This is a genomic window from Novosphingobium sp. BW1 (assembly GCF_008107685.1).
In the GTDB taxonomy this organism is placed as follows: Bacteria; Pseudomonadota; Alphaproteobacteria; order Sphingomonadales; family Sphingomonadaceae; genus Novosphingobium.
Window position 1 is genome coordinate 1 of the sequence record NZ_VIRF01000040.1, and the last position, 42,565, is coordinate 42,565.

Here is a 42,565-nt window from a genome sequence, read left to right on the forward strand (position 1 = left end):
GCCACCACCACCCCCGCCGCAGCCCGAAAGAAGACCGGCGAGGGTGGTGTACGCCAAAACACTTTTCAAGTTCATGTAACCGCCCCGTAATATGTCGGAATTGTCTTTCCTTCAATTCAAGGGGGCGTGCAATACTTGTCTCTAGAAGCGTGACTAAAAACCGTGACTTGTGCGAATTTCATGGGTGTCGTGCAGGGGCCCCGCACGGCCGGTCTCACCGGCATCGGGACGCCGGGCTTGCCTCGGGCGGGCGCATGGATCAGGAAGGCCGCCATGAGCGAAGCGTCAAAATCGTGGGATAGCGAACTGGTCTCCAAATGGCTGGAGGCGCGCATTCAGGCCGCCGGCCGCGATCAGGCCGCCGCCGACCGGCGCGGCTATGGATCGGAGGAGGACTACGACAAGGCGGCCGCCGAGGAATGGGCCTGTCGCCGCCTGAAGATGTCGGGTTCCCTGGAAGAACAGGCCACCTTTGCGAGCGCAATCAAGCGCCTGCTTGATCAGGACGACTATCGCATCACCGGCATTCACGACGATCGCCGGGTCGAGCGCCACATCCGCGCCACCTTGCGCAAGATTGCCAAGATGACCAAGGCCAACGAAGGGTTCGAGAACCGGCTGCGGTATCAGTGAAGGCAGCCAGCGAACCCGTGTAACGCGCGAGGAGGGCGCTTGCCTATGCCGCGTGGTTCCCTATGGCGAGGGAAACCCAGCAACAGGCGGATACCATGACTGCACCATCAGACCACGCAAAGCGCGAGCACTTCGCCCACTGCATCCAGATTTTCGGCGGCCCGGCGGCCTTCTCGCGCCGCATCGGGATTGATGAGCGCGCTATTCGCCGGTTCGCCAATGGCGAGCGCGAACTGAGTGCGGGCCTGCTGGAAGACACCGCAAAGGAACTGCGCCGCCTGATCCTCGAGGCGACCGCCGCCGAGGAAGAACTGCGCGCCTCCCTCGATTGAGGCCCGGGACCACCTGCCTGACAGGCGGGCGGGCTCCGAGCGTTCTCAGGGCTCCTTAGGGGCCGACGTCCTGCGAACCTGCCTTCAGCACGTGGCGCGCGCGTTCGCCAAAGCCCAGCTTGCGGGCCACGCGCGTGTCCCAGTCGTAGGGATCGGCGTGGATCGAGGGCTTGCCCTCTTCATCCAGGACAACCGTCTGGTAGAGCAGGCGTACCGGGATCTCGCGCGGGAGCGCCACGAAGGTTTCCTCACCGGTCTCACGCGCGGTGGTCCATTCCTCGCTCAACCCGGCGTGGCTGGCGATCAGCGCGGCGAAACCCAGCGCATCTTCCACCCGCACACAGCCATGGCTGCGCTGGCGCTGGACTTCGTCGAACAGCGCCTTGGCGGGCGTATCGTGGAGGTAGATCGCATGGTCGTTCTTCATGTCGAACTTGACGAGGCCGAGGGAGTTTTCCGGGCCGGACTGCTGGACGATCCAGCCATCCTTGCGGGCCATGTTGTTGGCGCGCAGGTATGCCGCGCCCTTGCCCGCCAGCTCCTTCTCCTCGATCGAGCGGGGCACGGTCCAGGTCGGGTTGGCAACGAGGCGGTAGATGGGTGAGCCCAGCTGGGGCGTCTCGTGGCCCGGCTCGCCCACCACGGCCTTGCGGCGGTCGGCCACCTTGCCCTCGCGCCAGTAGGTCAGGCGCCCGGTCGCGGTGTTGACGTCGATACGGGTTTTTGGCGCCTCGCGTTCGAGCCAGCGCAGCCGCTCCATCGCGACGGCCAGCGCGCGGGCCCGGTCGGCATCGGAAAAATTCAGGATTTCCAAGGCATCCTTGCCGATGATGCCATCGGGGTCGATGCCGTAGTCGGCCTGCATACGCTTGACCGCCGCGACCATGTTCTCGGTGTAGCGCTGCCCGGCCGCGCGGCCCGCTGCGCTCGAAAGATACCCCGAGGCGGCAAGCTGGCGGGCAATGGCGGGAACGCGCGGGTCCTCGTCTCCGGCTTCGAGCGGTTCCTCGGGCACAGGGATCTCGGGCGAGGGGGCAGCCTTTTTCCCCGCGAGCGCCAGATAGGCCTTCGAGAGCGCTCCGTACGCCCCATTGTGGGGCGCAAGGCTGTCCAGCCAGTCGTCCACGTCCCCTTGCGCCAGCGCCTTCGCCAGCCCGGCCTTCAGGTCGGGATCGTTGCGCGGCACCGTATAGACCTCGTAAAGTTCACCGGGATCGCTGGCGCCCCGAGCAAGCGCGCTGGCGTACAGGAGCGCGGCCTTCGTCATCGCCGTCTGGCCCGCGGCCGATCCGGCGTCCTCGGGCACCTCGAAGCGTACGTGGTCAAGGCCATGTTCGGCCCGTTCCCCGATAGCTTCGCGCAGATCCTCGATCGATCCGGACGTCCAGCGGGCCTCCCCCTCGGCTTCCGAGGAGCCTGAGCACCCGGCCAGTGCAGCCGCACCGATCAGGGGCAGGATTCCGGTTCTCGCAATTCGCACGCATTTCTCCCTATTCATCAGGGAGGACTAACCGCGCCCGAATACAAAGGTTGCGCACACACGTGCGCTCAGGCCCGGTCGGCGTAGATCATCCGGCCTTCGCCCAGGAACGCGAAGACATCGTCGAGTTCCTTCTCGCCCACCGCAAAGCACCCCTGGCTGCGGCCGAGCATGCCGTGTGTGCGCAGCATGTCCGGGTTGGCGTACCAGGCGCTGTGCAGCACGATGGCGCGCTGAAGCGCGTTGTCGTTCGTCGCATCAAGGCCGCTGAGGCGCTGCGAGCGGCCATGCTGGCCTACGTAGTAGTTGGAGGTGACATAGGCTCCCCGGCTCGACGCGTTCGAGCCCACCGCGTTGGAAAAGCTCTGCACAAAGCCGGTGTGGGCCGGGTCGGACCCGGAGCCGTGCGAGACGAGCAGTTGGGTCGCCTTGCCCGCTTCGAGGTCGAGCAGGTGCATGCGGCGCTCCGACGACGCCTCGGAAAAGTCGATCAGCGCAATCCGGTCCCGGCGGCGCAGCGAAGAGGCGTGGGTATCCATTGCCTGACGCGCCCGCTCCAGGAGGCCCGGGTTCACCGGGAACTCGACAGGATCAGGCGCTGCACGCGCGGCCACCTTGCTCGCCTGCGCACCCGGCGTTGCGGCGCGCGCGGGGGGAGTGGCACGTGCGGCCGGATCGGAAGTAAACGCGGAAGATCGGAACAGGAATGCGCCTAGTGCGACCGCGCCGCCGGAGCGAACAAGGGCCCGACGATCAAGTTTCGATTTCAGTTCTGCCATGCCCTCAATATAGGAATTCCCTATTTATTTTAAAGAGGCGGGAACTTTTCGATAATTCGCGCAAACTGTTCATAACTGAACATTTATTCGCACTTTCCCCGTCCTTCCAGACTGTTCGCTCCTGCGCCGGGAACCCGAAGGGCAGGGCTACGCGTTAGCAGGAGGTCATATCTCCCCGACCGGCAAGGAGGCCGAGACCCGCGTGCTGGCGATACCCGATGAAACCCGCAAGACCCTCGACCAGGAGGTCGACCAGAAGATCGAAGGGGCCAACGGGCTCGTGCATGTCGATCCTTCCATTCCCGGCTTTTCGCGCCGGGCGCTGAAGCACGGCTTTGGCTATTACGACACGCACAAGAAGCGCATCCGCGATCGCGCGACGGTCACGCGCCTCGACGCCATTGCCCTGCCGCCCGCCTATACTGACGCCTGGTTCGCGCCTATGGCCAACGCCCATATTTTGGCGACCGGAAAGGACGCGGCCGGTCGGCGCCAGTACCGCTATCACCCGCGCTTTCGCGAATGGCGCGAGACAATCAAGTATGAGCGCATGCTCGACTTCGCCGCCAGCCTGCCAACGATCCGTGAGGAGGTTTCCCGGCACTTGCGCCTCCAGGGCCTTCCGCGCGAGAAGGTGCTGGCAACCGTCGTGCGGCTTCTGGAGACCACCATGATCCGGGTGGGTAACGCCAACTACGCGCGGCGCAACAAGAGCTATGGCCTGACCACCTTGCGCTGCCGACACGTCTCGGTCGAGAAGTCCAAACTGCGCTTCGACTTCAAGGGCAAGAGCGGGCGGAGCTGGCGCCTCAAGGTCACGGATCGGCGCGTGGCGCGGATCGTCAAGGCCATGCAGGACCTGCCCGGCCAGCACCTCTTCCAGTACCTGGACGAGAATGGCGAGCGCCGGGAAGTCAGCTCCAGCGACATCAACGCGTACCTGCGCGACATTTCCGGGCGCGACATCACCGCCAAGGATTTCCGCACCTGGAGCGGCACCGTCCTCGCCGCCATCGCGCTCAGCGAATACGAACTCTTCGACAGCGAAGCCGCCGCCAAGCGCAATATCCGCGAGGCCATCGAGGGGGTCGCCGCGCGGCTTGGCAATACGCCCGCCGTCTGCCGCAAGTGCTACATCCATCCTGAGGTCTTTGAGGCTTATCTGTCGCGCGAACTGACCGAGGCGGCGCTCGAAGGCATTGCCGCCGAACTCGATGAAGACCCCGGCCATCTCGATCTCGAAGAGATACTGGTGCTGGCTTTCCTGCGCCGCCGTCTCGGGACCAGCGCCTGATGCGCGCCTGCGTTTCCTCGCGGAAACTTTGCCGCCAAGACGCCCGGGCCTGGTTGCCCGATTGCCAGCGTGGTGCGATCATCTCCGCGATGTTCCACCAGCTATCCCTTGCCATCTCCCCTACCGCCTTGCGACAGGCGCGGCTCCTGCGCTTCGCGGCCGCGTTTCTCGCGCTCGTCACAATCGCTCCGGGGCCAGCGTTCGCCCAGTTGGAAACTGCCCTTGGCACGCAGGTCGAAGAGGCCGAAGGCGAGAGCGCGCCGGGCGCCGAGCAGGTCATCTCCGACAAGCAGGACGAAGGCGCCGACACCCGCATGGCCATGCGCATTCGCGGCATCTTCTCCGAATTGCCTGCCTTCCAGGATGTAAAGGTCACGGTACGCCAGGGCGTGGTGAGCCTGACGGGGACCGTGCCGGAGACCTCCGACATCGCGCGTGCCGAAGGGATTGCGCGGCGCGTCTCGGGCGTCGTGACAGTCGACAGCGCGCTCCAGCGCGACCTCTCGCTTGCCGCAAGCGCCGACACGCTGGGATCGCTCCAGGGGCGCCTCGAACAGTTCGTGCAGGTCCTTCCGCTGGTCGGGATTGCGGTTGCCGTTGCCTTCGGGATTGGCCTTGTCGGCTATGCCCTCGCCGGATTGACCGGGCTCTGGCACCGCGTTGCCCCCAACAGCTTCCTCGCCGAATTGATTGCCAGCGCCATCCGCTTCGCCTTCGTCGTCGCGGGCCTCATCGTCGGGCTCAACCTCGTCGGCGCGGAGACCCTCTTGGGCGCGGTACTGGGGGGCGCGGGCCTGCTTGGCCTGGCGTTGGGCTTTGCCTTGCGCGACACCATCGAGAACTACGTCGCCTCACTCATGCTCAGCGTGCGCCAGCCTTTCCTCCCCAACGATCATGTCGTCATCGACAGCTATGAAGGCCGGGTCATCCGCCTTACCAGTCGCGCGACGATCCTGATGACGCTGGAAGGCAACCACTTGCGCATCCCCAATTCGCAGGTCTTCAAGGCGGTGATCCTCAACTACACCCGCAATCCGCAGCGCCGCTTCCAGTTCGACCTGGGTGTCGATGCCGACGACGATGCGCTTGCCGCCCGCAGGCTCGGGCGTGACACGCTTAGAAAGCTGGCCTTTGTCCTGGACGATCCGGGCCCTGAGGCCCGCGTGCTGGAGGTGGGAGATTCCAACGTCGTGCTGCGCTTTCTGGGCTGGATCGACCAGGAGGAGAGCGATTGGTACAAGGCGCAGAGCCTGGCCATCGTCGCGGTGAAGACAGCGCTGGAGGAGGCAGGCTTCGGCTTACCCGAGCCGATCTACCGCCTGCGTTTCGATCCTCGCTCAGCCGCCGTGCCTCTCCCGCAAGGTCCGGCCCCCGCCGCGCCCGAGGCCGCAGCAAAGCCGCGATCGGCCTCGCCGGTGGAGGCACAGTCCGAGGACGTGCGCCCCACTGACGAGATCCGCGACATGGTCGAGGCCGAACGGGCCGCGTCCCGTGGTGGGAAGGCAGACCTTCTCGACGAAGCGCGGCCCGTCGAATGAACGAGTGGCCCGTGCGGATCGCTCTTAACGGTCCTGGAGCCAGGCCGCGATCTGGGCACGCTGGCGCGGACGGTCGCGCAGGCGCACCTTAAGGCGGGCAAGCGCCTCGCTTACCGGCTTGGCCTGGTCCGCCGGGATCCCGGCGATGTAGTCCTCGAGCGTACCCACCATCTCGGGATTGGTGCTGGCGCGCACCAGACGCGCCTGGAAGCGCGCACGGCCCGAACTGGAGACCAGCGTTTCGACCGCGTCTTCATGCCCGCGCACGAAGTTCCAGGCGAGGTCGGGGTGCACTCCGGCAACGGCCACGATCATCTGCGCGCCGCTGGTGGCATCGGGGGTGCCCGAAATGGCAAGGTCCAGCGTCTTGCGTGCCAGGTCCGCATCCTTCGCCTCGCCAAGCGCGGCGTAGTAAAGCTGCCGCTCGACGATGGAATTCGCCTTTTCGGCGAGCGACTTCATCAGGTCCCAGTCTTGGGGCGTCGCGTTCGCGGCGGCCACGGCCAGCCAGGTCGACTTGAGCGGGCCGTCCAACGCATCGGGATTGGTGGCAAGCGCCTGGAACCGGCTGCGGGCCTCTGCCACGACGGCCGGATCGCCCATGCCTCCAAGGTCGCGGATGAGTTCGGCGCGAAGCGCGGTTGCGGTGAGGTCCTCGCTCTCACGCGGCTCGAAGCCGAGCGCGGCAAGGCGCGGCCCGTAGATCGCCGAAGCCAGGTCGCGCAGCTGTGCCTTGGCCCCGTCATCTTCAAGGATTTCGTGGAGCGCGGCATAGAGGCTGGCAACATTGCCCGTCAGCACCGGATCGCTGTCGGCCGGAACCGCCGCGATGAAGTCCATGCCGACCGCAAGGTCCTGGTAGCCCGCCATGGCCAGCGCGAGATTGTCACGCACGAGGCCGTACTGGTCGATGGCAGACAGGCCTGCGAAGCCATCGAGAACACCGCCCAAAGCCTCCTTGCCATAAAGCGTGCGGTAGTATCCCAGCTGCCCCGAATTGACGAGAGCCGGGCCACAGCCTTCAATTGTCACCCGGTCGGTCTTGCCGGTCATCAGGTGCTGCACCGGCTCGTCTTCACCCGCGCTCAAGAGCAGCGGGATCGGCCAGGTCTGCGCGCTCGTGCCGCTCGTGTCCTCAAGCGAGAATTCGCCCTGGGCAAGCTCAAGCGTGGTCTTGCCCGCCGCGCATGTCGCCGAAGTCACCCGCACCAGCGGAACCCCGGGCTGCGTAGTGAAGGCCTGGGCGATACGGTTGATGTCCGTGCCGCCAGCCTGTTCAATCGCTTCCCACAGATCCTTGCTCTGCGTGTTCGAAAAGGCGTGCGCCTTCATGTAGCGGCGAAGACCCTCGCGCCAGGTGTCAGGCCCGGCGTAGTGTTCGAGCATGGTGATGACCGCCTGGCCCTTCTGGTAGGTGATCCCGTCGAAGGCCTGCTCCATCTCGGCCACGGTGCGCACGTGCTGGACGACGGGGTGCGTGGTGGCGAGCGCGTCCTGCGACATCGCGCCCTCGCGCCCGTCGATCTGGCCCAGCAGCCAGTTCCACTTCGGATTGAAGTGCGCGGTCGCCTTGGCGGCCATCCAGCTGGCGAACCCTTCGTTCAGCCACAGATCGTCCCACCAGCCCATGGTAACGAGATCGCCGAACCACTGGTGCGCCATCTCGTGCGCCTCGACGCTGTAGATGCCTTGCTTGAGCCCGGGGCTGGTCAGCTGGGGATCGAGCAGGAGGAGGCGCTGGAAGGTCATGATCGCGCCCCAGTTCTCCATCGCGCTGAAGAACTGCGAGGCACCCGGCGCGGTGACGTTGTCGAGCTTGGGCAGGGGAAAGCGCACGCCGAAGTAGTCGTCGAAGTAGGGCAGCAGCTCGGCCATCGAGTCGCGCGCGTACGTCATCTGCGCGCCCGTGCCCGTGGGCCCGACAATGCCGGTCTCGACCCCGTCGGCGGCCGTGATCGCCGAGCGTTCGAAATCACCGCTGGCAAAGAACAGCAGGTAGCTGCTCATGCGCGGCGTGGTGGCAAAGGTCACGCGCTTGGTGCCGTTGCCCAGGTCCTCGCTCTCGGCGACCGGCATGTTGCCGATGGCCATGTCCCCGGCAGGCACCACGGCGCTCAGATCGAAGGTCGCCTTGTAGCTGGGTTCATCGAAGCTGGGCACGAAGCGGCGTGCATCGGGGGCCTCGAACTGGGTGAAGAGGCCGCGCACGTCCTTGCCGGTGGCAGGATCGGGATAGTCGAGCGCGAAAAGCCCCGCAGCTTGCGTCCCGATGGGCCCGGTATAGGCGATATCAAGACGGTAGCGCCCGGCGGCAATCGTCTCGGGCGCGGCGAAGGTGAGGGTCTGCGCCTCGGCGTCGGCACTGGGCGCCAAGGTGATCGGCGCGCCGCCCTCCTTGGGCAGCAGCGTGGCCGTTGTGACGGTCAGCCCGTTGCCGTTGAGCGTGAGCGAGGGCGTGGCCTCGAACACCTGGAGGTCGATGCTCACGCTTGCCCCAAAGGAAAGCGAGGCCGCGTCGGGAACCAGTTGGATAGTGTAGTGCAGCGGGCGCGCGGTGCGCGGGAGGCTGCTCGGGATCGTCTCGGACAGCGGCGCGAGCTTCGCGTTCTCGGCCGAGATCGAGGGCATCGCAACATCGCGGGCCGAAGCGCTCTGGCAGAGCATGAAGGCTAGAACGGCGGTCGCCGTAGTGGCGCCTGCGCGAAGTTTGCGACGCATGATTGATGTCTCCTGGCATGCGGGGGAAGGGGATGGACATGAGCGTAAAGGGAATTTTCATTCGTCGCCAGCCCCGAAGATTACGCGCCTGAGGAAGGACCTTGCGCAGCTTGCTGAAATCGGGCGCATTTCGGGTCGCCCGTATTGGCAGCTATGATTGATAACCTGCATCCTATAAATCATATTATCTTGAATAATGATCTATAGAAGGCCATTCCTTCGATCATGCACTGGAATTGGCAACAGCCCGACTGGCCCGACTTCACCTACGATCCCGCCGCGCTGCGCGAGGAGGAGGACAGGTTCCTCAAGGGGGCGGGCGTGGTTGTCGGTGCCATGACCCATCTCGCCCCGCAGGACCGCGAGCAGCTGACCATCGCGATGATCGCGCAGGAGGCGGTCGACAGCTCGGCCATCGAGGGCGAAGTGCTCGACCGGGCGAGCGTGCAGTCCTCGGTGGCCCGGCACCTGGGCATCAAGGCCGACACCCGCAGGGCCAATGCCGCCGAGGCCGGGGCCGCCGAACTCATGGCCGATCTCTATCGCACCTACGCCGAACCGCTGAGCGAGGCGATGCTGCTACGCTGGCACGCCATGCTCATGAATGGACGCCGCGACCTGCACGCTATTGGCAGCTACCGCCGCCACGCCGATCCGATGCAGATCGTCTCGGGCGCGCTGCATGCGCCCAAGATCCATTTCGAGGCGCCGCCCTCCGCGCAGGTTCCCGGCGAGATGGGCCGGCTCATCGTCTGGTTCAACGAGACTGCGCCGGCAGGCTCTGCGCGCAAGGGCGCCCTGACGCGTGCAGGACTCGTCCATCTCTGGTTCGAATCGATCCACCCCTTTGAGGACGGCAATGGCCGCATCGGCCGGGCGCTCGCGGAGAAGGCGCTGGCGCAATCGCTCGATGCGCCGGCCATCACCGCGCTTGCCGAAACCATCCAGCGCCGCCGCAAGGCCTATTACGAAGAGCTGCACCGCGCGAGCCGCTCCAACGCGGTGGATGCCTGGCTGGCCTGGTTCGCCGACACGGCGCTTGCCGCACAGGCGCGAAGCCGGGATCACGTCACTTTCCTGATCGCCAAGACGCGCCTGTTCGACCGCCTGCGCGGCGCGATCAATGAACGGCAGGAAAAGGCCTTGCTGCGTATGTTTGCGCAGGGCCCCGATGGCTTCGAGGGAGGCCTCAGCGCGGCGAACTACCGCACGATCACAGGCGCACTCTCCGCCACCGCGACCCGTGACCTTGCCGAACTTGTCGCATTGGGCGCCCTGCGCCGGGAAGGGGAGCTGCGCTACACCCGCTATTATTTGGCTCTCGGTGGGTCATAGTCTTTAAGCGATAATATTTGTTATGTTAAATTTGTGGCGGCGTCGACCTGACGGCCTATGATCAATCGGCTGCCGCTCGGCGGCGCCCAGACCTCATAGCCTGAAAGGCACCAGACGGAACCTCAATCCAGCAGGTTCTTCAGGTAGCGCCCATAATCCGACTTGCCGAGCTTCGCGATTGCCGCTTCCAGCTCCACCGCGCCGATAAAGCCCTTGCGGAACGCGATTTCCTCAGGCGCCGCGATCTTGAAGCCCTGCCGCTTTTCGAGCACACGCACGAAATCCGCCGCATCCAGCAGACTGTCGGGCGTACCGGTGTCGAGCCAGGCGTAACCGCGGCCCATGATCTCGACCGCAAGCTCGCCGCGTTCGAGGTAGGCCTTGTTGACGTCGGTGATTTCGAGTTCACCGCGCGCCGAGGGTTTGAGGTTGGCGGCGATGTCGACGACCTGGGCGTCGTAGAAATAGAGGCCCGTGACCGCCCAGTTGCTCTTGGGGACGGCAGGCTTTTCCTCGATCGAAAGCGCCCGCATCTCGGTGTCGAAATCGACCACGCCGTAGCGTTCAGGATCGGTCACATGATAGGCAAAGACGCTGGCGCCGACCGTCTTTTCCTGCGCGTTGGCCATAATTTCGGGCAGGCCGTGGCCGTAAAAGATATTGTCGCCCAGGATCAGTGCAGAGGGCTGCCCAGCAACGAAGTCGGCGCCTATGACATAGGCCTGCGCGAGCCCGTCGGGGCTCGGCTGTTCGGCGTATTCCAGCGACATGCCCCACTGCGAACCGTCGCCCAGCAGTTCGCGAAAGGCGGGCAGGTCGCGCGGGGTGGAGATGATCAGCACCTTGCGGATACCCGCGAGCATAAGCGTGCTCAGCGGATAGTAGATCATCGGCTTGTCGTAGACCGGCATGATCTGCTTCGAGGACGCCAGTGTCATCGGGTAGAGACGCGTGCCGGAACCTCCGGCCAGAATGATACCTTTCATGGGGTAACCTTCCCGAACTTGGTCATTTTCTAAAATCCAGGGCCAGCTCAGTCAGCCTCGGCCAGAAGCCGGACGACGATCGGACCGAGCGCATCGCGCCAGGCGGGCAAGGCCACGCCATGGGTCCGCGCGAGCTTGCCGCAGTCGAGCCGCGAATTGGCAGGACGGCGTGCGGGCGTGGGGTAGTCCGCCGTGGTGATGGCATTCACGTGCGCCGCAGGCCCACCATGGCGCGCGCTCGCCGCGAAAATAGCCTCGGCGAATTCGGCCCAGCTGGCCTCGCCTGCGGCGGTCATATGAAACACGCCTCGCAAGGCGGGATCGCTGTCGGCGATCAGGTTCTCGGCCACCTTGAGCACGCCATCGGCAATGTCGAGCGCGCTCGTCGGGTTGCCGCGCTGGTCGCCCACCACGCCCAGCGTATCGCGGGTCTGGGCAAGGCGCAGCATCGTCTTCACGAAATTGGCGCCAAAGGGGCTGTAAACCCAAGCCGTGCGCAGGATCGCGCTGTTGCCCGCATGGGCCGCCAGAACGGCGTGCTCACCTGCCAGCTTCGAGGCACCATAGACGCCCGTTGGCCCGGTCGCATCGTCCTCGGTCCAGGCACGTTCGCCCGTGCCGTCGAAGACGTAATCGGTGGAGAGGTGGACCAGCGGCACGCCGAGCCTCTCAGCCACGGCTGCGATGGCCCCGGCTCCCCGCGCGTTCACGGTATCGGCCAGATCGGGCTCGCTCTCGGCCTTGTCGACCGCCGTATAGGCCGCCGCCGACACGATCACGTCGGGCGTTGCAGCTTCCAGCGCCGCTGCGATGGAAGCGGTGTCGGTGAGGTCAAGTTCCGGCCGCCCGAGCGCGAGGATCTCATGCCCGCGCGCCGGTGCGCGCTCGATCAGGCTGGTGACCACCTGCCCGGTCTTGCCGGTAACCGCGATTTTCATGCTGTTTCCTTGCCTTCGGCCAGCTTCAGCCCGAGACGCGCGCCATCGTAGCGTGCGCGCAAAGGCGCCCACCACCACTCGTTCTCAAGGTACCAGCGCACCGTCCTGGCGATGCCGCTGTCGAAGTTTTCCTGCGCCTTCCAGCCCAGTTCGTCCTCCAGCTTGCTGGCGTCGATCGCGTAGCGCGCGTCGTGCCCGGGACGGTCGGCGACGAATTCGATGAGATTTTCACGTGGGCTGTCGGTGGGCACCAGCGTATCGAGTTCGCGGCAGATCGTGCGCACCACGTCGATGTTGCGGCGCTCGTTGCGCCCGCCCACATTGTACGTCTCGCCCACCCGCCCCGTCGCGATGATGACATCAAGTGCGCGGGCATGGTCTTCCACGAAGAGCCAGTCGCGCACGTTCTCACCCTTGCCGTAGACCGGCAGGGGCTTGCCTGCCAGTGCGTTGAGAATCGTAAGCGGGATGAGCTTCTCGGGAAAATGGTAGGGCCCGTAGTTGTTCGAGCAGTTCGAAACCACCACCGGCAAGCCGTAGGTGCGCTCCCAGGCCTTGGCGAGGTGGTCCGAGGCGGCCTTCGAGGCCGAATAGGGCGAACTGGGATCGTAGGGCGTGGTCTCGGTGAAAAGGCCCTCATCGCCCAGCGACCCGTAAACCTCGTCGGTGGAAACGTGCAGGAAGCGGAAGGCCTCCTTCGCTTCGCCTTCCAGCGTGCTCCAGTAGGTCCGCGCCGCCTCCAGCAGCGTGAAGGTGCCCACCACGTTGGTGTGGATGAAGTCGGCAGCCCCGGTGATCGAGCGATCGACATGGCTTTCGGCCGCCAGGTGCATGATGCGCTGGGGCTGGAACTCGCCGATGGCCGCGTCCATGGCCGCGCGGTCGCGGATATCGGCTTTGAGGAAGCGGTGCCGTGCGTTGCCTTCGACTTCCTTGAGCGAAGCTTCGCAGCCCGCGTAGGTCAGCGCATCGATGGTAAGGACCTCGTAGCCCTTCTCCAGAACGAGATGGCGCACCAGAGCCGAGCCGATGAAACCGGCGCCCCCGGTCACGATAACGCGCATGGGTTCAGGCTCCTTCGTACTGAAAATAGGCCGGCAGGTCCGCCAGCGAGGGCTGAACCCGGTCCTTGCCCGAAAGCGTCTCGCGGTCGGCTACGTCGGGCCAGGCGATAGCGATCTCGGGGTCGTCGAAGGCGAGGCCCTTGTCGCATTCGGCGCTGTAGTAGCCGGTCACCTTGTAGCAGATCACCGTGTCGGGCTCGAGCGAACAGAAGCCGTGGGCAAAGCCGGGCGGCACCCACAGCTGCTTGCCGTTCTGCGGGGTGAGCGTCTCTCCCACCCACTGGCCATAGGTGGGCGAGCCCACGCGGATGTCCACGGCCACATCGAAGAGCGATCCCGCCGTGCAGCGCACCAGCTTGCCCTGCACGTGCGGCGCGCTCTGGAAGTGGAGCCCGCGCAGCGTACCCGCCTTCGCGCTTAGCGATTCGTTGTCCTGGACAAAGACATGCTCACCGCAATTCTGCGCAAAGATATCCGCGCGGAACGTCTCCGCGAAATAGCCACGCTCGTCCCCGATGTGGCGGGGCGTGAACAGCTTAACATCGGCAATATCGAGGGACTGTACCTGCATAGAAGTCGTATCGAACCTTTCGAAGCACAAATGGCTAGCCTGACTTAGTTGCCGAGGGTGTTCGCCAGACTGGTAACGGTGACAACCGGCGCGAACAACTGACTGATCATCTGAATCAAAGCGCGGGGCTGGTTGGCTTCGGCATTGCCGAAATACAGAATGTCATCGTCGCGCAGGGCGAATTGCTGGGCGAGGAAATAGGTCGGCGTCTTCATCATGTTGAAGTGATAGACGACAGGATCGCTGCCATCTGGCCCGTTGAAGCGCAGCAGGAAGACTGCGGCGGGATCCGCCGTGCTGCGGTCCGGACCGCCCGCATTGGCGACCGCTTCCATCACCGTCATCGTATCACGCGTGAACGGGAACTGCTGCACCCGCCCCGAAGCGCCCATGACCGAGTACATCATCGGCTCTGTCAGCACTGTCAGCCGATCCCCCGGATAGGCCTTGAGGTCCTGGTAGGCACCGGCCATGACCTTGCTCAGACGAATGCGCGCCTCGTTGCTCCCGCGCTTGACGCGCACCACGAGATCCTTGGCCTGCCCGCGATAGCCACCGGCCAGCGCAATGACATCGGACATGCTCTCCTGGTTGGTGTCGAGGACGAGCCGTCCCGGCCGCGCGACCTCTCCAGCCACGATCACCGAATTGGTGATGATCTGCTGGCGGTTGACCAGCACCTGGGGGTTCTGCGAAAGGTTCGCCAGAGCCTTGCGGATCTGTTCCTGCACTTCGGCAACCGACTTGCCCACGACATGCAGGGTTCCGGCGTAGGGGATCATGATATCCCCATCATCATTGACGCGGTTCGCCGGCAGGGTCTGCATCTTGACGGCCGGATCGAAGCTGCCGGTCAGCTCGGACGACGCGCCGCTGCTGCCGAACAGCGGAACCCCGGCTTCGTAGATGCTGATTGCCAGGACATCGCCCGGGCCTATCATGTCGGTTGGGGGCGCCTGGCGGCTCGGCAACTGCCATTGCACGGGCGCGAGGGCGGGCGGCACGGTTTCCGCGCTATCCACCTCGACGAGGCGGATCTGCGGGCCGCTCGCGGCTTCCTGCAAGTCCTCGATGGATTCCTGCACCTGGCTGCCGGTCGGGCCACTGCGCGGCAATGTTGTGCATCCTCCCAGTATGGCGAGGGAGAAAACCATCAAGATATGTCTGAATTCCATGCGTAAACGCGTGCCAATCTGTTATAGGATCGATCCACCTAACGAATAACCTTGGGCAGGCCTAGCCCGAAGTGTCGTCCATTCCCAGTCGGGCGCCATCTCGGGTACTGTCAAGGCGACCCCCGCAAGACGCCCCCCGAAGATCCGGGGGACTTGCCAGCTGCGATACGACACCTGTGACGACTTCTGAATTTCATCGTTTCCTGGCCATTTTCAGAGACACGTTCCTGCTCCTCGTGTGCCGGCCGGACAAGGTGGCCAGCGCGGCTTGGTGGCGGCTTTGCGGCAAGCGGTTGCGCGCGCGCCATCGCCTGCGCGAAGGCTTGGCCGTCCTGCCCCTTCGCCATCAGCGGATCATGGAAGCGGACGCGAACGCGGATCGTGCCTGTCTGGAGGCCTCGGGGGGGGCAGGGGATGCGGACATCTGCGTCCATATCCATCTTGCCCGCACCACCCCTCCCGAAGCGGCGCGCCGGGCTCTCGCCTCGGCCTGCCGGCAGAGCCTGGCGCCAGCGAGAGTGCTCGTGACATGTGAGGAGGATGTCGCCCCCCCCTGCGTGCGCCATGCCCTGATCGAGATCGTGCCCGGCACTTTTGCGAGCCGCCTGCACGGCCTCCACGCTGCCCTGGCCCGCGCCCATGCGCTTGGTGCGCACCTGCTTGTGCCGCTCGAGGACACCGCGCGGCTGCCGCGCCAGGCCTTGCGCGGCTACGCGGCCTACCGGATAGCTTGCGTTCCCGGGACACACGGTGCGCTGCTTTACGCCGACGAGGACACGCCCGGCCAGTTCGGGCTGGGCACACGACCTTGGCTGAAGCCGCAATGGGACCCGCGCCTGTTGCTGGCCCAGGACTATCTGACAGGCGCCTGCGCGCTGCCGGTGGCCGCCCTCCTCCACGCGTTCGAGAGCACCCCGCCGCGTGAAGGGGAAACGCTGTTCGAACGCCTGCTTGCCTGGACGCGCGCGAAGGCGCCCAGCGTGCGGCACATACCGCGCATTGGCGCCCGCCGCTCCCCCGATGCCTGGCGGGACGGAGCCGAGGCGCGCCGCGTGGCCGTGGCCCGTGTCCTGGGTGAGACCGGCGAGGCCAGGACAGGGGAACACGGCGGGGTTCGGGTCGATTGGGCCCTGCCGGTTCCGGCGCCCCAGGTCAGCATTGTCATCGCCACGCGCGACAAGGTCGACCTGCTGCGCACCTGCCTCGAAGGCGTGCTCCACGCCACCGACTACCCCCACCTCGACATCGTCGTGGCGGACAACGACAGCCGTGAACCCGAAACACTGGACTATCTGGACAGCGTAGCGCGCGACCCGCGCGTGCAGGTGGTGCGCTGGCCCCACCCCTTCAACTATTCGGCTATCAACAACCATGCCGCCCGCTTTGCCCGGGGCGAATTCCTGTGCCTTCTCAACAACGACATCGAAGTCATCGCTCCCGACTGGCTGGCACACATGGTGCGTGAAGGCGTCCAGGACGGGGTCGGTGCGGTCGGCGCGCGGCTCCTCTATCCCGATGGCACGATCCAGCACGCCGGGGTTGCGATCGGGATCGGCAATGCCGCGGGCCATGTCCACCGTGGCCTCCCCTCCGGCGAGCCGGGCTACTTCGCGCAGGCGCATGTCACGCGCGGGGCCAGTGCGGTCACCGCCGCGTGCCTGCTGGTACGCAAGGCGCATTTCGATGCCGTGGGGGGGCTCGACGAGACACACCTCGCGGTCGCCTACAATGATGTGGACCTGTGCCTCAAACTGCGCGCGCAGGGCCTTGCCAACATCTACGCCCCGGCGGCCACCTTGATCCATCACGAAAGCAAGTCACGTGGCCTCGACTTCGCTCCCGAGCACATGGCCCGCTACCTGCGCGAGCTGGGCGTCTTTCAGGAGCGCTGGGGAACCGTGGGGCACATCGACCCCTGGCATCACCCGCGCCTCGATGCGGCCAGCGAGATTTATGCCGACAGCCATGGCTCCAGCCCGCGCTGACACCAGGCAAGAGTTTTCAAGACACTTAGGACCTTTTTCGTTATAGGGCGCCCCTGCGCGAAACGACAGCGCCGCCCTGCCGTTGACGCAGAGCTGTACATAAGGAGATGCTCATGGAGCTCAGACGATGGTATTTCGCAACAAATGAGCGGGGCGTAATCGAGGCCGCCGGTCTCATCGAAACGGCCGTCAAATCCTGCTTCCGCAATACGCACCTGGAACCAATTTGTATTTATAATGGGTCCAATGCGGATCAGATCGCCTGGCTTGAGTCTCTGAACGTGACCGTCCTCCGCCACGCTCAAGCTTCGCGGATGCCCTCGAGGTCGGCTATGGCAATAAGTACAGGATATTTTCCGGACACTGGTTGCGGGTGGATATCCCCATCCTCGAAACCCGCGATGACTTCGTGCTCTATACCGACGTCGACGTCATCTTCCTGAAGCATCCCGAACTCAAAGAGCCCGTCGATATACTGGGCGTCGTCCCGGAGGAACGCGACGGGGCTATCATGTTCAACAACGGTGTCATGGTGATGAACGTGCCCGCATTGCGGGCCGATCACGCTTCGTTCGTCGCGGCCATTCGCGCGCGCGTGCTCAACGACTTCAAGTACCCGGCGCACGATCAGGCGAGCTACAATCGCCGCTACCGCAAACGCTTCACCGAAATGCCCCGGTCGCTCAACTGGCGGCCCTACTGGGGGCGCAACGCGGACGCGGCCATCGTCCACTTCCACGGCCCCAAGGCCGATCAGGCGCGGGCGCTCGAACGGGGCGAGGCTGGGGACATCCATCCCCCGCTCCAGGCACTCTGGCAAAGTGATCCGGAGGGCTATCGGTACTACTGCGAGATCTATGAGGATCTCGAACGCGGCGAAATTGGTCAAAGCAGCGGCAGGCTGTCTGAAACCACCCCCCGCTGAGCGTGACTCAACGCAGGGCGGTGGGGCACCCGAGAGTGCCCCACCGCCCTATCCGGCGGGCAGTGCCGCCTGAGCCAAACTGTCCAGAACAAGCCTGTCATAACGCGCCAGGTCATCTTCGACACGGCGGTTGGCGAACGTCCATTCCCGCAGCGCAGCGCCGTCACGGCGCAGATCCTCGGGCCGGTTGAGGCGGCGCACGATCTCGTCCGCCCAGGCCTGGGCACGGTTGGCGAGCAGCGTCACGCCCGGCTGCGCCCCTGCGCCTTCGAAGGTCGCATAACTCTGCACCTTCGAGGCAAGGACCGGCAAGCCCAACGCCCCGTAGTCGAGCACCTTGAGATCCGACTTGAAACGGTTGAAGGCGGTGTCGAGAAGCGGCGCGATGCCCAGGACCTCGCCTGCGATCTGGCTGCAAAGCCAGGGCACGAAGTGCCGGTAGGACCTTTCGCGTGCCTCGACGGCGAGGGTGTCGACCCACTCGGGCAAATCCGCCGCCGAAGTCCCCCCCACCAGCGTCAGCCGCAGGTTGGGGATCTTGCCCCGTGCGAGCGCGATCGCCTCGAGCGCGAATTCGAGGTCCTCGTGATGGCTCGGCCCGCCCATGTAGAGAAGGCGCGGCTCAAAGCGCTGGCGCGGCGCGGGAAGGGCACTCCACAGCCGCCCGGACACCCGGTTTTCCACGATATGCACCGCGGCGTTGAAGGGCCGGACCGCGTCCGCCAGCGCCGGGGTCGATACGATCACGCCCTGTGCAGAGCGCAGCAGCTTCTCGAGGTAGGGCCGATAGGCCGCATAGAACCCCTTGGTGTCCTTGTCCGCCGGAACGGCCATCAGGTCATCGTCGAGCTCGAACAGGAAGGGCGTCTGCGTCTCGGACGCGGCCACGAGGAACCTGTCGACAAGCGCCGCGGGCATCGCCGTGCGCTGGATGATTGCGCCGGAGACTGTGCGCAGTCTCATCTTTGCGATGAGGCCGGCCGGCGTGGAGCGAACATAGTCAACCGGCCGGTCGAGCGCGTTGCGCGTGCGCTCCCACACCCGGATCTCGGTCGACGGGAAGGCATCGCGCAGGCGCGGACTGCCCGGACAGACCGTCGCCACCTTGGGTATCTCAGCGCCAACAGGCGCACCGCGGTAGACGTCGAGATAACGCGAAGCCATCTGTCGGCACGACTGGCCCGTCCCGCGCCGCTCCTGCCAACGGGTCGCGGCAAGTCCCTTTGCCATCAGTTCCTCGCGGTCTGCGGCAATCGCGCTGAGGCGCGCATAGACCCCCTCGGATGTCATATCCTCAAGGACCCAACCCGCGCCGCAGTCCTCCATCCGTCGCCGCAGTGTCGGAAAATCGAGGACAACCACCGGCAGGCCTACCGACCACATCTCGGTGAGCGTGTGGCAGTACGTCTCGTCCCAGACCGAGAACACCGCCCCGAAATGCGGTGCGATCCTGCGGACCTTGTCCGCAAAATCGGCGCGGTCATAGCGGCCGTGGAGGTGCATGCGGGCAGGCTTGGGGCCCTGGAGAGCCGAGAGGTGGACGCCCCCCAGGATGTGGAACTCGAAGTGGCCAAGCTTGTCGAGTTCCAGCAAGCCCGCAATCAGATCGAGACCCTTGGCCTTGTCGATATTGCCCGGGACCAAAATGCGCACCGGGCTATCTCCGCTCGGCAAATGCTGGAGATTTTCGAAGCGATTGAAATCACGCCCGTGGGGAATGACGTGGAAGTGTTCGGCCGGGATCGAGGGCATCGCGTTCAGAACGCGGTCGCGTGCGCTGGGCGACGTCGTAACGAACGCATCGCAGTGGGCGATCGCTTCGGCCATGCGCGCACGCCAGTGATGGACCCAGGCGTTCTTGAGCGGAGGAATGGCAGGGTCCTGCCAGAGTTCAACCTTGCAGGCGCCCGTCCCGGCCGTGCAGGTGCCACCGCAGAAGGTGTTGCTTTCATCGAGCAGCTTGAGGCTCGGGCACAGCGTGTAGAAATCGTGGAGCGAATAGACCACCCGGGCGCCCGAACGCTTCGCGATGCGCGGCAGATTGAGACTGTGCCAGCCCAGATGGCGGATATGGATGACATCAAGGTCGAGCGTGGCGATCCATTGCGCGACGATCATGTCGTATTCGCTCGAACGGTGGGTGACCGGCTCTATTGGCTGCGCCAGGCGGTGTTTGCGCAGGCTTGTCGTCGTGCCCTCGCGGTAGTGGCTGAGTTCCAGTTCGCGCGAATCGCAGCGCAGAACGAAGCACTCGAAGGTCTCCTCGAGCGCCCCCATGAGATCCGCGTTGGTCTGCGGGGTCCCCCCTGTGCGGGTGGAAAGAACGAACAGCGCGCGCGGCAGGACACCTTGCGCACCGGTGCAGTCGCGCAAGGCCAGACGGGCCCGATGGCGCGCCATCGCGATCGCGCCACTGGTCGTGAAGGTCCCGATCAGCGCCTTGTATTCCGGGTAGCGCGCATCGACGACCTGGCGCCCCGCCGCCATGTTGACGTTCTTTTCCTCGCCAAAGCTCTTGGACCTGTCGTGGAAGACGTAAGTGGCATCGTCGATCAGGTTGAACCAGCCTGCGCGCATCGCGCGCATGCAGAAGTCGTTCTCCTCGCCATAGCCGCGCGGGAACGCTTCGGCATCGAGAGGCCCAAGCGCGTCGACCGCGGCGCGGCGGATGTACATGCAAAAGCCGTTGCCGGTCGGAACCTCGGGATAGACGCGCAGGCTGCGGCGCCGGAAGGCGCGTGCGAAGGTGGCTTCATCGATGCCCGGCGGCAGCGGGTTGTCGTTGCCGATGTTCGGCGCCGAGAACGCACCGGCGCGGTCCGACATCGCCGTGACCGTCGCGACCTGATCGCGCGAGGTCGCCGCAGCATACATACCCTCGATCCAGCCCGGGGTGACGCGCGCATCCGAATTGAGGATGATGACATCGGCCCTGCCCGTTTCCTCGAGCCCCCGATTGACGGTGCGGGTGAAACCCAGGTTCTGCGCATTGCGCAGAACCTGGAAGCGCGGCTCGTCGGCGAGCGTGGCCAGCAGTTCGCCAATGGCCGGATCGGGCGAGCAGTCGTCGATCAGGAGCACCTCGACCTGGTCCGGGGTAAAGGCCCGCAACCGCGCGATGCAGGTGCGCACATCCTCCAGCGCATTGTAGATCGGAACCACGACCTTGACGTGTCCGGGCGTAGCCTCAGCAAAGACCGAAGGGCTCCTCCCGATCCGCTCGCCCGCAGGCTCCGCAATCGTGATCTGCCCCTCGATGCGCGTGCCGTCGGGAAACGCGACGGCCACTTCGACCGGCCCCGGGTTCATGAGATAGAGCGGCAGGTCCAGCGCAAAGCCCCCCTGCCCCGCCGTATGGCCTTGCTTGTCGAGGTCCGGACGTCGCCCCTCGGTGCGCATTTCCGCGAAGAATTCGCCATCGATCAGCAGGCGCAGGGTCAGGACCTCGCCGCGGCGGGCCTTGTTCGCCGCCCACCCGCTGATATGGCTGCCCGAAAGCAACTCGATCCAGCCGTCATACCCCTCGGCATAGGCCTGTGTGCGTCGATTCTCGTGGACGCCGTGCAGCACGTAGTGCAGCAGCGGGTTCATCTGCGCCTCGGCCACATCGGGATAGAGCCCAAGGTAGCCCAGGGTTGAAAAGGCCTCGGACGGATCAAGCCCTTCGCGCCATCCCGCAAGGAGATAGTGGGCCAGAGCCTCGTGCATGTTGTGCTCGTCGTTTCCGCTCGCATTCCGGTAGAATTCGAGATCGAAATACGGAAGGCACAGCGCGATATGTTCGGCCGCGATACCTGGATTGCTGCGCGCACCTGGACCGAACCTGCGACTCCGGAACCCTTTCAACTTCATTCGTCTCTCTCTCCGTTCCGGACCGCAAGGATCCGTGCGTGCTGGCGGCTATCGGACTGCAGATAGAACCTGGATCTTAGAATTCGGCGTAGATTTTCAACGCCTTGCCCACATCCTCGTACATGGTGGCCACCCCCTCGTTCAGGACAATCGCGCGGTTGCAGTACTTCTTGACCATCGAGGTGTTGTGCGACGCCAGCAGCAGTGCACGGTCGTCGCGCTCGCGGAAGAAGGCCGCCTCGCACTTTTTCTGGAAGGACTGGTCGCCCACCATGATGACCTCGTCGATCAAGTAGCACTCGAACTCGATCGCGAGCGAGAGCGCGAAGGCCAGGCGCGCGCGCATACCCGAGGAATAGGTCTTGACCGGCATGCGCAGCTGCCCGCCCAATTCGGTAAATTCCTCGATGAAATCGCGCATTTCCCGGTAGGGCTTGTCGTAGATCCGGGCAATGAAGCGGGCGTTGTCGAGGCCCGTGAGGCTGCCCTGAAAGCCGCCGTTGAAACCCAGCGGCCACGAGCAGGTCATCTTGCGCACGATCTTGCCCTGGGTCGGCATCTCGACACCGCCGATCAACCGGATCAGGGTCGACTTTCCCGCGCCGTTGCGGCCCAGCACGCCGATGCGATCGCGCGGATTGATCTCGAAGTCGACCCCGCGCAGGACCGACTTGCTGACCCGTCCGCTGCGATATTCCTTATGGACGTTGCGGCAATAGATCATGAGACCGCCACCATGCGGCGAACCCGGCGGCACAGGACAAGTCCCGCCACGAGACAGGCAAAGGTCACCGTCAGGGCTTTGGGAATATCGTAGTACGGTAGAACCGCGTCACCAAACAGCCCTGCCCGCATGAGTTCCATCCCGGTCACGAACGGCGACCACATGAGATAATCGCGCAAGGTCACGGGCAACCAGGCCGCCATATTGAAGACCCCGGAGAAGGGTATCGCAAGGTAGACGCTGACCGGAATGATCTTCTCGACGACTTCGGACACTTCGGACAAGGGCGCCAGAACAAGGCACACCGACAGCACGAAGCCAACGTAGATCGCCCAGCCCAGGATGAGCATACCCACATCGGCGGGAACCGGGAAATACCCGAAGAACAGCAGGACCGTGCCCCCGAAAAGATAGGCCATCATGGCCCCGATTGCCTCCAGCGAGACACGTACGAAGATGAAGTCGAGCACCTTGATCTGGCGGTGATAAAGCAGCGCGCTGTTGGCCACGAAGATCTTCGCGGATTGCGCGAAGGAATGGCGCATGAAGGTGAGCGGAATATAGCCGCTCACCACGAAGGGAATGACCCCGACGCCGTGGTTCTGGGGGCCCTTGAGGATCGACCAGGCCAGGCCGACCATCGAGGCGAACATCAAGGGCTCGGCCATGATCCATAGAAAGCCGATGTTCTCACGCCCGAACCGTGTCACCAGTTCACGGATCATCAGCGCCTTGATCACTTTCACCTGGACTCGCAAAGCCTGCGTGAAGCGTCCCATGCTGCCTTGCGTCCTCAATCGTCTGGCGCGTGTTCAAGGATACCGACGACCAGCATCCAGCCCACCAGATAGAGACACAGGCACGCGAACAGCACAGCTAGGATGCTGCGCAGGCGATGAGGAAGGCCCGCGTCATCGGGCAGGTTGGGTTCGACCACGCGTTCCAGGTAGTACTGCTGGCGCACGGCCTCGGCGCGCGCTTCCTCAAGCGAGGCGTTGGCGGCGGTGAGGACCTGCGTTGCGAACTCCTGCTCGACAACCAGGCTCTCGTAGCCGCTCATCTTCGAGGCGATGCCCCCGGGCGTCCCGACCGCCCGGCCGGTCTGCTGCGCCACCTCGCGCGAAAGTGCGGCCACGCGTTCGCGCATCGCCGGAATCGAAGGGTGATTGGGCGCGGCCCGCTCGACTTCGGCCAGCTTGGCGCGAAGGGAGGCCTCCTGCGCGATCAGTCCGTTGGAGACCGAAAGGACGCCCATGCCCTGCTGCTCGGGATTGAGGAGCTCGGCGCGATTTCGGTAGGCCGCGAGCTCCACCCGGGCCTTGCGCACGCGCGCCTGGGCCTCCTCGACGCGGGTCTGCGCTTCCGCGATGGCCTTGGAACGGATCCGCTCATTCAGCCGGTTCACCAGCTTTTCACCCAGACCGAGCAACCCCTTGTTGAGCTCTTGCGCGTCTTCCGGACGGAAGGCCTGTACGCGCAGCACGGTCAGGCCGGTCTCCGGCTCTGCGCCCACGAAAACCATTTCGTTGTAGAAATTGTACAGATCCTCGAAATTGCCCTCGTGGAATGGCTGCGGAAAGGAACTCAACCAGTCCGCCTCGGGCGCGGAGTAGATCTCGCGCACATTGATCGTGCGCGAGATATCGGTCAGCGCATCGCGCGAGCGCAGATAACCCAGGATTTCGCTGTTCTGTTCTTGGCCTCCGCCCAGCCCGGCGCTCTGCATGAAGCTACTGAACGACGACATCGACGTCGAGCGCCGGTCAGGCGCCTTGATAACAAAGTGCGACTCCGAGACATAGATGTCCGAGGCAATCAGGCCATAGTAGACCGTGGCCAGCAGCGTCGGGGCTACGACGAACAGGCAGAACCAGCGCCAGCTTTTCAGCCACTCACGGACCTTCGCCATCAGGCCAGGCCCCTTGTCCGAGCCCACGTCATCGGCCAGTCGTTGAAGATCATTGTCGTAATGCATGGTCTTTTATCTGAATTAGACTTCCCATCTCGGCAAGTCCGGGTTGCTTCACAGACGCACAGAGCGGTGCAAAAGCCAGCGGCGCACGAGACAAAGGAAAATGGCGGAACAGCGCAGTTACCCGGACTTACGTAGCGTCCTCTTTGCCACCGCATCGCGGCCGCGCATCCATATCATGTGCAAGGCCCGCAGCAAGGGACGATGCCCACGGCTTGTCGCATAAAGCAGATCCCGGAAATCCGGACGCAGGCTCGATCTTTCATCCAGCGAGCGGTACACCTGCCAGAAATCCTCCAGACCCAGCACTTCGGGCATCAGGAACACACCGTGGTAACCGAAGCTGTCCGCCGGATCACCCGCGCGTTCGGCCGCGAAGGCATCGGCCTGACCGCGCGGCGCAAAACGCAGGCCCCGCTCTTCAAGTCGCGCCCGGTTCGTCCGTCCGATCGCCACGTCCTCGGGATGATGTGCGTTGAAATCGGGGGAGCGGCACGCCTCCAGCAGCGCACGGCTGCGCAGCGAAAAGCCGCCGTTGCCGACATCATGCCCGTCGCCAAACTGCGGCCAGCTCGCGCCTACGTAATCGTACTTAAGGAACTCCGGGCGCCAGCGGCGCGCGTCAATGACATGCCCGTCCCACTGCGTGACAAGGCAATGCGAGGTCGTAACGTACTCGGCCAGACGTTCCAGGAGGAAAGCTGAGTAGGCGGCCGAGGACGTCAGCCGCGCGATCGGGACGACCCGGATCGCGGGATCGGCTTCGGGAAATAGAACGGGCACGTCGACGTCGGTGAAGAGCAGGACCTCGCCGAAAGTGATCTGGGCCATCGAGAGTTCAAGCGCGCGGATGGTTGCAGCCACGTTGACCGAGCTGACCGCACACAAGGTCACCTGCGGCAGTGCGAGCATCGTCGCGGGAGCGGGGGGCATCAGCCCATTGGCGCAAAAACGTTTCATCTTAAAGCCGCACCGCAAAGCGTTCGGAATAGGGGCTGAGTGCGGGGTGGTGGAACGGATCCACCGCCTCGCCAAGCGCGGCGACCTGCCCCTGCGCGCCGCCTGTTCCCCAGCGCGCCTTGAGCGCAGCCAGTTCACCGGCCAGACGCGCCGCGCCGACCGGGTCGCGGTCCAGCCCGCGTGACACCGATTCGTGGTGCACCAGCGTCGCGCGCGGCTCGTAGAAGGACTGCCAGCCTTGCGCGTTCAGCTTCAGGCACAGGTCGACATCGTTGAAGGCAACAGCGAAATTCGCGGCGTCGAAGCCACCCACCGCCAGGACCTTGTCGCGCCGAACCACCAGACAGGCTGCGGTCACGGCCGAGACGAACTGGGGCAGCGCGTGGCGGGCGAAGTAGCCGGTCTCATCCGGGTCCAGCAGACGATGGGCATGGGCTGCCCCGCCGCCGATGCCGATAACGACACCCGCGTGCTGGATACGCCCGTCGGGATAGAGCAGGCGAGCGCCCACCGCGCCCACCTCGGGCCGCAGCGCCTGGCGCGCCATCACCGCAAGCCAGTGGGGATCGCGCATCTCGATGTCATTGTTGAGGAAACAGACCAGTTCGCCGCCCGCTTCCTCCAGCGCGCGGTTGTTCATCGCGGCAAAGTTGAACGGGCCGGGATAGGCCAGTACGCGCGCGAAGGCAGGGTCGAGCCGCGAGAGGTACTCCAGCGTTGCCGGATCGTCGCTGCCGTTATCGATGACCAGCACGTCCAGCGCGCCGGGATAGTCGGTGGCGCGCAGGCCTTCAAGGCAGGTGCGCAAGAGATCGACCCGGTTGCGCGTGGGCACGATGACGCTGACCTGTGGCCAGCCCCCCTCCGGCGTCTCCGGCCGCGTGGACGCATCCAGCGGGCGGCGCGGCTCGGGGCGCGCGCGGCGGTGGTGCAGGATGTGGCGCAGATGCTGCGGCGCAGCTCCGCCTTGTGCCGCGAGCGCGCGGCCGACCAGACTAGCAATCCAGTTCTGGGCCGGAAGATCGGCTAAGTCTTGCGCCTCGACGCGAAGCAGCGAGGCACCGCTCAGGTAGTCGTGGTGCGCGAAAAGCTCCGCGTTCCAATCCGGCTTGAAATGGGGGGTATGCCGCTGTCCGCGCGGATCGCGCAAGTCGTCGTCGGCATAGACGATGCGTGTAAGCGGCAAGGCCGCCTGTGCGGCCGCACGGTACAGCGCGCCAGCGCCCGGCGCGAGGACATCGCCCGCGCGAAGGGGAAGGAGCCAGACGAAGCCCTCCGCATCCTGTTCGGCAAAATCGGTCCACAACGGAGGCGATTGGACCGCAACGGAGCGGGCCTGCACATTCTCCCGCGCGAGGCTGTCGAGAGTCTCCGTAAGCCCCTCGCCCTCGACGACCAGCGCCTTGATCCGCGGAGCATCCTGCGCCAGGGCGATCTGCGGCACGGTGCCAGCGCCCTGGCTCAGCCAGAGACGATAGGCGCGCGGCGAGGTGCCCAGCAGCGGCGCCATCTGCGCCCGCGCGCGCAGCCGCTTGCCCAGAAGGCGCCACCAGGCGGCCCGCACCCAAGCCAGAGGGTGCCGGCGCAGCGCATCGCCATGCACCGCCACGCGCAACAGCGCGCGCCCGGCGCAGCTGCGCGCCACTTGCACCAAATGGACACCTGTCAACATCGCTCCCACCCGGTAGTACGATTACCCGGCAAGACAAGACCCGCAGGCTTCGCATGTGCATAACCTGCCTCTAGTGCCGGGCGAGCACTCAGATTTTCCTCGATCTCGCCTTGCACCCCGGCCTATACCCCGAAATTCGTTCTACGATTTCTGTTCGGGAGACCCATGAGTCTCATTCAAAAACTGCTCATCCGCGCAAACCGCTGGCATTTTGTACATTCCTACAACACGATCATTGCACGTGAACGTAAGAAGTATCCAGGAGACCTTGAACGCGCCCTGATCGGCGCAATCGGTTCCTCGGGACCTGAGGACTTCGCGCGGCAGGGGGATTTGCAGGTAGACGTCCTGCGCCACCATGGGCTTACGGATGGCATGGCGATCTATGACCTGGGCTGTGGCTGCGGGCGCACCGCGATGGCGCTGCAGCGCGCAGGCTGGCAGGGTGACTACACCGGCGCGGACATCGTTGCCCCGCTGGTTGCCCACGTGAAAGCCCGCTGCCCGGACTACCGCGCCCTTGTCCACCGCGACCTCACCATTGCCGCGCCAGACGGCACGCAGGACATCGTGTTCCTGTGGTCGGTCTTCACGCACCTCTATCCTGAGGAGTGCTACCTCTACCTGCGCGACATGCACCGAGCCCTGAAGCCGGGCGGCAAGGTGATCTTCTCCTTTCTCGAGTTCGAGGATCCGGGCCACCACCAGGTCTTCCACACCCGCACCGCCAACTTTGCCGCGAAGGGCTGGTCGAGCGTTCTCGACAGCTTCCTTCACCGCGACTGGATTCGCCTCTGGGCGCGCGAACTGGGCTTTGCCGAGCCGGCGTTCACCGACGGCACCGATGCCCGCGACCACGGCGCCTTCTGGCAAAGCCTCGCCGTGCTGGGAAAGCCGCGTTGAGCCAGGATAGTTGAGCCACGAAATGTGAAGCCATGAACCCGAGGGCCACCGCCCTTGGGTTCACCGGGCCGGCGCGTTTCGCACAACCGTAAGAGACATGGGCTAAGGGCCACGCCATGTCACACGCCCACGCTCTCACCCGGTCGCGCCTTCCCTGGTTCGCGGAGCATCGAAGGCAACGGACCGCCACGGGGGAGGCACGCCTCCTCGCCTACGCGGCAGGCAATTTCGGCAAGAACATCACCTTCTCGGGCGCCGAAATCACGTTCCTCTTCCTGCTCACCGAGCTTCTGGGGCTGCGCGCGGCCACGGCGGGCGGGCTTATGCTGCTGGTGCTGGTGGGCGATCTCGTCTTTGACCTGCTCGCCGCGCGCATCGTCATGGCCATGCAGGCGTGCGGGCGCAGCTACCGCTGGCTGATCGTGGCGGGAGCCGCCCCCTGCGGCCTCGCCTTTGCAGGTGTCTACGCTCTGCCCTTCCTCGCAACGCAGGTGTTTGCAGGCGCCCTTCCCCTGGCCGCGATGGCGCTGGTGCTGGTGCTCTTTCGCGGGGCCTACGCGGTGATCGACGTACCCCACAACGCCCTGATGACCAGGGTCAGCGGCGACAGCCGGGTGCGTGCCCGCGTCTCGGGATATCGCCGCCTGTTCTCGTCCTGCTCCTCGCTTACCATCGCCCTTGTCCTCACCCCCATCGTGCAGGCGGCCGGCCCGAGCGGCGACCATACCCGGCTCGCGCTCGCAGGCGGGCTCGTCGGGCTCGTCTTCACCGCGACCATGATCGCGAGCGCGCGCTGCGCGCCGGGCACGGCGGATAGCCGCGCTGCCCCCCGCGCATCGCAATCCCGCGACGGCTTGCGCGTGCCGCTGCGCGCACCACTGGTCCTTGCCATGCTCGCCCTTGCCGCGCTGACCGGCTTCGCCTCACCCGCCTTCGAGCGTATGCTGCTCTACATGGGCGAGCACGTGCTCGCCGCGCCCGGGCTGGTCGCAGGTATCCTCACCGCGATCACGATCGGCCAGTTCGCCGGTGTCGCCGTCTGGACCGCGCTTACCGCGCGCGTCGACGGCACCCGCCTCCTGATGCTGGGCCACGCGACCTGCCTTGTCGGCCTTGCCCTCTTCGCGCTGACCGGCATCGCCTTTCCGATGGGCGCTTCGCTCCCCCTCCTCGCCAGCGCGCTGGTAATGGGCTTTGGCCAGACCGCGATCTACATGCTCCCCTGGAGCCTGCTCGCCGATGTCGTCGACGCGCTCGAATGGCAGTACCGGCGCCGCTTCGAGGCCGGGCTCTTCGCGATCTTCCTCGTCGCCATCAAGGCGAGCGGCGCGGCCTCGACGGCCTGCCTTGGCCTTCTCCTCGACCTTGCCGGATACAGCCCCGGAGACGCCGCCAGCCCCGCCGTGCGCGGCACGATCCTGGCGCTTGGCCTTGCGCTGCCCGCCGCGGGCAGTCTCTCCGTCATTGCGGTGTTGAGGCGGGTGAGGCTGGGCCATGCCCGCCACGCCCGGATCCGGCGCGCGCTGGCCTGGCGGGCAGGGAAACCGTAAAGGGAAGGCAAGGGGTCATCACACCTTGACCCCGTCACCGGGCGACCTCACCTCTCTTGGCCAATGTCGCGCACGAGAGGCGAAGCTCCCTAAATTCCCGCAGGCGCACTTCCCGTTTCCGGATTGAAGGCCGGATTGGCAAAGTCGATGGGCGAGGGATCGACCTTGGCCGGGTCCTGTGCGCTCTCTTCCCAGGCGCGGCACAGCATGTCGCGCAGCATCGCGGCGGCCGAACCTGTCTGGGTGAGGATCAGATCACGCACATCAGCATCGGAAAAGTCGCCGAACTGATCGCGCTTCTCCAACTCGTAGACATAGCCGACCTTGTCGCCCGCCGCATTGAGGTAGGCGAGGACGGCGTCGAACATGTCACCTTCGCCATGTGCCCTGGCGGGCATTTGCGCGGTGACATCCGCGGCGCTCAGGTTCATCGCATCGACGAAGCGGCTCTCGAAGCGGGCATGCACCGACCTGCTGGTGGTATAGCCCTTCGGGTTATCCCCCAGCCAACCATCGGCATGGACGGAATCGTGCATCGGGTTGCCCCCGTCGCCGATGTAGTGACCCAGGCGGATCGCGTGGAATGCGCAGTGCCGTTCAGGCACCGAGGCATCGCCCCCGCTCGCCCGCGCCGCGCGCACCTGGCGCATGCACACGATCAGCCGCTCGTAGGTTTCCATGGCAGCGTAGGGCAGCGTGCCGGTCCAGCGCACGTTAGTGCGCGCGGCTGCGGCCGGATCGCTGTCCTTGATCGCCTCGCGCTGCTTGAAAAGCGCCAGCACGAATTCGTAGCGCGAACGCGGGATCGGATCGAGGAAGGCGAACTGCTCGCGAAACCAGCCATGGTTGGGGTCTTCGGCGATCTTGGAGAAGCCCTCGTCGTTCCCGCGCCAGGCATCGGGATAGCCCGCCGAGGCGGCGATGTAGTCCTCATAATCCTGGAGGAAAACCGGGCCGTCGGCGGGGATCGCCTCCAGCGCAGCGCGGTCGATCATCTCGTGACCACGCTTGCCCCAGGCGTGGGCAGTCGGAGCCTGCAGAACCAGCGCGGACGAAACCGCCAGCGCGGCAAGGGTGCGTTTGCGCATCATCGGAAAGATCTCCTCAAGGATCGAGCGGGTCGCGTGGGTCCACCCGCAGCGAACGAAGCGACGGGGTGAATTCGAGCGCCGTGGGCGAAAGGCGACGCCCCACCCGGCCGGGCTGGTAGCCAAGCTCATCGGTGTTGCGCTGCGTAAACCCGGCGCTTTCGATATAAGCGCTCTGGTCCTCGTTGCTGACGATCAGCATGGTCCTCGCCAGCGGGGCGCCCAGCATGGCAAGGCGGCGCGTGGCGTTGCGCAGGTTTGTCGTCGTGTGGCGGGCATAGGGCTCGATGACGATGGCTTCGGGCGGGATCGCGTAGCGATCGACAAGCGCGCGGCGCATTTCCTCGGCCTCGGCAAAACGGGTCTCGCGCGGATGCGCGCGACCGCCCGAAATGACGATGAAGCCGATGTCCCCTTGCGCGAACCTGGTGGCCGCAACGCGCAGGTGGTACTTGCCCACAGGACTGAGCGGCTGCCCCTCGACCTCGGGGCCGATCCCGGTGAGGATCATCGCGGGATAGGCAAAGGCCGACCAGTCAAAGCCCCGCGCCCGCGCCATGGCGGGCGCGTTGAGCCCCTTGGCGATGGGCTCGTAACCGATGGCATCGGTGCGATCGCTGGAATCCATAAGGGCAATCGCGAATTCCAGGCTGGGGTCGAAGTCTTGCGCCGAACCTGCGCGGCGCACGCGCGCCATCCCATCTGCCCCCTGCAGGCGAACGTCGCGCTCGCGCGCATCGATCGCGCCCGCCCCGTCGATCTCGTGATAGACCGGACGTGCACCCAAGCCATAGGTGCGGATGATCGTGTTCACCCCATCGAGCTCGCGGCGCACCTGCGCGGCCACGCCATCGTCGAATACGCCGGGCGCATCGCTTTCGAGCTTTGCGGCGAGGACACGCGCGGTGGTCGCGATCTCCGCTTCGCTCCAGACCTGCATGTAGGCAAGACACACAAGGTCGCCCGCGCAGCTGTCCCGGCGCGCCGCGCGCTCGGCGAGGACTTTGCCGAGCGACGGCTCGCGCGCCGCCGCGATCACGGCGTCGGAATGGCCCAGCAGCGGAAAGAGGCGCTGCGACAGGCGCTCGCTCAGAAGATCCCGGACCACCCCGGCGCGAACTGTCCCGGCGTGTGCCGGAACAGTTGCGAACGGGGCGGCTCCGGCAAGCGCCGAGGCACAGGTCAGCGCCAGGGCGAGATGGGCCATCCTGGCCACCCTTACCACTCCACGCCGAGAACGAGGCGCACGTTGCGCCCGAAAATCGGGCGGCCGTAGATGGCCTCGGCGCTGCCCTGCCCGCTGATCGAGTCGGTGCGGGTGTTGCCCTCGGTCAGGCCCTTCTCGTTGAACAGGTTGTCGCCCACGACCTGCGCCGACCAGCGCCCATGGCGCACTGTCACGCCCGCGCCCACGGTGCCGAAGGCCGGCAGCGCGGTATTGTTGTAGATGTCGACGTAGCGCTTGGACTGGTAGGTATAGCGCCCGTAGAGCGAGATCTCGGTCTCGCCCGCCAGGAAGTCGAAGCTGGGACGGATGTTGCCGTAAACCTTGGGCTGGCGAGTGATCTGCTTGCCTTCGGCCAGTTCGGGATCGGCGCCGTTGGTGTTCTGGAAGTTCTTGTACTGCGGGTCGCTGACGGTCAGCGCGGCATTGAGCGTGAACCAGGGCACCGGCTTGAAGGCACCGTCGAACTCGATGCCCTTGACCTGTGCCTCGCCCACGAAGGGAACATTCACGTCGTTGCGGCCCGTAGTCGGGTCGAAGGCCAGGAACGAGGCGTTGTAGGGATCGTAGTTGGTGTAGAAGCCCGTGACATAAAGATAGGACTGCCCGAAGGCGAGCTTGAGCCCGGCCTCGAACTGGTCGATCTTGGTGGTCGCGATGGTCGGATTGATCGACATCGCCACCTGCACGTTGTTGGGCGTTTCCATGTGCGAGGCGCGCCCGTAAACGCCCACCTGCGAGGAGAAATCGTAGTTCGCGCCCACCGTCCAGTTGGTTGCGTTGGGCGACAGGCGGCCATTGACGATGGTGCCGTCAAAGGCGCGGGTGGTGTCGTCGGCCAGCGTCGTATCGTCGCCCAGGTCCACCTGGACGGTGTTCGCGGCCCAGCCATCGAAGCTGTAGCGCTCGTGACGGATACCCGCATCGATGCGCAGGCCCGGCGCCAGTTCCCAGGTGTCGTTGGCGTAGACGGCGATGACGGTGCCGTCGCTGTCGCCTGCATTGAGCGTGGCCGCCACGTTGAGCGCACCGTTGTCGGTCACCCGGCCCATCACGCCGCCTTGCGCATCGTAAGCCACAAGGTCGAGCGTCGCGGGCTGGCCGGCCACCTGGATCAGGTAGTTCTGGTAGAGCTGGAACTTGTCCTCGCCATAGGCGCTGGCGTAGACGCCCACTTTCAGGTCGTGGCTGCCGATGCCCGTGTCGAAGCGCTTGGCCACCGAGAGGTCACCCTGCGCGGAGTAGAACTTGGACGCGACGTTGCGGTACTGCCCCTGCATGACCAGGCCAGAATCGCCGTAAGGGTCGTAGGCCGTGTTCGTGCCTGCCAGCACATAGCCGAGCGAGGCCGGAGCGCCCCAGGCCGCGCTCGCGCGGTCCGCGTAACCGGCCGCAAATTCGTCCGCATCGGCCGGGTTGGTGGTCGAATAGAACGCATCGAAATCCAGCTTGCCCTGCGTGTACCCGGCCTTGGCCGAGACCAGCCATCCGTCGAAGTCGGCTTCGTACTGTGCGCCCAGGTTGAACAGGCGCATATGGCGGCCATCGGCGAGGTCGCCGGTGCGGCTCTGGAGGTTCCCGTTCCCGTCCTGGTAGCGCAGGTTCACGTTGCGGAACGCGGGCGAGTTCATCGTGCCCTTGAAGTAGTCGATATAGGGATCGAGCGAGACCGAGGGATCGCGCGGGTCCGAAATCGGGATCGGCAGGTAGAAGACATTGTGGTCGTTCACGTAGTTCGCCGTGACCTTGACCGAACCGTTATCGAAATCGTGCTTGATGTTGGCGCGCACCTGCCCGCCCCGGTCGTTGGGGAAGCCGTTGTCGCGGTAGCCCTCGTGGTGGCGCAGAAAACCGCCGATGGCGTAATAGGTGTCTTCGCCCAGCGGGCCCGACTGCATGGCGTCAAGCCGGTAGAGACCGGTGTCGCCCAGCGTCACCTGCGCCTTGCCGCGCGAGACGTCGCTGCCCGTCACCGTGATCTGGTTGACGATCGCGCCCGAACGGCTTGCGTAGATCGGCGCGGGGCCGCCGCGCACGACTTCGACGCGCTCGGTCATCAGGTCGTACTTGATCGCCGCATCGCCGCGCCAGAAGTAGCCGTCGTTTTCGTGGAAGACGGTCAGGCCGTCCTGCTGGAAGCTGGTGACACCATCGCTGGGAAGGCCACGCACGCGGTAGATGTTCTGGACCTCGCCGCCGGTGATCTCGGTCTGGAAGCCCGGGACCTGGCCCACCAGATCGGCGAGGTTGACCGGCGCGATCCTGGCGATTTCCTCATCGTCCAGCGTGTTGACCGCGTAGGAAACATCAAAGCGGCGTTCCGCACGCGTCGAGCCGGTGACGATGATCGTGTCCGAGCCGCTCTGGACCGCGCCGGTGGCCGCCGCATCGGCCGTGGCGAGTGGCGCGGTCTGGGCCAGCGCAGGCGCGCAGATGCCGGCCGACAGGCCGGCGCACAAGGCGGCGAGCGCAGTGCTACGCACGAGAACAGTTTTCAGCATATACCCCTCGAGTTTTCGCAAGCCGCAGCGCAGGTGGCGCGCGGTGACGAGGGGCCCTCTGACGGCGCTTTGTGACCCATTTAAATATTTTTGAAAAATAAAAAAATATGACTATTCCGCGACTCTCCACACGCGCGACGGCAGGGAGACGCGGCGATGAACGGACATGGCCTCGACAAGGATCAGCGCCGGCTGATCGACCAGCTGCGGCGTACCGGGCCCGCCTCGCGCACCCAGCTGGCCCAGGCGCTCGACTTCAGCGCGGCCTACCTCACCAAGCTCTCGCGCGAGCTTCTCGCGCTTGGCCTGCTCCATGAACGCCCCGAAGGCACTGCGGCGGGACGCGGCCGCCCCGCCGTCCCGCTCGCCATCGCGGCCGAGGGCGGCTTCGCGGTGGGGGCGAACGCGCACAAGGGCATTCTCGAACTGGCGCTGGTCGACTTCGCCGGAAACCCCATCGCCCGCCACCACGCGACCGTCGCGCCGATGACGCCGCAGGCCTTTGCCCACCGCGTGCGCAAGCTGGTGCACGAACTGGTCGAGGAACACGGGCTCCTGGGACGGCGGATGCTGGGCATCGGCGTGGCCGTCCCCGGCCCCCCGATGACCCGCGAGGCAACGCACTGGCAGGCCGTCGATTCGCTGCCGGGCTGGCGCGACGTACCGCTCAAGGCGTTGCTGGCGGCCGAATTCAACTGGCCGATCTGGCTGGAGAACGACGCCAACTGCGCCGCGCTCGCCGAATTCTACGCGGCAGGGCGCGTGCGCGAAATGTCGCATCTTGCCGTGCTGCTTCTGGGGTTCGGCATCGGCGCGGGACTGATCGTGGACGGCGTCCCCTTGCGCGGCCAGCACGGCGCGGCGGGCGAGATCGGCTGCCTCTACCCCCTCGACGCACCGCGCCCTTCCCCGCTCGACCTGCTGGGAATGCTGCGCGCCGAGGGCATCGCGCTGGTCTCGCTCGACGACATCGATCCGGCCTCGTCCCAACAGGCCCCGGTCATTGCGCGCTGGATGGACCGCGCCGCGCAGCAGTTGGAAATCCTCGTCAGCACCGCCTTTGCCTGGTTCGATCCGGGCGCCATCGTGCTGGCCGGGACCCTGCCGCGCCCGCTCCTCGAAGGGCTCCACGCGCGGCTGTGCGAGGCCCCGCTTGCCACCATGATCGACGCGCGCCGCCCGCCGCTGGAGGTGTCGCGGCTCGACGAATCGCCGGTCACGCTGGGCGCGGCCATGCTGCCTCTGCACGCCATCGACAGCTGAGCCTTGCAGGCGTTGCGGGCGGGCCCCGGGCTGTCCGAACGGGTGGATTTGCCTCCAAGGGGCCAAATGCGCGACAATGGGGGTCCGCGCGGCCCCCGCAACGCGGCCGCGTTCCCCGAAGACGTAGAGGAGACACTTTCCCATGCCTTACAGGATTACCGCCCGTCCCTATCGCCCTGGCCACACCGCCCTTGCCGCGCTGATCGCGCTGGGCGTGGGCTGCGCCGGGTGCTCGCCGCGCAGCGAGGCGCCCGACACGTCGAACGCCACCGACGCCGCGTTCGACCCGATCCCGGCCCCCTCCCCCGACGATGGCGGCTACGATCCGGCCGGACAGCTTACGCCCCCTCCGACCGGCGGCGAGCGCTGAACCGCGCGCCCTGACCGGCGTCCAGCGGCCCAGCCCCGGCGCGCATACGTCTGCCGCAAAAACCGCTTCGCCCTGCCAATTGGTCCGGGCCATCGCCGCGCTCCACCCCCGCAGGCCGGACGACGGTGCCACCTGCAACGATGCCATCTACCGTGATATCAACCAGCGCATCCGCGCCGAGTGCGACATTATCATCAACAACTCGACCGGTGACGGATCGAACGGCGACATGCTTATCGAACGCGGTGACGGTCTCTACGAAAGCGACTTTGAAGAGCGGCTCAAGGGCTGCGAGGCGGGCGCCGAGATGGCGACCTTCGACGGCATGACCTTCTGCGACGTGCACGGCGGCAAGGAGATCGTCGTCGTCACCCCGCCGAGCCGCTGCGAAACGCTGGTCAAGCGCATGCTCGAAAAGGGCTACGACAAGCCTCCCTATTACATCAACATGGTGCTGGGCGCGGACAAGGGCTTCCAGGGCGCCATGCCCTACAGTCACGATATCCTCGCCGCCATGATCACCGCGCTGCCGCCGCAATCGATCTTCTGCGTTTCGGCCATCGGCCCCGCGCAGCTTCCCGCCACCACGCAGGCCATGCTGCTGGGCGGCCAAGTGCGCGTGGGGCTGGAGGACAACCTCTAATACCGGCGCGGCGAGCTTGCCACCAACGAACAGCTGGTCGCCCGCACCCGGGGCATCGCCACAGAGCTGGGGCTGGAGATCGCCAGCCCCTGTGAGGCGCGCGATATGCTCGGACTCGTCCCGCCTATGTAAATGCGCGAAGGGGCCCTCCCACCAGACCTTAAACACGCAAGCTCTATCCGCATCGGTCTCACCACGAGGCCGCGATGCACCTGTCCTTCACGTCCAGCCCGACCACGCGCGACGCCGCCGTAATCTTCGGACTGGCGCTCGTTCTGCTCGCCGTGTTCATCGGCGCGGAGGCCTTCGAGTATATCGTCGACTTCTCCGACCGCCACGAAGACCTCGAAATCGACGAGGGCCTCACCGTGCTCATGGTCATGCCGATAGCCATGGGCATCTTCGCCTGGCGCCGGCTTGCCGAAGCGCGCACCGAGCTGGCCCGGCGGATCGAGGCCGAGGAAAAGGCCCATGCACTTGCCCGCCACGACCCGCTGACGGGTCTGCCCAACCGCCGCCACGCCGAACAGGAGATCGGCCGTGCGCTGGAGAAGGCAACCCCGGACGCGCCGGTCGCGGTGCTGCTCGTCGACGTCAACCGCTTCAAGTCGATCAACGATCTCTACGGCCATGCAGCGGGCGACCGTCTGCTGCTCGACACCGGCGCCCGCCTGCGCGAGACGGGCGGCCCTGAGGCCCTCGTCGCGCGTCTGGGAGGCGATGAATTCGTGGTGCTGCTCCAGGGCCCCGCGCGCCAGGACGAGTTGATCCACCGCGTCGAGACGATCTCGGAGAGCTTTGCCCGCCCCTTCGTCTTCGACCACGGCTCCTCGCTGGTCGGCGCGTCCATCGGGGTCACACTGGTCGACCGGCCCGGGCTTACCCCCGACCAGGTGCTCGCCCGCGCCGATGCGGCGATGTACCGCTGCAAGGGCAAGGGCCTCAACGGTTTTGCCTTCTTCGAGGAAGGCATGGAATTCGCCGCCTTCCGCCGCGCCCAGATCGAACGGGACTTGCGCCAGGCGCTGGCCGAGGACCGTATCGAGCCCTACTTCCAGCCCCTCGTCTCGCTGACAGAGGGCTGCATCAACGGCTACGAGGTCCTCGCCCGCTGGCGCCTTCCCGACGGCTCCCTGCGCCTGCCCGACGAGTTCATCCCGATTGCCGAGGACTGCGGCCTCATCGGCGATATCTACTTTGCCATGCTGCGCCGCGCCGCCGCCCGGTCCTGGCCGCCTGCGACACGCCTTGCCATCAATCTCTCGCCGATCCAGTTCGAGGACGACACGCTGGTCGAACGCACCCGTCAGGTGCTGGAGGAGACTGGCTTTTCGCCCGACCAGCTCGACATCGAGATCACCGAGAGCGCCTTTGTCTCCAATCTCGAACGCGCCCGCGTCGTCATCGCGCAGTTCAAGGAACTGGGGATCCAGATGGCGCTGGACGACTTTGGCACGGGCTATTCCCCGCTGCGTCACCTCAGCGAATTCCATTTCGACAAGCTCAAGATCGACCGTTCGTTCATCACCGACCTTGCCCAGAACCCGGCCTCGCAGACGATCGTGCGCACGATCACTGCGATGGCGCACAACCTGGGGCTACGCGTCACAGTGGAAGGGGTGGAATCGATCGAGAACGAGGCTGACCTTCTCGGTTTTGGATGCGATGTCGGGCAGGGTTATCTCTATGGCCGTCCGGCCCCCCAGCCCGAGACCCGGCTCCTGCCCCGCGCGTCCAACCTGGCCGCCTGAAATGGCCTCCCGGTGCGCGGGGGGCGCGCTGGCCCTCTGCGCTGCCATCTGCACGGGCATGCCCGCGCACGCCGAAGACGGACAGGTCGACCAGATCGAGCGGCTCGACGCCGAGCCGGGCGAGACAGAGGTGGAGACCCAGCTCATCATCGTGCGCCGCGCCGAGCCGCACGGCGACCTGTTCAAGACCACCTTCGAACACGCCGTTTCCGAGCGATGGCAACTGGGTATCGAGTTCGGCTCGCAGCGTGTCCACGGCACCGGGCTGGAACTTACGACCATCGGACTGCAGGCCACCTGGACCCTGCTCGATCCCGATGAGGCGCGCGTGGGTCTTGGCATCCAGCCTTCGCTTGAGATCGACAGCACGAGCGGCGCCCTGGGCTCTGAAACCTTCTTCATCGCCGAAGTGCGCGAGGGGCCCTTCGACATTGCTGCCAACGCCATCCTATCGACCGAGCCGGGCGCGTGGGACGATGTCGGGCTTTTCTGGGCCCTGCGCGCCGACCGCGATCTGGGCGGGCGCGTCCTGCTCGGTCTTGAAGCTGGCGGCAGCTTTATCGGCGAAGGCGCGGGCGGCCATTTTGCTGGCCCCGTCCTGATCGTGGGCCTGGGCAAGGATGGCCCGGCCATCGAACTGGGCCTCTTCGCGCCCCTGACGGACCGGGCTCCGGGCTTCCAGCTGCGCTTCGAGAGCGACTGGGAGTTCTGGCCTGTCAGGCCGCGCCCTCATCCGCCTTGACGAGCGCATCAATGGCCTGAAGCTTGGCCACCAGGGGCTTGAAACGGTCGAGCGGCAGGGCATTGGGCCCGTCCGACAGCGCGTTGGCAGGATCGGGATGGGTCTCCATGAACACCCCCGAGACCCCGGCCGCCACCGCTGCGCGCGCGAGCAGCGGCACGTACTGGCTCTGGCCGCCCGAACGCGTGCCGAGGCCACCGGGCTGCTGCACCGAATGGGTGGCGTCGAACACCACCGGGCACCCCGTTTCGGCCATGATCGACAGGCAGCGCATGTCCGAAACCAGCGTGTTGTAGCCAAACGAGGTGCCGCGTTCGCACAGCATCACGTTCTCGCCATCATGGCCTGCGGCCAGCGCCGCATTGCGGGCCTTCGTCACCACGTGCTGCATGTCGGCCGGCGCCATAAACTGGGCCTTCTTGATGTTGACCGGCTTGCCCGTGGCCGCAACTGCCGCGATGAAATCGGTCTGGCGAGCGAGGAACGCGGGCGTCTGGAGTACGTCGACGACTTGAGCCACAGGGGCGGCCTGGGTCGGCTCGTGGACGTCGGTCAGCACCGGCAGGCCGGTCTCGCCGCGCACCTTCTCGAGGATGCGCAGGCCTTCCTCGAGCCCCGGCCCCCGGTACGAGGCATCGGAACTGCGATTCGCCTTGTCAAAGGAACTCTTGAAAATGATGAGGATATCGAGCTGCTTCGCAACCGTGGCGAGCGTCTCGGCCACCGCCAGCGTATGGGCCTCGCTCTCGATGACGCAGGGTCCTGCAATGACGAAGAGCGGGCTTCCTGCCGTAATTTTATGTCCACAAAGGATCATATCTAACCTGTTCGCAAGGCGCGAAAAATCTGCACCAGATTAACGATTGTAAACTTGCACTTCGGGCGTTCAAGGCCGAAGAGGATTGTTTACGTCTCTCCCTTTGAAGAAGAATTCCGATCGAGGCAATTGCCCCCATGTCGACGCAAATTTCCAACAGTTTGCAGACAAGTCATGGCAAATTACAGAAATGAAGAGTTGCTGCGGCATATGAAGAACAATGTCGTGCCGTCTCGGCACACCCTGTCTGCGATGAAAACACTCGATATCGAGATGGAAGGCCTCATCGCACTCAAGAACGCCCTCGCCAACCCGGATCTGGGTGCGGCCCTGGAAAAGGCCATCCACGCCTTCTCCAACACGACGGGACGCGTCGTGATCACCGGCATGGGCAAGAGCGGACATGTCGCACGCAAGATCGCGGCGACGATGCGCTCGACGGGCACCTCTGCACTCTATCTCCACCCCGGGGAGGCCAGCCATGGTGACCTTGGCGTCATCTCGCCCAAGGACGTCGTCCTTGCGATCACCTGGTCGGGCGAGACGCGCGAACTCGACGACATCTTCCACTTCTGCCGCATCTACGGGGTGACGCTGGTCGTGGCGACGGCCTTCCCGGACAGCACCGCGGGCCGCGCGGCGGACATCTGCCTCGCGCTGCCGCGTGTGCGCGAGGCCTGTCCAAATGAACTGGCGCCCACCTCCTCGACCACGCTGCAACTCGTGCTGGGTGATGCCCTCGCCGTCGCCCTCATCGAAGCGCGCGGGTTCTCCTCCAACGACTTTCGCATGTTCCATCCCGGCGGACGGCTTGGCGCGCAGCTGGCCACGGTCGGCGATGTCATGGGCATCGGCGATTCGGTCCCCAAGGTTGCGACCACGGCCACCATCATCGGCGCCACCATCGAGATGAACCGCAAGCGCTATGGCTGCACCGCCGTGGTCGATGCCCAGGACCGCTTGGTCGGGGCCTTCACCGATGGCGATCTGCGGCGCTGCATCGCGGTCCACGATCTCAACGAGGAAATCGCCGCGCACATGTCGCACAGCCCGGTGACGATCGACGCTTCGCGCCTGTGCAGCGAAGCCCTCGCCCTGATGAACGAGAGCGCGGTCTCGGTGCTCTTCGTCACGCAGCTCGAGAAGCTGGTCGGCATCATCCACATGCACGACATCGTCAAGCTCGGTGTCGAGCGGACCTGATCAGGTGGGCATGACCGAGCCTGGCGCGTTGTTTCCGGCATCGGCGGCGGGCGACGACCTCATCGTCGTGCCCGCCCGCTACGGCTCGACACGCCTGCCCGGAAAGCCCTTGCTTGAAATTGCCGGTCGCACGCTGCTCGAACGCGTGCTGGCCAGCGCGGGAGCCGCAGCCCGCCTGGCCGGAAATTGCCGTGTCGTCGTCGCCACCGACGATGCCCGCATCGCCGCCCACGCCCAGACGCTGGGCGCGCAGGTCGTCCTGACCGCGCCCGAGCTCAACTCCGGCTCGGCGCGTGCCGCCGCGGCGGCGCAGCTGCAGGACACGCCGCCCCGGCGCGTCATCAACCTGCAGGGCGATGCCCCGTTCATCCCGCCTGCCACCATCGCCGGGCTGATCCGGACCTTGCGCGAAGGCGATGCAGACGTCGCCACCCCCGTCTACCGCCTCGACTGGGAGCGCCTCGACCGGCTGCGCGCGCACAAGGAAACCGCCCCCTTCAGCGGCACCACCTGCGTGCGCGATGCGAAGGGCCGGGCGCTGTGGTTCTCCAAATCGATCCTCCCCGCCCTTCGCGACGAAGACGCCCTGCGCGCCGCCTCGCCGATGTCACCGGTCTGGCAGCACCTGGGGCTCTATGCCTATACCCGCAAGGCGCTCGACTGGTTCGCGCAGGCCCCGCAAGGCACCTACGAGGCCCTGGAAGGCCTCGAACAACTGCGCTTTCTGGAAAACGGGTGGAGCATCGCCACCCATGCGGTCGAGCCGCCCCGCCATGCTCTCTCGGGCATCGACACGCCGCAGGACCTGGCGCTCGCCGAAGAGGCCATTGCCCGGCTCGGCGACCCTTTCCCGCCCCTCCCCGCATCGGCCGCCCACTCCGAGCCCGAACCGGCCCAGGACTGAAGCAACTTGCGCCGCGCGCACAAGACGTTAGGCGCAAAGGGACATGTTCATTATCGTCCGTCATGGCAACACCTTCGAAGCGGGGGAAACCCCGCGCCGCATCGGCGCGCGCACCGACCTGCCGCTCACGGCAAAAGGCATCGCGCAGGCCGAGGCGCTGGGCGCGCACTTTGCCGCGCTTGGCCTCACCTTTCGCCGCGCCTTCGTCTCTCCTCTCGCCCGCACCCGCCAAAGCGCGGCCGCCATTCTCAGCCAACAGGAGGGCGCGCCTGCCCTCCCCCGCAACGCCGAGTTTCTGCGCGAGATCGACCACGGCCCCGACGAAGACGCCACCGAAGACGCCATCCGCGCGCGGATCGGCGCCGATGCCCGGGCCGCCTGGGACCGCGAGGCGGTTGTCCCGCCCGACTGGAACGTCGAGCCCGAAACTCGCAAGGCCGCCTGGCGCGTCCTTTTCGCCCAGTCCAAGCCCGACGATGGGCCGACCCTGCTCGTCACCAGCAACGGCGCGGCGCGCTTTGCCCTCCTCGCCGATCCGGCGCTGGCGCAGGCCGCGCGCGCGCTGCCGACGATGAAGCTGCCGACCGGCGGATACGGCCTCATCGCCCACGGCGCCGATGGCACGCTGGAACTGCGAGAATGGGGCACGCGCCCGTGAGCGCGGCCCACGCT

At 65.7% G+C, this 42,565-nt stretch carries 34 protein-coding genes and 1 pseudogene; 17 read left to right on the forward strand and 18 right to left on the reverse strand.

All coding sequences use genetic code 11. The features are described from left to right. The first annotated feature begins 180 nt into the window (after positions 1–180). The gene (locus FMM79_RS01390) at positions 181–633 is read left to right on the forward strand and encodes a hypothetical protein (protein WP_371710581.1); all 453 of its coding nucleotides are present in this window, start codon (positions 181–183) and stop codon (positions 631–633) included. Positions 634–728: 95 nt separating this feature from the next. Beyond that, positions 729–965 (forward strand): helix-turn-helix domain-containing protein, encoded by a 237-nt coding sequence (locus FMM79_RS01395; RefSeq protein WP_148625474.1) that lies wholly within the window; start codon positions 729–731, stop codon positions 963–965. Between the two features lie 55 nt (positions 966–1,020). Here FMM79_RS01395 and FMM79_RS01400 read toward each other — a convergent pair whose 3' ends face one another. Together FMM79_RS01400 and FMM79_RS01405 are read right to left on the reverse strand one after the other, a co-directional pair. Further along, positions 1,021–2,445 (reverse strand): L,D-transpeptidase family protein, encoded by a 1,425-nt coding sequence (locus FMM79_RS01400; protein ID WP_371710583.1) that lies wholly within the window; start codon positions 2,443–2,445, stop codon positions 1,021–1,023. 68 nt (positions 2,446–2,513) lie between these two features. Continuing rightward, positions 2,514–3,224 carry a murein L,D-transpeptidase catalytic domain family protein gene (locus FMM79_RS01405; protein ID WP_148625477.1) on the reverse strand — a complete coding sequence of 237 codons (711 nt, stop codon included), beginning with the start codon at positions 3,222–3,224 and terminating at the stop codon, positions 2,514–2,516. Positions 3,225–3,426: 202 nt separating this feature from the next. Here FMM79_RS01405 and FMM79_RS01410 point away from each other — a divergent pair, with 202 nt between their 5' ends. Both FMM79_RS01410 and FMM79_RS01415 read left to right on the forward strand, forming a co-directional pair. Next, complete coding sequence (locus FMM79_RS01410; protein ID WP_240338908.1) at positions 3,427–4,518, forward strand: DNA topoisomerase IB; 1,092 nt, start codon at positions 3,427–3,429, stop codon at positions 4,516–4,518. Between the two features lie 53 nt (positions 4,519–4,571). Then, complete coding sequence (locus FMM79_RS01415; RefSeq protein WP_240338909.1) at positions 4,572–6,056, forward strand: mechanosensitive ion channel family protein; 1,485 nt, start codon at positions 4,572–4,574, stop codon at positions 6,054–6,056. A gap of 24 nt (positions 6,057–6,080) precedes the next feature. On the opposite strand, the gene FMM79_RS01420 is transcribed toward FMM79_RS01415, so the two are convergent. Then, on the reverse strand, positions 6,081–8,774 hold the full coding sequence (locus tag FMM79_RS01420; RefSeq protein ID WP_240338910.1) for a M1 family metallopeptidase: 2,694 nt from the start codon (positions 8,772–8,774) through the stop codon (positions 6,081–6,083). Between the two features lie 225 nt (positions 8,775–8,999). Between FMM79_RS01420 and FMM79_RS01425 the strand changes: the two genes are divergently transcribed. Next, positions 9,000–10,109 carry a Fic family protein gene (locus tag FMM79_RS01425; RefSeq protein WP_148625479.1) on the forward strand — a complete coding sequence of 370 codons (1,110 nt, stop codon included), beginning with the start codon at positions 9,000–9,002 and terminating at the stop codon, positions 10,107–10,109. A gap of 122 nt (positions 10,110–10,231) precedes the next feature. Here the strand turns inward: FMM79_RS01425 and rfbA are convergent, their stop codons facing one another. Genes rfbA through FMM79_RS01450 form a run of 5 tightly spaced genes read right to left on the reverse strand, consistent with a single transcriptional unit; the run spans position 10,232 to position 14,783 of the window. Continuing rightward, positions 10,232–11,095, reverse strand: coding sequence for a glucose-1-phosphate thymidylyltransferase RfbA (gene rfbA, locus FMM79_RS01430; RefSeq protein ID WP_148625481.1), 864 nt, complete (start codon positions 11,093–11,095; stop codon positions 10,232–10,234). A 47-nt stretch (positions 11,096–11,142) separates the two neighbouring features. Then, positions 11,143–12,033 carry a dTDP-4-dehydrorhamnose reductase gene (rfbD, locus tag FMM79_RS01435; protein ID WP_148625483.1) on the reverse strand — a complete coding sequence of 297 codons (891 nt, stop codon included), beginning with the start codon at positions 12,031–12,033 and terminating at the stop codon, positions 11,143–11,145. After that, positions 12,030–13,097 (reverse strand): dTDP-glucose 4,6-dehydratase, encoded by a 1,068-nt coding sequence (gene rfbB / locus FMM79_RS01440; RefSeq protein WP_148625485.1) that lies wholly within the window; start codon positions 13,095–13,097, stop codon positions 12,030–12,032. Before rfbB ends, rfbD begins: the two co-directional genes overlap by 4 nt. A 4-nt stretch (positions 13,098–13,101) precedes the next feature. After that, the gene (rfbC, locus tag FMM79_RS01445; RefSeq protein ID WP_148625487.1) at positions 13,102–13,668 is read right to left on the reverse strand and encodes a dTDP-4-dehydrorhamnose 3,5-epimerase; all 567 of its coding nucleotides are present in this window, start codon (positions 13,666–13,668) and stop codon (positions 13,102–13,104) included. A 44-nt stretch (positions 13,669–13,712) separates the two neighbouring features. Beyond that, positions 13,713–14,783, reverse strand: a complete 1,071-nt coding sequence (locus tag FMM79_RS01450; protein WP_371710587.1) for a polysaccharide biosynthesis/export family protein — start codon at positions 14,781–14,783, stop codon at positions 13,713–13,715. Between the two features lie 236 nt (positions 14,784–15,019). Between FMM79_RS01450 and FMM79_RS01455 the strand changes: the two genes are divergently transcribed. Together FMM79_RS01455 and FMM79_RS01460 are read left to right on the forward strand one after the other, a co-directional pair. Next, positions 15,020–16,828, forward strand: coding sequence for a glycosyltransferase family 2 protein (locus FMM79_RS01455; RefSeq protein ID WP_148625491.1), 1,809 nt, complete (start codon positions 15,020–15,022; stop codon positions 16,826–16,828). A 373-nt stretch (positions 16,829–17,201) separates the two neighbouring features. Continuing rightward, complete coding sequence (locus tag FMM79_RS01460) at positions 17,202–17,753, forward strand: hypothetical protein (protein WP_148625493.1); 552 nt, start codon at positions 17,202–17,204, stop codon at positions 17,751–17,753. Positions 17,754–17,801: 48 nt separating this feature from the next. Here FMM79_RS01460 and FMM79_RS01465 read toward each other — a convergent pair whose 3' ends face one another. From FMM79_RS01465 to FMM79_RS01490, 6 genes are all read right to left on the reverse strand, one after another. Further along, entirely contained in the window at positions 17,802–21,605 is a 3,804-nt protein-coding gene (locus FMM79_RS01465; RefSeq protein WP_148625495.1) for a glycosyltransferase, read from the reverse strand. Between the two features lie 76 nt (positions 21,606–21,681). Beyond that, entirely contained in the window at positions 21,682–22,329 is a 648-nt protein-coding gene (locus FMM79_RS01470) for an ABC transporter ATP-binding protein (RefSeq protein WP_148625497.1), read from the reverse strand. Then, complete coding sequence (locus FMM79_RS01475) at positions 22,326–23,108, reverse strand: ABC transporter permease (RefSeq protein ID WP_148625499.1); 783 nt, start codon at positions 23,106–23,108, stop codon at positions 22,326–22,328. Before FMM79_RS01475 ends, FMM79_RS01470 begins: the two co-directional genes overlap by 4 nt. Positions 23,109–23,122: 14 nt before the next feature. After that, the gene (locus FMM79_RS01480; protein ID WP_148625501.1) at positions 23,123–24,304 is read right to left on the reverse strand and encodes a capsule biosynthesis protein; all 1,182 of its coding nucleotides are present in this window, start codon (positions 24,302–24,304) and stop codon (positions 23,123–23,125) included. Between the two features lie 117 nt (positions 24,305–24,421). Next, positions 24,422–25,234, reverse strand: a complete 813-nt coding sequence (locus FMM79_RS01485; RefSeq protein WP_148625503.1) for a DUF5672 family protein — start codon at positions 25,232–25,234, stop codon at positions 24,422–24,424. Between the two features lie 28 nt (positions 25,235–25,262). Further along, the gene (locus FMM79_RS01490) at positions 25,263–26,912 is read right to left on the reverse strand and encodes a glycosyltransferase family 2 protein (protein WP_371710591.1); all 1,650 of its coding nucleotides are present in this window, start codon (positions 26,910–26,912) and stop codon (positions 25,263–25,265) included. A 186-nt stretch (positions 26,913–27,098) separates the two neighbouring features. Here FMM79_RS01490 and FMM79_RS01495 point away from each other — a divergent pair, with 186 nt between their 5' ends. Next, entirely contained in the window at positions 27,099–27,836 is a 738-nt protein-coding gene (locus FMM79_RS01495) for a bifunctional 2-polyprenyl-6-hydroxyphenol methylase/3-demethylubiquinol 3-O-methyltransferase UbiG (RefSeq protein ID WP_148625507.1), read from the forward strand. A 116-nt stretch (positions 27,837–27,952) separates the two neighbouring features. Further along, the gene (locus tag FMM79_RS01500; protein WP_240338911.1) at positions 27,953–29,386 is read left to right on the forward strand and encodes an MFS transporter; all 1,434 of its coding nucleotides are present in this window, start codon (positions 27,953–27,955) and stop codon (positions 29,384–29,386) included. Positions 29,387–29,475: 89 nt separating this feature from the next. Here FMM79_RS01500 and FMM79_RS21685 read toward each other — a convergent pair whose 3' ends face one another. From FMM79_RS21685 to FMM79_RS01510, 3 genes are read right to left on the reverse strand one after another with little or no spacing between them, the layout of a single operon-like run. Next, positions 29,476–30,477: a nuclease gene (locus FMM79_RS21685; protein WP_240338912.1), complete on the reverse strand. Its 1,002-nt coding sequence runs from the start codon at positions 30,475–30,477 to the stop codon at positions 29,476–29,478. A 13-nt stretch (positions 30,478–30,490) separates the two neighbouring features. Further along, on the reverse strand, positions 30,491–31,681 hold the full coding sequence (locus FMM79_RS01505) for a YdcF family protein (RefSeq protein WP_148625509.1): 1,191 nt from the start codon (positions 31,679–31,681) through the stop codon (positions 30,491–30,493). A gap of 11 nt (positions 31,682–31,692) precedes the next feature. Next, positions 31,693–34,200, reverse strand: a complete 2,508-nt coding sequence (locus FMM79_RS01510) for a TonB-dependent receptor (protein WP_148625511.1) — start codon at positions 34,198–34,200, stop codon at positions 31,693–31,695. A 156-nt stretch (positions 34,201–34,356) separates the two neighbouring features. On the opposite strand from FMM79_RS01510, the gene FMM79_RS01515 reads away from it, so the two are divergent. The 5 genes and pseudogenes from FMM79_RS01515 (at position 34,357) to FMM79_RS01535 (ending at position 38,969) form a co-directional block, all read left to right on the forward strand. After that, positions 34,357–35,463 (forward strand): ROK family transcriptional regulator, encoded by a 1,107-nt coding sequence (locus FMM79_RS01515; protein WP_148625513.1) that lies wholly within the window; start codon positions 34,357–34,359, stop codon positions 35,461–35,463. 142 nt (positions 35,464–35,605) lie between these two features. Next, positions 35,606–35,833, forward strand: a complete 228-nt coding sequence (locus tag FMM79_RS01520) for a hypothetical protein (RefSeq protein ID WP_148625515.1) — start codon at positions 35,606–35,608, stop codon at positions 35,831–35,833. Between the two features lie 79 nt (positions 35,834–35,912). Then, a pseudogene (locus tag FMM79_RS01525) lies at positions 35,913–36,608 on the forward strand (3-keto-5-aminohexanoate cleavage protein). Positions 36,609–36,682: 74 nt separating this feature from the next. Further along, on the forward strand, positions 36,683–38,227 hold the full coding sequence (locus tag FMM79_RS01530; protein WP_148625517.1) for a bifunctional diguanylate cyclase/phosphodiesterase: 1,545 nt from the start codon (positions 36,683–36,685) through the stop codon (positions 38,225–38,227). 58 nt (positions 38,228–38,285) lie between these two features. After that, a complete protein-coding gene (locus tag FMM79_RS01535) occupies positions 38,286–38,969 on the forward strand; it encodes a hypothetical protein (protein WP_148625519.1) in 684 nt (227 codons plus the stop codon). On the opposite strand, the gene kdsA is transcribed toward FMM79_RS01535, so the two are convergent. Then, positions 38,944–39,786 carry a 3-deoxy-8-phosphooctulonate synthase gene (gene kdsA / locus FMM79_RS01540; RefSeq protein ID WP_148625521.1) on the reverse strand — a complete coding sequence of 281 codons (843 nt, stop codon included), beginning with the start codon at positions 39,784–39,786 and terminating at the stop codon, positions 38,944–38,946. The genes FMM79_RS01535 and kdsA overlap by 26 nt on opposite strands. Before the next feature lie 210 nt (positions 39,787–39,996). On the opposite strand from kdsA, the gene FMM79_RS01545 reads away from it, so the two are divergent. Genes FMM79_RS01545 through FMM79_RS01555 form a run of 3 tightly spaced genes read left to right on the forward strand, consistent with a single transcriptional unit; the run spans position 39,997 to position 42,551 of the window. After that, positions 39,997–40,989 (forward strand): SIS domain-containing protein, encoded by a 993-nt coding sequence (locus FMM79_RS01545; RefSeq protein ID WP_148625523.1) that lies wholly within the window; start codon positions 39,997–39,999, stop codon positions 40,987–40,989. A gap of 10 nt (positions 40,990–40,999) precedes the next feature. Then, positions 41,000–41,893, forward strand: coding sequence for a 3-deoxy-manno-octulosonate cytidylyltransferase (locus FMM79_RS01550; protein ID WP_148625525.1), 894 nt, complete (start codon positions 41,000–41,002; stop codon positions 41,891–41,893). 43 nt (positions 41,894–41,936) lie between these two features. Beyond that, complete coding sequence (locus FMM79_RS01555) at positions 41,937–42,551, forward strand: histidine phosphatase family protein (protein ID WP_148625527.1); 615 nt, start codon at positions 41,937–41,939, stop codon at positions 42,549–42,551. Positions 42,552–42,565 lie beyond the last annotated feature (14 nt).

What these genes read in the sequence shown, in the direction of transcription:
- FMM79_RS01390 (WP_371710581.1), top strand. Translation starts at nt 181, where the DNA reads ATGGGTGTCGTGCAGGGGCCCCGCACGGCCGGTCTCACCGGCATCGGG.
- FMM79_RS01395 (WP_148625474.1), top strand. Translation starts at nt 729, where the DNA reads ATGACTGCACCATCAGACCACGCAAAGCGCGAGCACTTCGCCCACTGC.
- FMM79_RS01405 (WP_148625477.1), bottom strand. Translation starts at nt 3,224, where the DNA reads ATGGCAGAACTGAAATCGAAACTTGATCGTCGGGCCCTTGTTCGCTCC.
- FMM79_RS01420 (WP_240338910.1), bottom strand. Translation starts at nt 8,774, where the DNA reads ATGCGTCGCAAACTTCGCGCAGGCGCCACTACGGCGACCGCCGTTCTA.
- FMM79_RS01425 (WP_148625479.1), top strand. Translation starts at nt 9,000, where the DNA reads ATGCACTGGAATTGGCAACAGCCCGACTGGCCCGACTTCACCTACGAT.
- rfbA (WP_148625481.1), bottom strand. Translation starts at nt 11,095, where the DNA reads ATGAAAGGTATCATTCTGGCCGGAGGTTCCGGCACGCGTCTCTACCCG.
- rfbD (WP_148625483.1), bottom strand. Translation starts at nt 12,033, where the DNA reads ATGAAAATCGCGGTTACCGGCAAGACCGGGCAGGTGGTCACCAGCCTG.
- rfbB (WP_148625485.1), bottom strand. Translation starts at nt 13,097, where the DNA reads ATGCGCGTTATCGTGACCGGGGGCGCCGGTTTCATCGGCTCGGCTCTG.
- rfbC (WP_148625487.1), bottom strand. Translation starts at nt 13,668, where the DNA reads ATGCAGGTACAGTCCCTCGATATTGCCGATGTTAAGCTGTTCACGCCC.
- FMM79_RS01465 (WP_148625495.1), bottom strand. Translation starts at nt 21,605, where the DNA reads ATGAAGTTGAAAGGGTTCCGGAGTCGCAGGTTCGGTCCAGGTGCGCGC.
- FMM79_RS01470 (WP_148625497.1), bottom strand. Translation starts at nt 22,329, where the DNA reads ATGATCTATTGCCGCAACGTCCATAAGGAATATCGCAGCGGACGGGTC.
- FMM79_RS01475 (WP_148625499.1), bottom strand. Translation starts at nt 23,108, where the DNA reads ATGGGACGCTTCACGCAGGCTTTGCGAGTCCAGGTGAAAGTGATCAAG.
- FMM79_RS01480 (WP_148625501.1), bottom strand. Translation starts at nt 24,304, where the DNA reads ATGCATTACGACAATGATCTTCAACGACTGGCCGATGACGTGGGCTCG.
- FMM79_RS01485 (WP_148625503.1), bottom strand. Translation starts at nt 25,234, where the DNA reads ATGCCCCCCGCTCCCGCGACGATGCTCGCACTGCCGCAGGTGACCTTG.
- FMM79_RS01495 (WP_148625507.1), top strand. Translation starts at nt 27,099, where the DNA reads ATGAGTCTCATTCAAAAACTGCTCATCCGCGCAAACCGCTGGCATTTT.
- FMM79_RS01500 (WP_240338911.1), top strand. Translation starts at nt 27,953, where the DNA reads ATGTCACACGCCCACGCTCTCACCCGGTCGCGCCTTCCCTGGTTCGCG.
- FMM79_RS21685 (WP_240338912.1), bottom strand. Translation starts at nt 30,477, where the DNA reads ATGATGCGCAAACGCACCCTTGCCGCGCTGGCGGTTTCGTCCGCGCTG.
- FMM79_RS01505 (WP_148625509.1), bottom strand. Translation starts at nt 31,681, where the DNA reads ATGGCCCATCTCGCCCTGGCGCTGACCTGTGCCTCGGCGCTTGCCGGA.
- FMM79_RS01510 (WP_148625511.1), bottom strand. Translation starts at nt 34,200, where the DNA reads ATGCTGAAAACTGTTCTCGTGCGTAGCACTGCGCTCGCCGCCTTGTGC.
- FMM79_RS01515 (WP_148625513.1), top strand. Translation starts at nt 34,357, where the DNA reads ATGAACGGACATGGCCTCGACAAGGATCAGCGCCGGCTGATCGACCAG.
- FMM79_RS01520 (WP_148625515.1), top strand. Translation starts at nt 35,606, where the DNA reads ATGCCTTACAGGATTACCGCCCGTCCCTATCGCCCTGGCCACACCGCC.
- FMM79_RS01530 (WP_148625517.1), top strand. Translation starts at nt 36,683, where the DNA reads ATGCACCTGTCCTTCACGTCCAGCCCGACCACGCGCGACGCCGCCGTA.
- FMM79_RS01535 (WP_148625519.1), top strand. Translation starts at nt 38,286, where the DNA reads ATGCCCGCGCACGCCGAAGACGGACAGGTCGACCAGATCGAGCGGCTC.
- kdsA (WP_148625521.1), bottom strand. Translation starts at nt 39,786, where the DNA reads ATGATCCTTTGTGGACATAAAATTACGGCAGGAAGCCCGCTCTTCGTC.
- FMM79_RS01545 (WP_148625523.1), top strand. Translation starts at nt 39,997, where the DNA reads ATGAAGAACAATGTCGTGCCGTCTCGGCACACCCTGTCTGCGATGAAA.
- FMM79_RS01550 (WP_148625525.1), top strand. Translation starts at nt 41,000, where the DNA reads ATGACCGAGCCTGGCGCGTTGTTTCCGGCATCGGCGGCGGGCGACGAC.
- FMM79_RS01555 (WP_148625527.1), top strand. Translation starts at nt 41,937, where the DNA reads ATGTTCATTATCGTCCGTCATGGCAACACCTTCGAAGCGGGGGAAACC.